We start from the raw sequence: 57,671 nt of genomic DNA on the forward strand, positions 1-57,671 counted from the left end.
ACAAAAAACCAGAGAAGCTAGCCTCTCTGGTTTAAATAATATTTTTTAAATCTGTCAACCTATTTTAGGACGACTCATAATGCTAACTGTTTTTGAAGCTCCGTTGGAGTTAAACCCGTTTGTTTTTTAACAAAAATGCTGAAATTAGAAGGACTATCAAAGCTATAATTATAGGCAATTTCTTTATGGGTCAATTGTTTAAAAGCTAAATCTCTTTTAATATTTAAAATCAATATATCATGAATATATTTTAAAGGAGTCGTATTTAGTTCTGAGGTTACAATTTGAGTTAGCTTTTTTGTTGAAATGTTTAATTTTTCTGCATATTCAGAAACCGATAAACTGCTAATATTTTCCTCAACTAAATCAATAAACTGTATAATTAAGTTATTAATCAGCTTATTACTTTTAAGCTCTATAATTTGTTCTTCAAGAGCATATAAAAGAGAAGAAAATAAATGCGTTGTTTTTTCTTTATAATAAAACGATTTACTCTTTTGAATACTTAAAATGCTACTTAATTGAGATAAAAAATAATGTGATTGAAAAGTATTGTTTTCAAAAACAATTTCAGATTTCGTAAAACTTTTCAGCAAAGTAAAAGAATCATTAAAAAGCATTTCTTGAGTAAACTGAATGAGCAAGCCATCTGCATCAGAATTTCTCTTAACTAAATGAATTTGTTTAGGCTTTACAATATAACAGCTATTGTTTTCAATAGGAATTTTATTAAAATCAATGATTTGATAACCTCCTCCTCTTTCAAAAAATAAAATCTCAAAGTAATTATGCTTATGAATAGTATTAAAATCATAACTATTCTCATGAGAAATTTTCTCAATATTAATACTATATGAAGTATTTAAATCATGAATAGGAATATTTATCGGCATAAATTCATAAGTTATATTCTGTTTTTAATAACTTCTTAATTTTTAAGAGTAAATACTTTTGCGAGGTATTTTAAAATTTAAAAATAATGAAAAAAATAGTTCTAACTTTAATAACGCTTGTAGCTTTAGTTAATGTAAATGCACAGACAATTTGGAAAGTAGATAAAGCGCATTCTTCAATTACTTTTTCTGTTTCTCACTTTATGATTTCTGAAGTAACAGGAAACTTTGGAAAGTTTGATATTACAGCAATGAGTAATGAGAATTTTGAAACACCTGAATTTGACGTATCTATAGATGTTTCAACCATTAATACCAACCAGTCAGGAAGAGATAACCATTTAAAATCTGCCGACTTTTTTGATGTAGCAAATCACGCAAGTATTGTTTTTAAAAGTAAAGCATACAAACAATTAGATGAAAAAGAATTTGAAACTACCGGAGAAATTACCATCAAAGGAATTACTAAAGAGGTTGTATTTAAAGGAAAACTAAACGGAATTATTGAAGGAAGAGAAGGAAAGAAAAAAGCAGGATTAAAATTAACGACAGCTATTAAACGAGAAGATTTTAACATAGGAAAAGGAATGAACCCAATAGGAAAAGAGGTAACGGTTACTGTTAATATTGAAATGAATGAACAATAAAACATCTTTACTTTTTTAAACCTATAGTTTAAGCCCAAGAAATAGTATCTTGGGCTTTTTTACTCAACTTTTTTTAAAATAATGAAAATAACTAATAGAAGTTTACATAGAGATTTAGCCTACTTTTATGTGGGATTAATTATAGCTTTTTCCTTTTCAGGAATCATTCTTAATCATCGTGAAGATTGGTATCCTATGGATTATATATATGAGAACAAACCTTTTGAACTAAAAATCCCTTCTGATGAAAAACAGCTTACAAAAGAATATATTACGGAACACACAAAAGAAGTAGGAAAATACGATGGGCATCGAGTAAGAAACGGAAAAGTTCGTGTGTATTTCAAAGACAATATTATTTTAGATGCTGATGCTAAAACGGGAAAAGGAATTGTAGAACATAAAAGGAAAGTACCAATTATAGGGCATTCTATGTACTTACATAAATCAACTAATAGCTTTTGGGTTTGGTATTCTGATATTTTTGGAATAGCCATGTTAGTCATTGCCATAACAGGTGTTTTAATTCCGTTAGGAAAAAAAGGATTTAAAGGAAGAGGTTGGAAGTTGGCCGTTGCCGGAATGTTATTCCCGCTATTATTTTTAGTCTTATACTCTTAATTAAAAACATTTAAAGATTAGGTTAATTTAACATTCAATCAATTCATTAAATCTTAAAAATAGATTAATATCCATTTACATTGAAGTTTATCTATTAAAATAAATGAATTTTTTTATATAGAATCAGGTCAACATTTTTACGTAATTTTGCACTTCAATTTTTAAAGAAAATGTCAGAAGAAAAAAAATCATTAAACTTTATTGAACAAATAATTGAGGAAGATTTAGCTAACGGAATGCCTAAAGAAAACCTTCGTTTTCGTTTTCCTCCGGAACCTAATGGTTATTTGCATATTGGACATACAAAGGCTATTGGTATTAGCTTTGGTTTAGGAGAACAATACAATGCTCCTGTTAACCTTCGTTTTGATGATACCAACCCGGCAAAAGAAGAGCAAGAATACGTTGATGCTATTAAGCGTGATGTTTCTTGGTTGGGATATACTTGGGCCAATGAATGTTATTCTTCTGATTATTTCCAGCAATTGTATGATTGGGCAGTACTGTTAATTAAAGATGGGAAAGCCTATGTAGATTCTCAAACTTCTGAAGAAATGGCAAAACAAAAAGGAACGCCAACTGAACCGGGAGTTGCAGGACCGTATAGAGATCGTTCTGTTGAAGAGAATTTAGAGCTATTTACTCAGATGAAGAATGGAGAGTTTGAGGAAGGTACGCATGTTTTGAGAGCAAAAATTGATATGGCATCACCCAATATGTTAATGCGTGATCCTATTATGTATCGTATTTTAAAGAAACCTCATCATAGAACCGGTAATGATTGGGTAATTTATCCAATGTACGATTGGACTCACGGAGAAAGTGATTACATAGAACAAATATCACATTCACTGTGTTCATTAGAGTTTAAACCGCATCGTGAATTATATAATTGGTTTAGAGATACTGTTTTTAGCTACAGTGAAAATCAATACCCATTACAACCTAAACAACGTGAATTTTCTCGCTTAAACTTAAGCTACACAGTAATGAGTAAGCGTAAATTAATGAAATTAGTTGAAGAAAAAATTGTTTCCGGTTGGGATGATCCTCGTATGCCCACTATTTCAGGTTTACGTAGAAGGGGTTACACTCCTGCTTCTATCCGTAGTTTTATAGAAACTGTTGGAGTGTCAAAACGTGAAAATGTAATTGACGTAGCTTTATTAGAGTTTAAAATTAGAGAAGATTTAAATAAAACAGCCAATCGTGTAATGGCCGTTTTAAATCCGGTTAAACTTGTCATTACTAATTATCCTGAAGATAAAGAAGAGTTTTTAATTGCTGAGAACAATCCGGAAGATGAAAACTCAGGAACCAGAGAGGTGCCTTTTTCAAGAGAATTATATATTGAACAAGAAGACTTTAAAGAAGAGGCTAATAAAAAATTCTTTAGACTTTCTATAGGAAATGAAGTACGTTTAAAAAATGCTTATATAATTAAAGCCGAAAGCTGTGTTAAAGACAGTGAGGGTAATATTATAGAAATCCATTGTACTTATGATCCTTTAAGTAGATCAGGTAGTGGTACAGAAGAAAGTAAACGTAGAGTTAAAGGAACGTTACACTGGGTATCTACAAAACACGCTGTTGAAGCTGAAGTAAGAGTTTATGACCGTTTATTTTTAGACGAAGCTCCGGATAGTCATAAAGACAAAGATTTTATGGAGTTTTTAAATCCTAACTCTTTACAAATTATAAAGGCTTTTGTAGAGCCTAGTTTACAAAGCTCAAAAATCGGAGATGGTTTCCAATTTCAACGTTTGGGTTATTTTAATGTAGATAATGATTCTACGCCTGAAAAATTAGTTTTCAATAAAACTGTTGGACTAAGAGATACTTGGGCTAAGATGAATAAATAAGAATAAAAAAAATCCGCTTTTAAAAGCGGATTTTTTTTATTCTTCAATTACAAACCTTTCATTTTGTATCCAGTTAGCTCTTAACTTAAAAACCTGAGGGAAATAAATTACTTTTTCCGGTTGAATTCTCTTTAAAAAACTTCCGGTATCCCAGCTTTTGTTGTCATTTTCATCAATAATAGCTCTAATTAAATATTCTTTAGGCTCTAATAAGTCAAACGTTATCTTTTCAGACGTTTTTATATATTTTCTAAGTAATACGTTATCTTTTTCTAAAAGCTCAATAATAAGAGGTTTTTTAACTTTGTTTTCAACCTCCAAAATGATAGTTCCGTAATCTTCAATTTCTTTTGTTCCAAATCGATATTTAAGTGAATCATTTTTGGTTTGATATATATCAACAATTGCATCTGGTAATACTTTTAACTCATATCCCATTTTTGGTTTCTTATCAAATAATACTGCTAATTTATTAATCCCAAACTTTTCAACTTTATGAGAGACTTTCAGCGTATCTTTATCTACTAAAGACACCTTAGCTGTATCTATAGCAATAATCGGATTGTTTGTTTCTAAAAAGAACGTGTCTTTAAGATTAAGTATACTCTTTACATTTGAATTCACTACAAGTGAGTCTATTTGCTTTTTTCGTAAATGAACAGTAACAGTATCAATAAACGTATTTTTAGTAACTAAAAAATTTAAAGAATCTAATTCAGTAGGAGTATGCCAAAATAAAAGAGTGTCTTTTTCTTTTTCATACTGAGAAAAAGAGTTAAAATCATTCGGTACTTTAGACAGTAGTTTTATTTCTAAATCTTTTTTTCCTCCCTCAAAACCAAATTCAATTTTTCCTTTTGATACTTCTTTAGGTCTTTTTAATTGAAAAGGTTGTTTTTCTTTAAACAACCTAACCTCTTTTTTTACAATACTATCTCTAGGAAGCACTATTGTATCTGCTAAAAAACCTATCTGGTCTGTTCTTGGGCTGAATAAGTAATCATTGGCAGGCTCTTTTAAAGCTAATAACAAATACTTTCCTTCTTTGATATTTGTAAATTGGAAACCGGTAGAATCCAACGTATTGGTAACATATTCCGGTTTTTTCTTATAAATTATAGAGTCATTAAATGTACTATCTAATTTATATAGTAAAACACTTATATTCTTATCAGCTACCTTTTTAAAAGCATTGGTTATACTTCCTTTAATTTTTAAGGAATCAATTGTTTTACCTGTAGAAAAAACATATTTAAAACTCTCTAATTTATTTCCTTCATTATTATCTTGAACAGCATTTCCAAAATTAAAGGTATAGGTAGTATTTGGTTTTAGTGTATCTAAAATTTTAATAGTAATATTTTTACTAGGCGATCCTTGCGGACTTATAACCAAAGGATTTTTTAACGGTGGTGACACAACCAATTGCTTGGTTAAATCTTTCAGAACTATATATTCATCAAAATGAATTTTTATTGTATTTTTAGTAAAATTTGTGGTTTCATAAGGCGGATTTGCCGTAACCATAATAGGCGCTTTCTCATCTTTAGGACCTCCATCAGGCCTTCCTCTTCGTGCACAACCAATTACCAGAATAACAAGAAAAAAAACACTAATTTGAGTTATTTTTTTCACAAAACAGATTTTAAATTCAGTATCAAAAGTAGTAAAATAACATAAACGATTCGTTATACTTTTTCAGTATATGCTATTGTGCAAATACTAATTATAATATTCTCTGTTTTTAACAACTCATTACAGCAAGCCTCTAATGTAGCTCCGGTTGTTATTACATCATCAATTAATAAAACATGTTTATTGGCAAAAAATGAAGTATCAATCAGTTGAAATTTAGTGTTGTTATTTGAAAATCTTTCAAATCGTTGCTTAAGCGTTTGAGTAGTTGATGTTGATGTACGAATTAACAAATCAGGCTGATAAGGAATATCTAGTTCTTTTCCCAGTGTTTTGGCTAATTTGGCAACCTGATTATAACCTCTTTGTTTTTCTTTTAACGGATGTAAAGGTACCGGAATTATACAGTCAACCTCATTAAATAATGATATTTTTTTTAACTCATACGCCATCCATTGGCCTAAATAAACTCCTATTTCTTGTTGATTTTTATATTTTAAATCATTAATTAATTTTTGAGTTATTCCTTGCTTAGTATAATACAGAAAAGAAAACACTTGGTTAATTGGTATTCTTCCGTAAAAAATAGCTTGTAACATTTTTTGAGTTACCTCGTTGTATGTAATAATGGGTAAGTCATGTGCACAGTTTGTACACAGGAATTGTTCTTCCTTTAAAAGATGAGTTGAACAATTAACACATAAAAAAGGATAAAACAGATGAAATATATCTTTTAAAAGTTGCATCTTTACTAGCGAATTTTTTAAGGGAAAGGTACTAAAATTTACAAAATAATATTTTGAATAAAAAAATCAGTTTTTTTAAAGAAGCCGTAAAAAACTACAAAACTTCCGGAACTTTAGTTCCAAGTTCTCGTTATTTAGCAAATAGAATGTTAAACTCAATAGATTTTTCTAAAGCTACGGTAATTGTTGAATTGGGCCCGGGAAACGGCGCTATTACCAAAAGTATTTTAGAAAAAATACAACCTCACACAACCCTGATTTGTTTTGAAATAAACGATGTTTTTTATAATGAACTTAAAGAAATTAACCACGAACAAATAATTTTGATAAAAGATTCTGCCGAAAATATCATAGAACAACTTCAAAAATTAGGGTTTAATGAAGCTGATTATATAGTTTCAAGCTTACCTTTAACTATTATTCCTAAAAAGATATCAACAAATATTTTACAAAAAAGTTATACTATTTTACGTAAAAAAGGACTCTTCATCCAGTACCAATACAGCCTTACTTACTATAAAAAGCTTAAAAAAGTTTTTGGTAAAAATATTACCTTAGATTTCGAAACTTTTAATTTTCCTCCTGCTTTTGTATACAAATGTGCTAAAAAATAGTATTTTAGCGCGGAACACTTTTGTTTACCATAATTTCCCCTTAAGATGGTTGCCAAAAATTTTAAACACAAAGGTTTAATAGCCTTCTTACTCTTTTTAGTAATTCTCATAGGTCTGCTAGCATATCAAAATGCCAGAGACTTTTCGTTATTAAAAAAAGCATTTGATGCTGAAAAGGAAGAGTTAGAAAAGGAACTTGACAACGTAATAGCTGATTATCAAAAGGCAATTAACGAAAACAATGATTTTTCTAATAAACTAGAAGAGCAACTACAAAAAATTGTTTTAATAAGAGACACCATTCACAGGCTAAAAACTTCAAACTATAATTTATTACGAGTTTATAAAAAAAGAATTTCTAATCTAGAAAAAGAAAATAAGCAATTATTAAAAAAGCTTGATTCTGTAAAAGCACTCAATAACAATTTATTTAGTGAAAATGATAGTGTACGAGTAATTTTAACAGAAACAGAAGAATTAAACTCTAAGTTGGTACAAAACAATCAAGCCCTAGAAAAAAAAATAGAATCGGCTGAAGTTTTAGAGGTTTCTGATATTCAAATTCAAGCTATGAAAAAAAGAAGCGGTGGAGAATTAACAACCACATATCGATCATGGAAAACAGATGCTTTTAACATTCAATTTAACTTACTTGAAAATAAAATCATAGATAAAGGTACAATACCTATTCATATACAACTTATAAATCCTAAAAATGAAATTAAAGCCGTAAAAGGCAAGGTGAAATTAAAAAACGGAAAAGCTATTATATATAGTGATGTTATAGAAGCCGATTACTATAATAAACAACTATCAGTTATGTCACTAATAGAAGTAAATAAGAATGAAATGGAAGAAGGAATTTATAAAATAAGAGTATACGTAAACAAAACATTTACAAAAGAATCAACTATAAAATTAAAATAACCCCTTTTAAAATCCCCCCAAATATGAACTCAAACAAATCCAAAAATGCCGTTTTAATTGTTCTATTATTTGCGGTTCTATTCACAACCCTATACAACTTTAAAGTATCGAGTGAAATGGATGACCTTAAAAGTGTTTTTAAACAGGAAAAAGCCGATTTAAAAAATGCTTTAGATGAAATGATTAAAGACTATACCGATGTTGTAGTTAGAAAAAAAAGTCTTTCTAAAAGGTTAAGAATAGAAGTACAAAAAATGAAAGATCTTCGTGACTCTGTAGCTAAATTAGAAGGAAATAATTATGACCTTATTAGACGATATCGAAGTAAAATTGCCAGCTTAGAAAGAGAAAACAGACGACTTTTTATTAAAATAGACTCGTTAAACACCGCTAATGAAGCCTTAGTTCAAGAAAATGTGATTACTAATGAAATTCTTAGCCAAAAAGAAACAATTAACAACGAGCTGACAGAAAAATATAAAAAACTGGAAGCTAAAGTAGCAATTGCTTCAAAAATTGATATCAGTCCTGTTCAAGTGGTAGCCATGAAAGAAAGAAGTAGTGGTAAATTAACCACCACTTCCAGATCAAACAGAACAGATGCTTTTAAAGTTAATTTTGATTTACTGGAAAATCCAATTACTGAATCGGGTAAAAAAATGGTGTATATTCAAATTATTGACGAAAAGAAAAATGTAATTACTCCAAAAGGAAAAACCAATCTTAAAAACGGAGCTAAAATATTATATAGTGATTCTTTAATGGTTAACTACAATAACCGCAGAATGAGTCTAGTATCACTTGTTCTTGTAAATAGGGATGATATTTTAAAAGGGAAATACACTATAAGTGCTTTTGTTGACGGGGTTTATTCAGGCAACTCAATAGTTAGCTTAAGGTAAAAATTAACAGAGAAATTCAATCTAAAAAAGTGAAGACTCTTAAAATCTTCACTTTTTTTTATGTAATTAACAATAGTTTAAAAGCTTATTTTATTTTTGCAAAATGGCAAAACAAGAAGATCAATTTAAAAAGGTAATTTCGCACGCAAAAGAATATGGATATATCTTCCAATCTTCAGAGATTTATGATGGATTAAGTGCGGTATATGATTATGCTCAAAATGGAGTAGAATTAAAGAAAAACATTCGTGACTATTGGTGGAAAGCCATGGTACAAATGCATGAAAATATTGTGGGGATTGATGCCTCAATTCTTATGCACCCAACTACTTGGAAAGCTTCCGGCCACGTTGATGCTTTTAACGATCCTTTAATTGACAATAAAGACAGTAAAAAAAGATACAGAGCCGATGTTTTAGTAGAAGATTACTGTGCTAAAATAGAAGCTAAAATTGACAAAGAAGTTACTAAAGCTCAAAAACGTTTTGGTGAGGCTTTTAATAAAGAAGAATTTGTTACTACTAACGCTCGTGTGTTAGGCTATCAAGAGCAAATAAACACTATTTTAAGCAGATTGGCTAGATCTTTAGAAAATGAAGATTTAGATGATGTGAAAGCTTTGATTGAAGAATTAGAAATTGCAGATCCTTTAACAGGAAGTAAAAACTGGACAGATGTTAAACAGTTTAACTTAATGTTTGGAACACAATTAGGAGCTTCTGCTGAAAACTCAATGCAGGTATATTTACGTCCGGAAACCGCTCAAGGTATCTTTGTTAATTTTTTAAATGTGCAAAAAACTGGGCGTATGAAAATTCCTTTTGGAATTGCGCAAACTGGTAAAGCTTTCCGTAACGAAATTGTTGCTCGTCAGTTTATTTTTAGAATGCGTGAATTTGAGCAAATGGAAATGCAATTTTTTGTGAAACCGGGAACTCAAATGGAATGGTATGAGAAATGGAAAGAAACACGTTTAAAATGGCATTTATCATTAGGAATGGGTGCAGATAATTATCGCTTCCACGACCATGAAAAATTAGCCCATTATGCTGATGCTGCTGCTGACATCGAGTTTAAATTCCCATTCGGATTTAAAGAGTTAGAAGGTATTCATTCTCGTACAGACTTCGATTTAAAAGCACATGAAGAATATTCTGGTAAAAAATTACAATATTTTGATCCGGAAGAAAACACAAGTTATGTGCCATATGTAGTAGAAACTTCTATTGGATTAGATCGTATGTTCCTGGCTGTTTTCTCAAATGCCTTACAAGAAGAAGAACTTGAAAATGACACGACAAGAACCGTATTAAAACTACCGGCAGTTTTAGCTCCTGTAAAAGCAGCTATTTTACCATTAGTTAAAAAAGACGGATTACCTGAAATAGCGCGTAAAATTGTTGACGATTTAAAATGGGATTTCAATGTTTCTTATGATGAGAAAGACGCTGTAGGTCGTCGTTATCGTCGTCAAGATGCCGCAGGAACGCCTTTCTGTATAACTGTAGATCACGAAACATTAGAAAACAATACAGTTACTATTCGTCACAGAGACACTATGGATCAAAAACGCGTTAAAATAGACGATTTAAGGGCTCTTATCAAAGAAGAGGTAGATGTACGTTCGTGGTTACAAAAAATGTAAATACAACTACTTAAAATAAATTTAAAACCTATCTTTAACCGGATAGGTTTTTTGTTTACCTATACCTGCTTTAAAAGTTATTCTTTATATACTATTTTTGTAAAAAATACTCTTATACAACAAAAACATAACCAACAATACATGAAAACAATATTAAAAATATTATTTGCCATTTTTTTACTGTGGATGGCTATTGGAGCTTATTTATTAAACACTCAGCATTCCAAAGCTCAAATTGTAATGGGATTGGGCGTGTTTTTTATGGCTTTCATTTTAATGCCCTTCTTTATTTACTATCGTTATAAAGATGGTAAATATAAAAAGTACATCATAAACTCAAATGAAAAAACAAAAAAGGTTGAAGAATAACTCTTCAACCTTTTAAATTAATTATAACAGAACTTTAAAAAAGTTTCTTCATCCTATAAGTCAGGCGAGTAATTTGTTGGATAGTCTTTTGCTCTTGCTAGACCATTCGTTGCCTTAACAAAGTTAGAGCCGTAAGTTGCATCTATAGCTTCTAAAATTTTATTAGCCATTAAAGCATATCCTCTACCTGTTAAATGTACACCGTCTAAACTAACTAAACCACCAAATACTAAACTTGTATTCATGCTAAATTCATCAAAAATAACTCCGCTTGAAGCTTCTTGTAAAATAGCTTTAAAATCTACTAATGCTAAGCCTTTAGCTGTTGCTACAGAAGTAATGGTAGCATTGTAAGCATCTGTAGCTGTTTTAACTTTACTTGTTTCATCAGCGGTTAACACCCATTTATCTTCAAGAGGAAGTGTTAAACCTTCAACTGAAAACTGACCTGCCAAAGCTTGTGGTAAACCTTTCATCATTAATGCTTCCACATTTGCTGCATTTGGTTTTCCAATTATACTACTACTTGTTAAAACTAATAAATCATTTGCTGTTGCCGGTCTTGTTTGTCCGTAAGTAGTTGCTAATAAATTAGCTACTAATGGAGCTGCCTGAGCCGGTAAACCAAACTGTTGTACAAAAGCAGGGAACTGTGGATTAGCATTTAATGCAGCCTCTATTTTAGGTGCTAAATCAACTAAACTCTCATCTTTAATTACTACAGGGTTTGCTTGATCTGTTTTAAACTCAACAACACGATTTGGTTGGTTAATAGCAGGGTTTGTATAAATAGCATTCAAAGCTCCAAAAACTGTATTTAATGTTGGTAATTGAGCTGCTAAATCGCTATTAGTTCTGGGATCTAACGGATTATGAGGTACTGTTGTAAAGTAAGGTAATGAAGTTACATATGGAACTGTAGCAACTACACCTTTAGCACCTCCGGCAGTTAACGTATTTACCATACCATTAAATACCTGAGCAAATACCATTGGGCTGGTAATATCGTAAGCTCCGTAAGTAGCCGGGTTTAAATTATCTTTTTGATCAACACCTATTCCTCCAGCAATAGCGTACCCTAATACATCATTTCCTCCTATTTCAGATAACGTGAAAAAAGTTGGTTGCTTAGACGCTACTTCTGCAATTACTGTTGATTGTGATGGTGCCATTCTTACAAAATAAGGATTAGCAGTCATCGGATTAGTTAACAATCCTGAAACGGCTCCATAACCGGGAGCTACAAAATGGAAACTTTTTGCTCCGGGAATTCCGTAATTATTAAAACCAGGTGCTCCTGTAGCCGGTGCTCCTACTTGAGTAGTTGGAGTTGCTGATAATCTAACAGGTCCGCTACCATTAAAATATAGTCTTGGTTCTTGAGCTACGCCTGCACTACTTATTAACCCTCCAATATTATCAGCCATTAAAGGTTGACTAAAAGTTCCTCCATTGGCCATTGCAAATTTGCCAGCTAAAATATTAGGGAATGAGTTTTCTTGACCTTTTATAAATAACGCACCGTCAGTAAATCCTGCTGTAAAAGAAGCACCAACAGAAATATATTTGGAAAAATCAGCAGTACCTGCTTCAAGTTTAACTTCCGGAACAGATTCACCAGATATTTCTTTTAAATCGTTATTTACATCACACGCTGTAAGGGTTACTGCTAACCCAAACATCCATATTATATTTTTTTTCATCATCATGTTCATTTTATTAGTTATTAATAGTCCAAGAAATAAAATACTGAGAACCTATAGCACCAACACCAGGAGCACTAAAGTACTCTTTTCCTGTAAGATTAGCTCCTCCTAACTTAAATGTTGATTTCCATTCCGGAACTCTATAATTGATTTGTGCATCAAGAACGGTTCTTGAGTCAATCATAGCATCTAAGAAAGTAGATTCCCATAAGTATTCATCTTGCCATCTAACGTTAACATTAAATCCAAAGTTTTTGAACAACTCTGATTTACCAAACTGAAACTTAACTTTGTGCTCAGGAGTGTTAAATCCGGCTTCAAAATCAGGGTCAGAAGCTTGATCAAAGTTAAAACGAGACCAAGAATAATTCAACCCAATATTAAATCCGTTAAAGATTTTAGTATCTAAACCAATAGTTAAACCGTAAGAACTAATATTTGCTGATGAGTTTGTATACGTTGAAAACACAGCTCTGTCCCCATTTGATAATGCTACTAAAGCTAAAGGCACATTAGCCCCACCAGGTCCAACAGGAGCAGTATCAGACAAGTCTGCTTTTCCGTATAATGGTACAATTACATTTTCATTAGCAATAAAATCTTTATAATCGTTGTAGTAAACACTTAAATCAACACTTATCTTTTCTTTACCTGCCGGCAATACTCCACGATATCCAACTTCGTAAGCTGTAACCTTTTCTGGTCTTACTAACTCTACATTAGCCTTTGTTGGGTTTCCTGCTAATACTGAAGATAAAGAAAATGCATTTTCGTATGCCTCTCTTCCTACAATACCTCTTTCAGCTATACCTGTTAAAGCACTTCCTGTTGGACTTAAAGCAATAGCTCTCGTTGTATACCTATCTAAATTATTAGGTGCAGAACCTACTAAAAATGCTCTACCAGCATCTAACCCAATATACTGATCTTGTGTTGTTGGATTTCTAAAACCTGTTTGAAAAGAAGCTCTGAAGTTATGATCTCTTGTTTCACCTGCTGCATAAGCAATAGAAACTCTTGGAGAAAAATTACCATCAAAATTCTGTGCTTTATCATAACGAATAGATCCTGTTAGTTTTAATCTATCATCCATTAATTTCTTTTGAACCTGAGTATAAACTCCGTACTCATCATAATAAATCGGACCATCATAATCTGTAAAAATAGTTCCTTGAGAGTTTAATGCATACTGACGATACGAACCTCCAAACTGAACTTCAGCCCAATCAATATAATCTCTTAAATTCAAGTTAGCATCTGCATGGTAAAGTTTTGTATTGTCAACAAACTTAGCTCCGGTTGCTAAATTAGGATCATTAATTACTTTATTAAAAGCAGCTTTAAATTCAGGAGTGCCTGGCTCAAATCTACCTCTATCGGCAAATTTTCTTGCTTCAGCATGTGATCCGGTCATAAAATATCTTGTTGCGTATTCGGTAAACCAATCTACATTAGATTTCCATTGTGAATTAATATTTATTGCTGCAAATCTTGTATCGTATGAATCCCCAGCATCTTCATCTGTTATATAACCTCTAACAAAAAAGTTTTTACCACGGAACTCTAATTTATGCTGTTGCATAAAAAAGTTTTTAATACTGTATCTGTTAGTTCCTTGATAAATCGTGTTTCCAACACCTATTTTAGCATTATAAATAATTTCTAAACGATCGTTTCCTAAAGGTCTGTAATGTAATGCTCCGCCAAACTTAACACTTTTAGCTTCGTAATTCATTAAATCAACTTCATTGTATCCTGTTCTGCTTACAGTTCCAATAGCCCCACCAAGGTTTGTTGATACCTCATCCCCGTAAACGTTTAATCCGTCATAATCGTTTTCAGAACCTCTGTCTCCAGGAACATATGTACCTAACTCTCCGTTAGTATTTCTGTAATCTGTTGCATACCATTCAGTACCTTTTAAGAATGAAAAAGTAGCTTTAGCTGCAAATTTGTTATCAAAAGCATGTGCCATTCTGATACTTGCGTCATAAAAACGATTATCTCCGGCAGCTTGTTGACTTGTAATTCCTGTTTTAATCACAGTACTTATACCTTGGCTATCAAACGGACTCTTACTAGTCATAAACATAATACCGTTAAAAGCGTTAGCTCCGTATAATGCTGATGATGCTCCCGGTAATAATTCAACGCTCTTAACATCTAGTTCAGAAAGACCTAATAAATTACCTAAAGCAAAATTTAATGCGGGTGATGAGTTATCCATTCCATCAACTAATTGCATAAAACGTGTGTTTGCAAAAGTTGCAAAACCACGGGTATTAACTGACTTAAATGTTAAACTGTTTGCATTAATATCAACACCTTTTAAATTTTCTAATCCATCAAAAAACGAAGGAGAAGACGTATTTCTGATTTCTCTGATATCCATTCTTTCAACGGTTACCGGTGACTCCATAATACGTTCAGGAGTTCTAGAAGCTGATACAACTACTTCATCTAAAGAAGTTGCATTTTCAGATAAACTAACCTCAACAACTTGGTTATTTTGCGTAATTTCTACTTTTTCAGTTTGGTATCCTATTAATGAAATCTCAAGTGTAAAAGGAGGGTTATCTGTTACTCGTAGTGTAAATTTTCCATCGAAATCTGTAGAAGTTCCAACAGCTTTTCTCGAAACCTTGATATTAGCACCTGGCAGTGGTCCCCCCAGAGTTGCATCATTTACGGTTCCTGTAATAGTTGTCTGAGCAAACATCAAACTACTACATAGCGCAAATGCAACAAGTAATAATCTATTCATCATAATTGTGTAAAATAATTTGTTAACTTAACGCAAAATACGATTTTTTTTGATTTCCAAAATATTTGTGTTAATTTTTATTAAAAAACCCACTAATAACTACTTGTTTTTAACAAAATCTTTACTCCATTTTTTAATTCTGAAATACATTTTCAAAATGTGTATTACATATTGTACATTTGTGAAAATTTTTATTTTACATTGGAAGTAACTCATTCTATTTTTGATTTTGTTCCTACTCAAAAAACATATGTTACCATTGGTACTTTTGATGGGGTACATATAGGACATCAAAAAATTATTAAAAAGCTGGTTGAAGATGCTAAAGCAAACAACAAAAAATCGGTTGTTTTAACGTTTTTTCCTCATCCGAGAATGGTTCTTCAACAAGATGTTTCTATTCAATTAATTAATACCATTAAAGAACGCTCTAAGCAATTAGAACTTTTAGGGCTAGATTATTTAATTATTCATCCTTTTAGCAAAGAGTTTTCCAGATTAACAGCTTTAGATTTTGTTCGTGATATTTTAGTTAATAAACTTAACATTGATAAACTAATTATAGGTTACGATCATCATTTTGGAAAAAACAGAGAGGGAAATATTGAGCAATTAACAGAGTATTCTCATTTATTCGATTTTAAAGTAGAAGAAATTCCGGCACAAGATATTGATGATGTATCGGTTAGTTCTACAAAAATCAGAAAAGCCTTACTTAATGGTGAACTTAAAACAGCTAATAAATACTTAGGATATAATTTTTCTCTTACTGGTAAAGTAGTAACCGGTGAACAGCTAGGTAGCAAAATAGGATTTCCTACAGCTAATATTTCTATTCCTGAAAACTATAAACTCATTCCAAAAACCGGAGCTTACGTAGTAAAATCAACAATTGATAAGCAGTCTTTTTTTGGCATGATGAATATTGGCAACAGACCTACCGTAAACGGAGATCATCAAACTATTGAAATTCACTTTTTTGATTTTAACCTAAATATTTATAAGAAAGAAATAACAGTAGAACTACTTTATTTTTTAAGAGATGAGCAACGATTTAATTCAGTTAATGATTTAAAAATTCAACTGGAAAAAGACAAACAAAATTCGCTGCTTTTTTTAAAAAGTTACGCCAGTTTCTAATCTTAAAATTATTAAGTAATCCCCCCTGATTTCAAATATCTTAGAATTAGCTTTTTGACGTAACCTACGCACAAAGTTAATCCTTTTAAAGTCTTTATAATGACATACTTGTCATTATGTAATCCATATGTTTTTAAGAATTTGTGTCAAAAAAAGAATGATACTGTCAAAAGAGGAGATAACTTTAAAAAAGATTGCCCTTTGTGTAAAGACTTTAAGAGAAGAATACCATATTACTTTAAGTGAGTTTTATATTGATACGGGAATACATTTAGCCAGAATAGAACAAGGAAAAACAAACATAACTATTGCCACCCTTCAGAAAATATGTGATTACTTCAATATTACACTATCTGACTTCTTTATGATGCTTGAAGAAATTTAGTAGATAAAACACATTGCTTAAGTCTATCACTTCTTTTATCTTTGCCTTTCTTAAAAACTAAAAAAATGTTACAGATTCAGTTTATTAGAGAAAACAAACAGACTGTTTTAGATGGGCTTGCAAAGCGTAATTTTGCTAACGCCGAAACAATGATTGAAGAAGTGTTAAACACTGATGAAACCAGGAGAACTACTCAAGTTTCATTAGATAATGTATTGGCTGAATCTAACAAAATATCCAAAGAAATTGGGCAACTTTTTAAATCAGGTGAAGTACAAAAAGCTAATTTGTTAAAAGAGAAAACAGGGCAGTTAAAAGACCAGTCTAAAGAGTTAACAGAAAAGTTAAATGAAGCTTCAGATAAATTACAGGAGTTACTTTATCAAATTCCAAATATTCCGCATGCTTCTGTAGTTCCCGGTAAAAATGAAGAGGATAATGAAGAAATTTTCAAAGAAGGTATTGTACCTGATTTAGGCGACAATGCATTACCTCACTGGGAATTAGCAAAAAAGTATGATATTATAGATTTTGATTTAGGAGCTAAAGTTACCGGTGCCGGTTTCCCTATTTACAAAGGGAAAGGAGCTCGTTTACAACGTGCTTTAATTTCTTATTTCTTAGATAAAAATACCGCTGCAGGATATACAGAGGTACAAGTACCACATTTAATTAATGAAGCCTCTGGTTATGGTACCGGGCAATTACCTGATAAAGAAGGTCAAATGTATCATGTTACTGTTGATGATTTGTATTTAATTCCAACAGCTGAAGTACCTATTACCAATATGTTAAGAGGTGATTTATTACAAGAATCTGATTTACCTAAAGCATATACAGGGTATACTCCTTGTTTTAGAAGAGAAGCAGGAAGTTATGGTGCTCACGTAAGAGGATTAAATCGTTTACATCAATTTGATAAGGTAGAAATTGTTAGAGTAGAACACCCTGAGCGTTCATATGAATCCTTAAATGAAATGGTTGAGCATATCAAAGGAATTTTACGCGAATTAAAATTACCGTATAGAATTCTACGTTTATGTGGTGGTGATACCGGATTTACTGCTGCTTTAACTTTTGATTTTGAGGTGTATTCAACAGCTCAAGAGCGTTGGTTAGAAATAAGTTCTGCTTCAAACTTTGAAACGTTTCAGGCAAACAGGTTAAAATTAAGATTTAAAAATAAAGAAGGAAAAAGTCAGTTAGCACACACTTTAAACGGAAGTTCATTAGCATTACCTCGTGTGTTAGCAGGTATTTTAGAAAACTATCAAACTGAAAACGGAATTAGAATTCCTGAAGTTTTAGTTCCTTATTGCGGTTTTGATTTTATTGATTAATCATATACAATACAAACTATAAACAAAAAGTAAGTTTCTAAGCTGAAACTTACTTTTTTAATTTGCAACCACTGCAACCATTAATCTTTTGTACTTGTTCATTTCTAAAAGAGCTTCAAAATATTGAGGTATTTGGCCATTTTTCATAAACTCATTAGCTCTTTGCCTTGCCATTTCGTATTGTTTTGATAAGTTTTTCATACTACAAATTAATTTAGTTATATTACCCGTAAGACAAAGTTCATGCCAAAAATGTTACAACGGCTTTGATAAAAAACACCTTTTTTAATTAATTTTTAACAAAAATAAGAGGATATTATCTGCCTTAAAAGCGACTAATTATTTGATTATATGTGTTTTTTTAAGAATTTTGTATAACTCATTTTTCTAAACAATCATCATTAAATTTTAATGAAAAAAATTATTACACTTACTCTTATTCTTTTTAGCCTGCTAGGTTATGCTCAGCAAAATACGTATATAATTGCTGAAAATTACTTTAGAAATAGTGAGTATGAAAAAGCTATTCAGCTATATAAAGAGCTTTATCAAAAAAGCCCGTATAATACTACGTATTTAAAAAGGCTAGTTAATTGTTATCAGGAAACAGGTCAATTTGCAATGGTTGATTCTTTGATTACAGAAAAACTAAAACAATTTCCAAAACAAACTTTTTTACTGGTTGTTTTAGGATATAACTATGAACGTCAACAACTAACAGACCAAGCCAATGAGCAATACCAAAAAGCAATAGCATCAATACAAAAAAATGATGGATATGGCAGCCTTATTGCCGGGTTATTTAGAGAATATAGTAAACTGGATTTGGCTATAGATTCATACAATCGTATTATGGAACAAAATCCAAATGCAAATTTTGGTTTTCAATTAGCTCAAATTTATGGCGAGAAAGGTGATTTTGAAAAAATGTTTGAATCTTACATTGATTTAGTTGATAAAAATGAAGGATTTATTAATAATGTTAAGCGATACACAAGTACATACATTAGTGACGATAGTGAAAACGAAAACAATATTTTATTTAAAAAAGCGCTGTTAAGAAAATCTATTAGCAATCCTAAAAACATATGGAATGATCTTTTAGCTTGGTTATTTATCAAACAAAAACAATATCAAAAGGCACTTATTCAACGAAAAGCATTACTTACCCGAGATATTGACAATTTATCATCTATTAAAGAGTTAGGTAAAATTGCCTACGACAATCTTGATTATGAAACCGCCAAAGAATGTTTTGATTTAGTTATAGAAAAAACCAGCTATCCAAGTGATAAGTTTCATTCAATTTACATGAATCTTTTAATTGATATAGCCACCAAACAACCCGATGTTGAAGAAAAATTTCAGAAAATATTTAATGAATACGGTATTAATCAAAGTACTATTTATATTCAATTAGCTTATGCTGATTTTTTAACGTTTAATAAAAACAATCCTGAAAAAGCAGTAACCGTATTAGAAAAAGCGATGGATTTAGCTAGTACAAAATTTGCCAAAGCTTCAGTAAAATTAAAATTAGGTGAAGTATTAGTATTTACTCAAAAGTTTAACAAAGCACTTATCTATTTTTCACAAGTGCAAACACAGTTTAAAAATCATTATTTAGCTCAGGAAGCTCGCTTTAAGGTAGCACAAACCTCCTATTTCAACAACGATTTTAAATGGGCAAAAGCTCAATTAAAAATATTAAAAGGTTCTGCTACACAACTTATTGCGAACGATGCTACTGAACTTTTTTTAACAATTACAGACAATCAACCTTCAGATAGCATTCCAACAGGATTAAAAGAATATGCTAAGGCTGATTTATTAGCGTATCAAAATAAAAATGAAGAAGCTATTGCTATTTTATCAGAAATTATAGTTAATTATAAAAACCAACCAATAGAGGATGAAGCCCTTTACAAACAAGCTCAATTGTTTGTAAAACAAAAACAATATGATAAAGCTATTCATAATTATGAAAAAGTATTGCAATTAAATCCGGAAGGCATTTTAGTAGATAATAGTCTTTATGAATTAGCTGAATTATACAATAACGAATTAAATAACCCTCAAAAAGCTTCTGAATACTACCAAAAGATTATTTTTGACCACGCTTCGAGTATCTATTTAGTAGATGCCCGAAGAAAATTTAGGAAATTAAGAGGAGACGATATTTAATTAAACCAATATACCGTTTTATAGATAAAACAAGTAGTATCTATAATCAACACATTATCACATTAAAATTATGTATATATACAACGTAACAGTTAATATAGATGAAAGTATTCATGCTGAATGGTTAGTTTGGATTGAAAATCATATTCCGGAGGTTTTGGCTACCGGGCATTTTATTAGCGCAAAAATGACACAAGTTTTAGTTGAAGAAGAAATGGGAGGTATTACCTATTCAATTCAGTATACTGCTAAAACAAAAGAAGATCTTGAAAATTATTATAAATACGATGCTGATAAACTTCGAGGTGATGGTATGAAAAAATTTGCTGATAAAATGTTAGCTTTTAGAACTGAACTTAAAGTAATTAATGAATTTTATCCTATCGCAAATAACAACTAACCTTATTTTGTATTTTTTATTAGTAAGTAAAACCCCAGTGTATGACCGTAAGAGCTAAAAAACATTTAGGACAGCATTTTTTAACGGATGAAAATATTGCTAAAAAAATTGCTGACTCTTTAACCGAAGTTGGTTATGAAAATGTTCTGGAGATTGGTCCGGGAATGGGGGTATTAACTAAGTACTTACTTGAGAAAAAACCTAAAGTCACGGTAATGGAACTAGATTCGGAGTCTGTTACCTACTTACAAGACATTTTTCCTGTAGAACACATTAAGCTAAACACCACAGCTGAAAAGTTCACCATTATTGAAGGTGATTTTTTAAAACAAGATTTAAGTAAAATATGTAATGGTAAACCTTTTGCCATTATAGGTAACTTTCCGTATAATATTTCATCACAAATTGTATTTAAGGCTATAGAAAACCGCGAATTGGTACCGGAATTTTCAGGAATGTTTCAAAAAGAAGTGGCTGAACGTATTGCAGAAAAAGAGGGTAGTAAAACCTACGGAATTTTATCTGTACTTACGCAGGCTTTTTATGATGCAGAATACTTATTTACAGTTCCTCCTTCTGTTTTTAATCCTCCGCCAAAAGTTGATTCAGGCGTTATCAGACTTATCCGAAAAGAAAACTATACGCTTCCGGTAGATGAAGCTCTATTTTTTAAAGTGGTAAAAACCGCTTTTAATCAACGAAGAAAAATGCTTCGTTCCAGTTTAAAATCCTTGAATATTTCGGTTACATTAAAAGAAGACCCTATATTTGCGATGCGTCCCGAACAGTTATCGGTACAAGACTTTATAAACTTAACGTCTAAAATCGCAAACGATGGCATTAGAAATCACTAAAGAACTTATTGAAAATGTACAAGAACTAATTAAAAGTCAAAAAGACACTGCTCTTTCTGAACTTTTCTTAGAAGTACATCATGCCGATATTGCTGAAGTTTTAGATGAGCTTTCTTTTGATGACGCTGTATATATAATTCGTTTACTAGATTCTGAAACCACTTCTGAAGTGCTATTAGAAGTAGATGAAGAAGTAAGAGAGAAAATTTTTGAGCGTTTATCTGCTAAAGAAATTGCCGAAGAAATTGATGAACTTGATACGGATGATGCGGCTGACGTAATTGCTGAACTTCCTGAAGATCGAAAACAGGAGGTAATTCAGAAAATAGAAGACAAAGAGCATGCTAAAGAAATTGTTGAACTTTTACGTTATGATGAAGATACCGCCGGTGGATTAATGGCTAAAGAGTTAGTAAAAGTTAACGAAAATTGGAATGTTTTAACCTGTGTAAAAGAAATGCGTCAACAAGCAGAAGAAGTTACCAGAGTGCATTCTATTTATGTTGTTGACAACGATGGAAAATTAAAAGGTCGTTTGTCTTTAAAAGATCTTTTAATGGCTTCTACGCGTTCTAAAATTGCAGATGTATACATTCCAAAGGTTGATTTTGTAAACGTACATGATAAAGCAGAAGATGTTGCCAATGTAATGCGTAAATATGACTTAGAAGCTATTCCCGTTGTAGATGAGTTGGGTGTTTTGGCCGGTAGAATTACCATTGATGATATTGTTGATGTTATTAAAGAAGAAGCTGACAAAGATTATCAGTTAGCGGCAGGTATTACTCAAGATGTAGATTCTGAAGATGGTATTTTAAATTTAACCAAAGCACGTTTACCTTGGCTTTTTTTAGGTATGGTTGGTGGATTAAGTGCCGCCAGTATCATGGGAATCTTTCAGGATGCCATGGAAAAAAGCCCTATTCTTTTTTTATTTACACCTTTAATTGCTGCAATGGCAGGTAATGTGGGAGTACAATCATCTGCAATTATAGTACAAGGATTAGCCAACGATGGTATTAAAGGAACTATATGGAATCGCTTATTAAAAGAGGTTTCATTAGCCATGCTTAACGGAGCAATTCTGGCTCTTTTATTATTTTTATTTGTTTGGATAACCAAAGGTAACTTTCAAGTAGCCATAGCTATTGCTATTTCTTTATTTTCGGTAATTATCGTAGCAGGTTTGGTGGGTACTTCTATACCTTTAGTGTTAGACAAATACGGTATAGATCCGGCTATTGCTACCGGTCCTTTCATAACTACAAGTAATGATATTTTCGGAATTCTAATTTATTTTAGTATTGCCAAAATAATTATTGGCTTTTAGTAGTTTTTTCTACTGAATCTATCAAAGTATCTATTTTGTCTTTAGGAATAAATCCTTTCAGCATTAAAATAGCTCCAAAAACGATTAATAAAATTCCCATTCCTCTTTTAATACGGTAAATTACAACAGGTGTTAATTTACTTTTAAGTTGTTTAGCTAATAAAACTTTAATTAAATCGGTAAAAGCATACCCTGAAATTACGGTAACAAAATACCAAAATATAGCGTTAGGATTCATATTAAGAGTAGGTCCTACCATTACCATAATAGCTAACCAACCTGCCAGCACTCCGATATTTATAAAATTGAGAAAAAAACCGTTTAAAAAAAGCTTAAAATAGTTATTGGCTTTAGGTACCTCAACCTGACTTTCATCTACTTCTTTTTTATTGTTTTTATCTATATATGTAATTATTCCATAAACAATAAGAACAAGTCCCCCAATTAAAAATAATCGAGGGTCATCTTTTATTTCTTCTAACAAACTTCTACTTCCATAATAGGCTATAAGAATAAATGAAATATCTCCTAATACTACTCCTAAATCAAATGCTATTGCAGCCCTGGCTCCTTTTAAAATACTTGTTTTTATTAGCATAAAAAAAACAGGTCCAATCATAAAAGCCATAAATACTCCAATAAGAAAAGCATCTTTTAACGTGTAAAAATCCATTAGCTATTTTTGTCTATATTATTTTTTAAACTTCATCATAATCAATTGCAATAGTTGGAGTAGTTGGGTGTGCCATACAGGTTAAAATTAACCCTTCTTCTAATTCATCATCAGTTAAAATTGAATTTTTAGTCATAACCGCCTTACCTTCTGTAACTTTAGCTATACAGCTACTACATACTCCTCCTTGGCAAGAATAAGGAGCGTCTAGCTTATTACGTAAACTGGCAGCTAAAATAGTATCGGTTTGTTTCATATCAAATGTAATCTCTTCATCATCCAACATAACCGTTATCTGGGTAATTCCATCTTTAATTTTATCGGTATTTTCTTCCGAAGCAGAAGTTGTAAACAACTCAAAATGAATTGCATCTTTTGTTAACCCGTTTTCTTGCAATGTTTCAGAAACTATATGAATCATTTCTTCCGGTCCACATAAAAATGCCCCGTCAAAAGTGATTTCTTTGTATCTATTTTTTACAAAATAATTTACATGTCCTTTATCTATTCTACCATATAAAGCGTCTTCATTGCGCTCTCTACTAAATACATAATGTAGTTTAAATTGATGAGGGTACTTTCCCTGCAACTCATTTAATTGATGGTAAAAAATAGTATCAGCTACACTTTTATTTCCGTATATCAATGTAAACGTTGCGTCTGAATTTTCTAAAACAGCACTAATCATTGACAATACAGGTGTAATACCACTACCTGCTGCAAACCCTATGTAATTTTTTCCATTAGCCGGAGTTAAAACAAACTTACCTTCCGGTGCTGTTACTTCTAACTCATCTCCAACAGATAATTCTGTGGTTGCATAGGTTGAAAATATACCCTTCTCAACCGCTTTTACAGCTACTTTTAACTCTCCACTATTAGGAGAGGAACAAATTGAATACGCTCTTCTAACTTCTTCTCCTTTAATTTCTTTTTTTAACGTTACGTATTGCCCGGCTACAAATGAGAAAGTTTCTTTTATAGATGCCGGTATGGTGAACAAAATAGAAACAGCATCTTCCGTTTCTTTATTTATTTCTTGTATTGATAGTGTATAGAATTTCGTCATTTCGTAAGTAATATTCTGCAAAAATAGCAAACTAAAAACGAACCAAAGGTTAGAGTTTTTATAAAATAATACCTAAGAATTTTATACATAAGAAAATTATGTATATATTTGACTCGAATTTAATTAATATGGAATTGAAAAATGGGTAACCAAAAATTATATAAAGGTTCATTGCAGACCATCATTTTAAAATTGCTTGCACAAAATGATAAAATGTATGGCTATGAAATTACGCAGAAGGTTAAAGAATTAACCAAGGGAGAATTGCAGATTACGGAAGGCGCATTGTATCCTGCTTTGCACAAATTGGAAGCTGATGGACTATTGGATGTAGAAGTTGCAAAAGTAGGAAACAGGCTGCGCAAGTACTACAAACTAACAGAAAACGGAACTAAAGAAACCGTAAATAGAATAGCCCAAATGCAAGACTTTTTACAAACCATGCAACAGTTGGTAAATCCAAAGTTTAGTTTAGAATAATTTTTTCAGGCTATGGAACTTACTCAAGAACAAATACAAAGAATAGAAAAGTATTTACAAGCCAAAGGAATTAAATACGTTGATTTTAAATATGAAGTTTTAGATCATATAATTACTGAAATTGAAACATTACTCAATAGTGGTCATTATGATTTTGAAACTGCTTTTACTTTAACAACCAATAAATGGAATTCACAACTTCGAAAAACAACAAGTTGGATTTTTGGATTGGCTTTCGCTGCCCCGGAAATAGTAATTCAAAAGGCTATAAAGGTTTTTAAACCTTTTTATTTTTACATGGTGCTTATTTCTTTTTTAATTCCGTTTTTATTCAGCTTTTTAAATTTTCAAATTTCTGAAGAAACAGCAGCTATTTTAGCTGTTAATTTAAAAATTATCACTGTTTTGTTAGCTGCAATGTGGCTTATTATTTTTGTTACAACCAGTTTAGATCAACGTAAAACCATATACAGTTTTATTATAAAAACTCAGTTTATAGTTGTTTTTTATATTCCTTTAATATTGATAACTGATACTCGTGATTATCTTAAAAATGGCTTAACTACAACTTTATTCTTAGCTTTTACTTTTATTTTCATTTCTACAGTTTATTTTTATAAGAAACATCTAACAGAAAAAACAAAATATGCAACTAACTAATCAACATATTGATCAATTGTACCTCTTTACACGTCAACATTTTGTTGAGCATTTCGATGTTCAAACTGAACTAGTTGATCATTTAGCCAATGATATAGAACATATTTGTAAAGAAAATCCGACATTTACTTTTGAACAAGCCAGAGATAAAGCGTTTAAAAAATTTGGTGTTTTTGGATTTATGGGAGTTGTTGAAGAAAAACAGAAGCAACTTGGAAGAAAGTATAGAAAAATCTTATGGAAACACAGCAAAGAATGGTTTAGACTTCCTAAGATAGTGCTTACTATAAGTATTTTCTTATTTTACTATTATTGTTTACAATTCAAGATAGGGATATACTTACTAGGTATGTCACTAGCTTTTTTAGCGGTTATTGATTTATATAAAATTATAAAACTTAAAAAAGAGTTTCACAAACGTTTAAAAAACAATGGTAAAAAATGGTTGCTGGAAGACTACATATATAACGTAGCTAGTTTTGGTGGAATTATGGTCGCTTCTAATCTTCCTCAATTTTTAAGTCAAACAATAAACACAACTCCTTCGGGTTTTATTTCTGTTCTTATTGCTTTACTTATTACTATTACCATACTATACACCTATGTAACCATCGTTGTTATTCCTAAAAAAGCTGAGAAATTACTAGAGGATCATTATCCGGAGTATACGCTGATAAACTAATTTTTAAAACTATTTAACATAATTAGAAGGTTACTTTTTTCCTTCAACAACAATAACAATTTCCCCTTTTGGGGGCTTAGCTGTGAAATATGATAGTACTTCTTTTACAACTCCTCGTTTGGTTTCTTCAAATAATTTGGTTAATTCTCTAGAAACGGATATTTGACGGTCTTCCCCAAAATAAGTAGAAAAATCTGCCAACGTTTTTAATAATTTATGAGGACTTTCATAAAAAATCATCGTTCTTGTTTCATCAGCAAGAAACTTTAATCGCGTTTGTCTACCTTTTTTAACCGGTAAAAATCCTTCAAAAACAAACTTATCATTTGGTAAACCAGAATTAACAAGAGCAGGAACGAAAGCAGTTGCCCCTGGTAAACACTCTATATCAATACCTTGTTGAATACAAGCTCTTGACAATAAAAACCCGGGATCAGAAATTGCAGGAGTACCGGCATCAGAAATTAAAGCAAATGTTTCTCCACCTTGTATACGTTTAATAATTACCTCAACCGTTTTATGCTCATTATGCATATGATGCGATTGCATAGGGGTTGTAATTTCAAAATGCTTTAATAATTTACCACTGGTTCGGGTATCTTCAGCTAAAATAACATCAACTTCCTGTAGCACTTTTATAGCTCTGAAAGTCATGTCTTCTAAATTTCCGATTGGAGTAGGTACTATGTATAATTTGCTCATACTACAAAACTACAAAGTTTTACTCTTTCCGTAAGGTTATATAAAGCTTTTTGTACATTTGTTTTCATGTCAGAAAATCTATTACATTCTATTAAATATCCATCAGATTTACGTGAGTTATCTATGAATGAACTTCCTAAAATAGCCAAGGAATTACGTGACTTTATAATTGATGTTGTTGCTACTAAAGAAGGGCATTTAGGTGCCAGTTTAGGTGTTATTGAACTGACTATTGCTTTACATTATATCTTTGATACCCCAAATGATTTATTGGTTTGGGATGTTGGCCACCAAGCATACGGACATAAAATTTTAACCGGAAGAAAAGATATTTTTCACACCAATCGCCAGTTAGGAGGAATTTCCGGGTTTCCAAAACGTAGTGAAAGTGAATTTGACACCTTTGGTGTAGGACATTCTTCTACGTCAATTTCAGCTGCTTTAGGAATGGCCATAGCCTCTAAACTTCAAAGGAAGAGTAAACATCATATTGCTGTTATTGGCGATGCTTCTATTGCCAGCGGTATGGCTTTTGAGGCTTTGAACCATGCAGGAGATACCGATGCTAATTTATTAGTTATTTTAAATGACAATGCTATAGGTATTGATCCTTCTGTAGGGGCTTTAAAAGATTATTTAACACGAATAAAATCTACGCGAAACGATATTGAACAACACAATATTTTTGAAGCTTTAAATTTTGATTATTCCGGACCTATTGACGGACATAATTTTGAAGAATTACTCCGTGAATTAGAAAGGTTAAAAAGGATAAACGGCCCTAAATTTTTACATGTAATTACCACTAAAGGAAAAGGATTACGCCAAGCAGAAGAAAATCAAGTAAAATATCACGCTCCTGGAAAATTTGATAAAATTTCTGGTGATGTACTTCCTAAAGAGCAAAGTGAATTTACTAAGTTTCAAGATGTATTTGGAAAAACACTGGTTGAGTTGGCTCAGCTTAATACTAAAATAGTAGGAATTACGCCTGCCATGTTAACAGGAAGTTCAATGAAGTTTATGTTAGATACATTTCCTGAACGAACTTTTGATGTTGGAATAGCCGAACAACATGCCGTTACCTTAGCAGCAGGTATGGCTACACAAAATCTTATCCCTTTTTGTAACATTTATTCTACGTTTCTCCAAAGAGCTTATGATCAAATTATTCATGATGTAGCTTTACAAAATTTACCGGTAATTTTTTGTTTAGACAGAGCCGGATTAGTAGGAGAAGATGGCGCTACACACCACGGTGTTTTTGACATGGCTTATTTGAGATGCATTCCTAATCTTATTGTTTTTGCACCAAGAAATGAAATAGAATTACGTAATATCTTATATACCGCCCAATTAGGATTAAAACAACCCATTGCTATTAGATATCCAAGAGGAAAAGGAAAAATTTCTAATTGGGAATTACCTTTTTCTAAAATTGAAACTGGAAAAGGAACTGTTTTAAAAGAAGGAAATAAAATTGCTATCCTTTCTGTAGGTACAATTGCCAATAATGTATCTGATGCTTTAAAAGCAATAGAAAACAAAGAGGCTATTGCTCATTATGATATGCGCTTTATTAAACCTTTAGATTTTGAACTTCTTAAAACTATCTTTACTAAGTTTAATCAAATTATTACTATTGAAGACGGAACAGTCATTGGCGGATTTGGGAGTGCCATTTTAGAAGCTGCTACCCAGTATGAATATAGTGGTCATATAGAAATTTTAGGCATACCTGATACGTTTATTCACCACGGCACAGTTGATGAACTTCAAAAACAATGCGGTATTGATGTTCAAAGTATTCTAAACAAAGTAACCTATTATTTATTTAATGTATAAATAAAAAGTGCGGGGCTTTATTCCCGCACTTCTCTTCTATTTTTACTTTATCCGTTTTTTATTTTTTCATAAATTTCTGTGATAGCTTTTTCTCTCCAGTAGTATTGAATACCTCAATGATATAAACTCCTCCACCTGAAATAGTAGATATATCTATTGAGTTGTTAATTATAGGAGTCTTTATTACTTCTTTTCCGGTTAAGTCAATAATTTTCGCTGTCCATAAAACAGTACTTTTTTTACTTCCTTTAATATAAACTCTATCAACTGCAGGATTTGGAAATAATGTTAGTATTGATATTTCTTCTTGACTTTCCTTTTTATTTACTGTTGATCTTGCAGAAGTTAAACATACTTCTTTTGTTTCAGTAGATCCAAAGCTTCCTCCTGATGCTAGAGTTTGATTGTTGGCTCCGGTTATTTTATAGGAACCATTTCCGTAGCTACAGCAAATACCGTCACCATACGTATCATTAATTGTAAAGTTATAACATCCAATTGGTAAACATTCTGTTACGGTAATAGTTTCTCCGTTACCTTGATTATAGCTTCCTCCACTCATTACTGTTTCACCACTAGAATTCTTTAATGTCCATGATGTCTCACTCGAAAATTTATCAAAAACCAGAGTTACAGAAATATCTTCACATGTTGGTGTTTCTCCGTTATTACCTCCGCCGGAAGTAGCAGTAGTATAAGTAACAATTAATTTAGGAGCGCCGCTAGTGCTACCATCATAAGACTCTGCTGTTCGTTCTCCTGTTCCGGAAATATAGAACATCATTGAGTTCCCCGAAATCCAATCCGTTTTATTTACCACATGTTGTACTAAAGCTTTTAAATCCGGCGTTCTTTGAGCTGTCCCGGAAGCACCAACAGAATTCCATTCACTCGGACTCCAAGCTACAGACTGATTATAATATAATCGAGAAGTGATGTTATAACTTTGCGTTGTAATATCCGGTGCGTTTGATGCATCTTGCACTTTTATTGCTAATGAAGTAGCTCCTGAATTAGTTTCATCAGTTGTAAATTGAATATATGCATTGGTTATAGTTGCATTGGTTGGAATAGTTAAGTTTCTAAATAACATTCCTATATGTTGATTTCCTTTTGAAGTGCCATCGTAAACCAATTCTAGATCTGAACTATTCATGTACATGGTTCCGGATGATTGGTATTCTTCAGCATCATCATTTGTTCCACTAACTATTGAAGTAATTGTTTCTGAAATACTACCAACATAAATTGTTATTTCTTCTGATGTTGTTTCATTACCTTCATTATCTTTAGCTATCGCCTTAATTTTATAAGATTGATTGTTCACGGTAGGAGTCCAATTGTAAGAGTATGGAGCACTAGAATCTGTTCCTATTAAAGAGTTATTTACATAAAAACTTACGCTTGCAATATTACCATCACTATCTGAGGCAGAAGCCGATAGTGAAATAGCTGTATTTACTGTATGAGAGGAACCATTTGAAGGACTTGTAATAGAAACTTCAGGGAAACTAACATTGTTTTTAACTATTGTAATTACACTACCGTTAGAAGGATTCCAAATGTCTAAGTTTGTAGGAATGGTAAACGGGTTAGCATTAGAAACAGAGCCTACACTACTTGCATTATCAACTTTTATTGTTCGTATTTCTATTTTAGATTCTTCAACAAAAATCCACTTAAATTGGTTAAATGTACCGGCATTTCTCGTCCAGTTTTTAGAATCGTCTGACGAGCGTAACGGAGCTCCCCAGCATCCTTCTCCAACATAAACTGTTCCGCTAACATCATCTCTTATAAAACCTTCATCACAACCAGTTCCTCCAGAACACGGTTTCATTGGCCAAGTAGATTTTACAGTATGAGAATCTGATTCAAATACTAAATTCACTCCTTTATCATAAAATAACTGAGCCCAATTTGAATACTCATCATTTCCTTCAGATTTTGAAGACACATGAGGACGCATTGGTTTGTGATATTGTGCCGATTTCCAAACAGACGTATTAGCATTTAATTGCTGACTTAACCATGAATATTGATTTCCTCCGGCAGAAATTTCAGAGTTTAAGGTATAAATTGTGTATAAATTGTTTCCGAAAGTAATATCATAATATACATTAGTTGAAGGAACATTGAAAAGGTGATAAATACTATTATTAGACCCTTCATGATTTCCTCTGGTAGGAACTATCGGAAACATTCTTCCGTCACTAGCGGTTGTATCTTGCCAATCATTAAACCAATCTTGCCATTCAGCATCAGAATCTCCATTGGTCATATCACCACCAAAAAAGACTGCTGTTGGTTTTAATTTAGAAACTAATAGGTTGGCGTTTTTTCTTGGAGTTCTGTTATTTCTCGAATCTCCACCGGCAATAAATGACATTTTTTGATTGGTACTAGGGGCAGTTTTAAACCAAAATCGGCTACTAGTTCCCTGACTATCTCTAATCACAAAGTAATAATTAGTATCAGGTGTTAAACCTGTTAGTTTAGCAAAGGTGTTATTCATTCCTTTATAAGAAACTGATCGATCTACAGTTTTTGAATTTGGATAACTTGACCAATTAGTTCCGTAATCAGTTGTACCGTAATATACTGTTGGACTTGTTCCGGAAATTTGATTCCATCCAATCATAATAGTTGTTGCCGGATTATCTGTAATAATTAAACGATATTTGTCACTGGACGCATACGTACTAATAACCGCAAATAGCAGCAATCTCAAAATTGTGTTTTTCATTTTTAGGAGTTTAGGTTTAGTTTTTATTAAATTTGTGTTTTTTAACAAAATTATAGTATAAATTTCATTTATTTTACATTTTAATTAAAATAATAATTGATTTTTTACTAATTTTTTATTGATTTAATACTTAATTTTTTCGATAATTATGTATTTTTTTTGTTATTAATTTCTTATCTAAAGATTATATTTTATGAATAACACAACTCTTCTTAAAATTTTAAAACTAAGTTCTTTCTTTATCTTTTTGGGTAGAGCTTACCAACATTTATTTTGGGATGCTCCGTATAGAAGTTTTTTCTGGGATCAAAAATTATTAGAGCCTATCATTAATTTCGTTTTTGATACTTCATGGCAATCTTATGTTACCAATTTAAATACAGATTATGCTATTCAGATTCTAACAAGGTCTATTGGAGTTTTATATGCAGTATGTGCCGTTATTTCAATTACTATAGATGAAAACTCTAAAAAATGGGAGCAACGTATTTTAAAGTTAGGCTCTGTAAGTTTGGTTTTATTAGCATTAATGATTACCAAAGAAAAGTTTTATCATTTAGTTATGTTCTTTGAGCATACTATCCAATTTGGTGTTCCTATTGCTTTAATTTACTTTTTAAAACATAAAAATACACCTCAGCTACTTTTCTACTTAAAAGTATTTATTGCATTAACATTTACATGTCATGGAATGTATGCTATAGGTGTTTTTTATCCTCTTCCGGGCAATTTTGTAACCATGACATTAAATATATTACCAATTAGTGAAAACCTTGCTAAAAACCTATTATTTACTGCCGGTATTTTAGATTTTATAATTGCTGTTGCTATATTTATACCTAAGATATCAAAAGCAGCTTTATTGTATGCTGCCTTTTGGGGGTTTATAACAGCATTTGCCAGAATAGCTAGTGGATTACATTATGATATTTCGCTAAGTATTTTCCATCAATATCTATATTTAGTGATTTATCGATTACCTCACGGAATTATCCCTTTATTAGTTTATCTATATCTTGCTAAAAAAGAAATAAAAGATACTAAGACTTCTAACACTCTAATTTCCGGTTTAATATAGCTGGAAATAGTATATAAAAAAAGCGAACCAAATTTGGTTCGCTTTTTTTATATAGAGTTATTTTTTCTCTTAGTTGTTCAATGCTTCTGCACCTCCAACGATTTCTAAGATCTCGTTAGTAATTGCAGCCTGACGAGCTTTGTTATATGTTAATAATAAGTCGTCACGTAATTCCTTAGCATTATCAGTTGCTTTATGCATTGCAGTCATACGAGCACCGTGTTCGGCAGCAAATGAATCACGAATTGCTTTATATAACTGAGTTTTTAATGATTTTGGAATTAATTCTAAAACAATTTTCTCTTTTGAAGGTTCAAAAATATAATCTAAGTTAACATTTGCGTCCCCTTCAATTGGTTTGATAGGTAAAAATTGTTCTACTTGTACTTCTTGAGTTGCAGCGTTTTTAAATCTATTGTAAATAAGTTCGATTTTATCATACGCTCCATCTACATATAAATTCATTAACTTTTCAGCAACATTAGATACATTATCAAAAGTTAAATCGTCAAAAATATCATTTCTGCTTTCAATAACTGTATAGTCTTTTGATAAAATATCATTTCCTTTTTTACCAATTGTTAGTAAATCTACAGTAACTCCTTTATATTTTCCTTGAATAGTTCTAACGGTTTCTTTAATAACTGAAGAGTTAAAACCGCCACATAAACCCCTGTTTGAAGTTACAGCAACTAACAATACTTTGTTTACTTCTCTTTGAGTAGAATAAGCTCCACCTGCATCGCTATCTAAAGTAGCACTAAGGCTTTGCAATAATTCAGTAAGCTTAGATGAATACGGACGCATTGCTGTAATTGCATCTTGAGCTTTTTTCAACTTTGCAGCTGATACCATTTTCATGGCAGAAGTAATCTGCATTGTTGATCCGATAGAAGTAATTCTGTTACGTATTTCTTTTAAGTTTGCCATACTAATAGTTATTGAGCATTAAGTATTAAGTATATACCTCAATACTTAATGCTAGAATATGTTATTAAGCTGAAAATTTAGCTGAAATTTCTTTAGCAGCATCTTCTAACACAGCAATTGCTTCGTCAGTTAATTTTCCTGCTTTTAAAGCATCTAGTGTATCTCTATGCTTTGCATTTAAATACTGTAAAAAGTCTTTTTCAAACTCTTTTACTTTATTAACCGGTACATTTCTTAATAAGTTTTTAGAACCAGCATAGATAATTGCAACCTGATCTTCAACAGTAAAAGGATCTCCTTGTTTTTGTTTTAAGATCTCAACGTTACGCTTACCTTTTTCAATTACGTTCATAGTAGCTGCATCTAAATCAGAACCAAACTTAGCAAACGCTTCTAATTCACGGTATTGAGCTTGATCTAATTTTAAAGTACCTGATACTTTTTTCATTGATTTAATTTGAGCAGATCCTCCAACACGTGATACAGAAATACCTACGTTAATTGCAGGACGAACTCCTGAGTTGAATAAATCAGACTCTAAGAATATCTGTCCGTCAGTAATCGAAATTACGTTTGTTGGAATATATGCAGAAACGTCTCCCGCTTGCGTTTCAATGATTGGTAATGCAGTTAATGATCCACCTCCTTTAACTTTACCTTTCAATGATTCAGGTAAGTCGTTCATTTCAGCAGCAATAGCATCATCGTTGATCACTTTAGCAGCACGCTCTAATAATCTTGAGTGTAAATAGAATACGTCTCCAGGATACGCCTCACGTCCCGGTGGACGACGTAATAATAAAGATACCTCACGGTAAGCTACCGCTTGTTTAGATAAATCATCATAAACAATTAAAGCCGGTCTACCAGTATCACGGAAATATTCTCCGATAGCAGCTCCTGCGAAAGGTGCATATACCTGCATTGGAGCAGGGTCAGATGCGTTAGCAGCAACAATAGTTGTATAAGCTAAAGCTCCTTTTTCTTCTAACATATTAGCAATTGCAGCTACTGTAGATCCTTTTTGACCTATGGCTACATAGATACAATATACAGGCTCTCCTGCATCGTAAAATTCTCTTTGATTTAAGATCGTATCAATGGCAACTGTTGATTTACCAGTTTGACGGTCACCGATGATTAACTCACGTTGTCCACGTCCAATAGGAATCATAGCATCTACAGATTTAATACCTGTTTGCATTGGCTCGTTTACTGGTTGACGATAGATAACTCCAGGAGCTTTACGCTCTAATGGCATTTCAAAAGTTTCCCCTTCGATTGGTCCTTTACCATCAATTGGGTTTCCTAAGGTATCTACTACACGACCAACAATTCCTTCTCCTACTTTTAAAGAAGCAATTCTTTCTGTACGTTTTACTGTAGATCCTTCTTTAATACCTGTTGAAGGCCCTAATAATACTACCCCAACATTATCTTCTTCTAAGTTTAATACGATTCCTTCTAAAGCGTTATCAAACTCTACTAACTCTCCGTATTGTACATTAGATAAACCGTATACACGAGCAATACCATCACCCACTTGTAATACAGTTCCTACTTCATTTAACGTAGCTTTCGCTTCGAAATTCGTTAATTGTTCCTTTAAAATTGCTGATACTTCAGCTGGTTTAATTGCTGCCATCTTTTTTTATTTTAGACTTCAGAGGTAAGAGAACTAACCCACACCTCACATTCTTTCTTTATAAAAAATTAAATTTTTGGAATGTAATGACTATTGTCAAATTCTCTTCTTAACTCATTAAATTGGTTAGAAATACTTGCATCATATTGCACGTCTCCAACACGTAATATAAAACCTCCTAAAATCTCCGGGTTTACTATACTTTCAATACTAGTTTTATTCCCAGTAAGCTCCTCGATTTTAGCTAATATCTTTACTTCTAACTCTTTTGTTAAAGGCACTGCGGTAGTAACCTTTGCTACTTGCATGCTTTTGTGATGATCGTAAATTACAGCGTATTGCTTTGCAATTGGCTCTAACATAATCATACGTTTATTTTCTGCTAATAAATTAAATAAACCTTTAACTATGTTATTTACTTTATCTCCAAAAAGAGCAGCTAATACTTTACGTTTATCTGCTGCTTTTATTATTGGACTCTTAAGCATGGCATTTAAATCGTCACTTTCAGCAATAGTTTCTGCGATTAATTTCATGTTATCATTAACCTCAGCGTCTTTACCTGATTGAACAGCTAAATTTAATATTGCCTTTGCGTAACGTAATGCTGGTCTTGCTTCTTTCATTGAATGATTAGTTTAAAGTAACTTCTTCTAACATTCCTTCAACAAGCTTAATTTGTTCGTCTTGTGAAGCTAATTCTTTTTTTACAACTGTTTGAGCTATACCAATTGATAACTCAGCAACTTGTTTCTTTACATGTGCTAAAGCCGCTTGTTTTTCTTGCTCAATTGAAACTTTTGCGTTTTCAATTAATTTAGCAGCTTCTTCTGAAGCTTCTGATTTAGCCTCTGCAACAATTTTTTCTTTTATTTCACGAGCTTCTTTTAACATGCTATCTCTTTCTGCTCTTGCTTCTTTTAATAATCTATCGTTATCAGCTTGTAAGTTTTGCATTTCTTTCTTTGCAGCTTCAGCAGCGTCTAATGCATTTTGAATACCTTCTTCACGCTCTGTTAACGCGTTCATTATTGGTTTCCAAGCAAATTTTATCATTAAAAAAAGTATAATTACTAAAATTAATGCTTGCATGAAAAACAATCCCGGAGAAAAATCATTTAATAACTGATCCATTATATATCTAATTTATTCTTTTTTAAAAATTCTTTTTGTTTAATTTTAAAACATTTCCTGTAACCAACCGTTACAGGAAATGTTTACTTTTTAAATTTTTTCGGAAATTATTTCCCTAAGATTAATGCACCAAATGCTAAACCTTCTAATAATGCTCCGATAATGATCATCGCTGTTTGGATTTTACCAGCAGCCTCAGGTTGACGAGCAATTCCTTCCATTGCTTTTCCACCAATTTGACCTAATCCGATTCCTCCACCGATTACGATTAATCCTGCTCCAATTAAATTGTACATACTAATTGATTTATATAATTAAACAAATTTTTATTCTAATGATGATCGTGTTCTTCTACTGCCATACCAATAAACAATGATGATAACATTGTAAAGATAAAAGCTTGTAAAAACGCTACTAAAATTTCAATTACTGAAATAAATAATGCTAACACTAATGACATTCCTGTTGACCCTACAGCACCAAATTGATTTTTTAATGTAATCATTAATGCTATTAAACTCATTACCACAAAGTGACCCGCTGTCATGTTTGCAAATAAACGGATTAATAATGAGAATGGTTTGGTAAACATCCCTAACACTTCAATAGGTGCTAAGATAATTTTCATTGGCACTGGTACTCCCGGCATCCAAAAAATATGTTTCCAGTAATCTTTGTTTCCACTAAATTGCACAATAAAGAAAGTAAATAATGCTAAACATACAGTCACTGCAATTTGCCCTGTTACATTAAACCCTAATGGAGTTAACCCTAATAAGTTTAATATCCAGATAAAAAAGAAAACAGTTAATAAGAAGCCCATAAATTTACGGTAATGCTTTTCACCAATATTAGGTCTTGCTATTTCATCTCTTACATATAACACTAACGGTTCTAACACACGACCAAAACCGGTTGGTATAGCTCCTTTTTTATACCCTTTAGCTAAAGATCCGAAACCTAGCAACATTAAAAATCCTGCTAACAACATTCCGAAAACACTTTTAGTAATAGAAAAATCTAATACTTTATGAGCATTAGTTGCATGATGATGCTCATCAAAAGTTACTTCAGTAGCCTCTTCATTTAACTCATAAATTTTACTATGAATCTTCACTAACTTTACATCACCTTTATCTACAATTACATGTCCGTCGTCATTATGATGAAATGCAGAAGACATAAAAACTTTTAACCCTTTACTTGTCCACACGATTACCGGTAACGGAAAACCAACGTGTTTACGTTCACCTGCTTCATTTGTATACGAATACAAAGCGAAATCGTGCGAATCTGCTAAGTGATGTTTTATATATCCCTTGATTCCTTCAGGAGTATTGATTTGCCCTCCTTTACTTGAAGTTTCTCCGCCTCCAGCAAATGCTGTAAACGAACTAAATACTATTGCTAATACTGCTAAAAAGTAGATAGGTTTTTTTGCTATCATCATACCTTGCTAAATATAGATTTTGTGGTCTCTAAATTTCCGTGCAAAGGTACACAATAAATTAAAACTACAAACCCTTTTTTTATTTAGTTTTTTTACTAGATTTTTTCACTTAAACTATTTGTTATTCAATAGCTTTGAAATAAAAACAGCTTCTAGTATTAAAAATAAGAATAAAGGAACAATTAAAGAAATTCTTTCAATTTTAGAAAGTGCATCATTTGAAAAAACGGAACTTTTAAAAATTAAAACAAAAAAACCAATCTTAAGAAAGATTGAAGCTAGATAGGCATAACCTGCCTGATTAGGCATTTTTTCTGCAATAAACTCAACGATAGTGTACACTAACAAAGCAGCAATTACATAAAAAATGTATACAGATAATAGCGAAAAGCTTAAGTTAACTTCTTTAGCTTGAATAATTAAATGATGTGGAAAATAACTTGCAAGAAATGCAACTACAACTGCAGCTATAAAAATAAAAATACGCTTAATCATCGTTATCTTTTGATAGTTTTGTTACTTGGCGTATGACCGAAAACATGGCACCAAAAACTGCTGCAAGTGTACAAATTTTTGTGTAAAGTTGATTGTCATTCGGGTATTTTATATCTAACCATTTACCTAGCAAACTTCCTAAATAAATGGTTAGACCCATTTGAAAGGCTATTCCGGAAAAACGAACGTATTTATTAAGCTGTTTTTTCGGTGTTTTTTTGCTCATTTTTCTTTAGTTCTTTTACAGCTCCTTTCATAGAACATGTAGCATTAAATGTTGCACCCGGCTCTACAGACAACTTACTTATTATGACATCTCCTGTAATATTTGCGGTAGCTTTAACCGTTAGTATGTTAGAAACTTGTAAATCTCCTGAAAATTTACCTTCAATATCAGCATTGGTACACTCTGCTTTACCTTTAATCAAACCTCCTTCACCAATTATAATTCTTCCGTTGGTTTGAATATTTCCTTCTAGAGTACCGTCTATTCTGAAATCTCCTTCAGAAATAATATCGCCGGTAATTTTAGTGTTGCTGCCTATTACATTTCTCTCTGAAACAACTCTTTCACTCGATTTTTTATTGTCTTTGCTAAACATCTTTGGGGACTTTTGGGGTTATGTTTATATTACTTTTTTAATTGCTCTATTATTTCTTCAGCTTTTTTTCCTTCTTCTGTATTTGCATAACTTAATGATACAAATTCAAGTGCTTTTTTATAGGTTTCTTTATCTTGGTATTTTCCAATAGATAATGCCTTTAGGAGTGCTAATTTAGGAATTAAATTTGAATTTTGTAGCGTTGGCGAAAACTTGTCTATTTCAGCTACTGCATCTTCAAACTTATTAAGCTTGTACATAATATAAATTTGCTTGTACTTTTTTTGCAGTTCGTCCGATTTTTTTTCTTCTGTTAGTTTAACATTCGGCTCTCTAATTATTTGAGCAAAATTAGTATCGGGGTATTTACTTAAAACAATTTCTTTATAAGAATTGGCTTTTTCATTATCATTTAATCCTGTATAGATTTGATATAGGTGGTAACTAATTGCTAACTCTGATTGATTGTCTTTTTTCAATTCTTTTAGCCTTTCTAACTTAGCGGCGGCCAATTCAAGATTTTTAAATTGCTCCTTATAAATTAACCCTAACTGATACAATGCTTCACTTCTATCTTCCTTCAGCTTTTCAATAACTTCCGGGTTTGAGGGAATTGCATCTATGTAAGTAGCTAATTCATATCGTGGGTTTGGTTTTGTTTCTGAAGCGTCACTAACATCTTTAGTATCACTACTTATTTTATTATTTTTCTCAGACAATCTCCAGTTATCCTCTAAAGGACGGTTACCCCAAATCCTTTCAAATTCAGCCTTTCCAAAAGCTATATTTTGTGTATTATAAAAATACCATTTCCCTTTTTTAGCATTACTACCGATAAAAGAAGTTCCTCCAAAAGCGCTTCCAAAATTTTGGGCATTTAGCATTTGCTGGCTTCTTTCTTCATCTTCTTTTTTGATTTTTTCTATGTACTTTTCAAAAAAATCAGTTCTTTCTTCTTTACTCATTGCAACAATTTTAAGTACGCTATCATTTACCTTAACGGTTTCTTCATACTTTCTAAGTGTTGTTAATCCTTTATTTTTTCTTTTGATTCTTCTGATTCTTTTTTCCTGATCAAATTCTTTTGACGTTTTACTTAGTACACTATCGTAATATTTACCGGCTAACACATAATCTTGTTTATCAAAAGCTACGTTTCCTAACTGCTCATATGCATAAGTTTTTTGATAATCATCGTTATTTTTTGCTTGCAGTGATTTATTAAAATAATCAACGGCATTCTCTGTTTTATTTCTTCCTAATTCTAAAATTCCGGCTTGATAATATAGAGCATTTAAGTATTTACGATTGTCTGAATTATCTATCAGCTTTTTTAATCTACTTAATACCAAAACTGAGGCTGAATCATTAGCTGTATTTTTAGCTAATTCTATATTAGCTCTGATTTTATATTTATAAGGAGCTTTTTTATGATCTGCCAATTTTTGAAACACCATTCGTGCAGAATCTTTTCTATCTAACTCACTATATATTTGACCTAGAATAAACATGTTTCGAGCCGATTGCTCTCTATTTTTAAAAGTTTGAGACGCCTTTGTTAAATGCTCTATTACTTTTTGAATTGTATCTGTTTTTTCATAAGCCATTGCCATAGCGGTATGCGCTTGCTCGCGTTGTAAATCAGTTAAATTCTTTTCGTTTTTATCTAATTCTATCAAAAGTTTTAACGACTCTAGAGCTAATTTTTCATTTTCTAATCGAATATTTGCCTTTGCTCTCCAAATTTTAGTGTCGTAAATTAAGCTGGCTTTAGGATAGTTTGCTATGATGTAATTGAATGCTTCAATAGCCGGAATAAAACGTTGTGTGTAATATCTTGCTTTACCTAACAACAAGTAAGCATCGTCAATTTGTTTATTTTTCTCATAACCATTGATATTCATTGAGTGTTTCTGAACCGCTTTAACTGCTTTTTCTTCAGCCTTATCAAAGTTTGTTAGTGGTTTATTTTCTTCTTCCTCAGTATCTTCAAATCCTGTTCCCGGCTTAAATGTTGGTACAGCTATTGTTTTATCATCAAAGGTTATAGGTTCAATTTGTAAACGTTGCCAAAAGTTATCTTGATTCTTTTCTTCTATTTCTTTAAGTCCTTTTAAAAAAGCTTGTTCACCGTTAAACAGCACATTATACTTTGTAGTTAATGCATGAAATTTGCGGTTTATAAAAGTATCTTTCTTAACACTACATGAATATGCAATTATTAAAATAGTACTGAAAACTAATATATTGGGTAGTTTTTTCATAAAAAATACGCATTTACTTTACAACAACTATACTCTTAAGTTATTGTGTGTAAATGCGTAAAAATAATAATAAAATGGTAATTTTTGTCTTATGCTGAAAAATAGCTTTCTAATTCTTGCAAAGTTTCTGTTGATGTATTAATATCTTTTACAACATTTCCTTTTTCTAATACCACGATTCTTTCGCAAACATCGGTTACATGGCTTAAATCATGGCTAGATACCAGCACGGTAACTTCTTTATTTTCTGTAAGCTTTTTTATAATGTTTTTTAATCTTATTTGCGTTGTAGGATCTAAGTTAGCAAACGGTTCATCTAAGATAACCACTTGTGGATTTCCCATCATTGCAGCAATAATACCTGCTTTTTTCTGATTTCCTTTACTTAAGTCTCTCAGGTATTTTTTCTTCCCTAAAATTTCTCCGTTAAAAAACTCTTCAAACGGTGTTAAAAATGCTTTCACATCAGCTTTATTCATGCATCTTAATTCACCAATAAAATCAAAATATTCATCTGGTGTTAAATAGCCTATTAAAAAACTTTCGTCAATAAACGAACCTGTAAATGTTTTCCAGTCTTCACTTTTATTAACTACCACTTGGTTGTTTGTAATTTCTCCTGTTGTAGGTCTTATTAAATCTAACAGTATATTAAAAAATGTTGTTTTTCCTGCTCCATTATTTCCTACTAATCCAAAAGATTGTCCGGTTGGGATTTCTAATCCTTCTATATTTAAAACTTGAGTTGTTCCGTATTTTTTAGTGATATTGTTTACTTGTATCATAATAATGTTTGATTAGTTTTCTTGATCAAATGCGTGAATCATTACGTATTTATTGGCAATGTATTTTTTAGTTATTAAGGTCATTAATTTTTGGTGAAATGCAATTCCTGCCACACCAAGTATGATTAAACCTATAACTGCTACTTCAAAATTTACCAGCCAGTTAATTAAACCAAAAATAGCCATAGGTAAAAGCATTAACGGGAATCCCATTAACCATTGAACAGCTCCTGTTCCTTGGTAATTAAATGCAGCTTTTTGGTCAAGGTTTATTTTTTTTCTGTTAAACGTTCCTCCAAACATAATTACATGTGTATTAACGCCAATATTATAAATAGCAGCTGCAAAGTGTGCTAAAAGAACTTTCCATCCAAAATACACATAAGGAATTCCAAACAGGAATAACAATAGAACACTCATAGACATCAACATAAATTTTGACTTTAAATACCTTTCGTATTTAAAATTCTGGCTCATTAGCATTTTGTAATATCCGCTATCCCAAGCCGGAATAAATTGACCAAAATTCATTAAAAATATTCCTGTTGAAAAAACTCCGATAAAAATAAAGAAGAACTCTTTGTCTGCATATTGAGGTTGTGGATAAAAAACCAACCCGTATAAAAGCCCTATAATAAGCAGCCATAAAGTAGATTTAGTTCTTTTATTGCGCATAATTAGTTTTAAATCTAACTGCATAAAGGGTGCCACATCTCCAAATCGCTTTGTCCAAGTATACTCAGACGTTTTGGCTTCTTCTACTTTGTTTTGAACTACCGAATCTAAAAACAAATTACTTCTTAAAACTTTGTAATTAATGTAGTACAAAAGCAATAGTAGCACTACAGGTACAACCATAAAAACCGGATTGGTAGAAATGGCTAAAATTCCTTTTGATACCAAATCAGAAAAAGACAGAATTTTAAAATAATCTAAAGCAAATAACGCTGAAGCTCCGGCAAGTAGTGGTAAAAATGAAAAGTCACTTTTTGCACTTAAATTTTCTATCACAAAATTTAAAAAATTAACAATTAGTACAATAATTATTAGAGTACCTAACCATGTAATGATTTGTGCTGTATTATACCCTTTACTAAGCAATACAAAACTAAAAGGTATAAAAGCAAATAATGGTAAAAAGTTAAAAAATGACACTACTGATTTACCTAACACATAATTAACAATTTTACTTCTTTTTATGGGTAGGGTAAGCAATGGTTTAATAGTCATTACCGGAAGTTTTTGTAAAAAGAACCGAATAAGTAAATCTCCTAAAATCCAAAAAAACAGAAATTGGTTTACAATTAAGAAAGGGTCTTGATCCGGATAAACTTTTTTAAGTATCGGAAAAATACTTACTCCTAATGATAAAAACATTACCATAAAGTAAAGGGCAAAAAAACCTAGTAGTATTTTTATTCCAATACCTTTTTGCCAATATGAAGAACGGAAATATTGTTTCCATTCTAAATTTAAAAAGTGTAAAATCATTTGGTTTAATTAATTTTTGATATTTATAAGTATTACTTCTCTAATTTTTGTTACATAAAAAAGCATCAATTTTAAAATTGATGCTTTTATTTTTTATAGAGTATTGGTTGTTTTTATGCCCATTGACAAATAACTCCTCCCATTAATGCAAGAGTAACTATCCAATATCCAACATTAATGGCTATGTATTTAAACGATTTTCTTTCAAATAAAGCCTTAGTACCAATGATAGGTAAAACAATAAAAACTCCGGCTAAAACTCCATGCAAAGCACCATGTTTAAAAGTTCTGAAACGATTACCAAAGTTTGACATAAATTCTTCATAATATGCATAGCCTCCTCCGGTTTTTTCCATAAAACCAGGTTCTCCTGCCAATGTTGAAAACACACCCCATTGGTGAATTACTAGCATTTGAATAGAAAAAGCCAGCATACAACTAAATATAAAACTTAGTCCAAAAATAAGAAGCATGTTTCCTCCTTCCATATCCTTTAGTGTAAAGTTCATTTCTTTCATCCATGCTTTTTGAAAAAGCATAGGACCGTACCAGAAAAACCCAATTACCATAGGTATAAAAGCTGCCCCCAGAATTGCTAAAAAATTTGTTTCCATTATCACAAGTTTTAGGTTAATTATCTCAAATATAGCAAAAAAGGTGTCAAGATTAACTTGACACCTTTTTTTACACACTTGATTATTAGTGTTTTTATTTTATTTTCATTGATTTTGCAATGGATTCTAGTTCAAAAATAAAGTCTCTTTTATTTACTGAAGGAGCGTATGTAAATCCTTCAAAAACTATTAATCTATTATTTTTCTTATCAACTACCGTGTAATTTAAAAATGGTCCTGCCATAAAATCATCTTTCACTTCCCATTTACCTCTGGTTTCATATGCTTTTTTACCATCAATTTCTACTTCATAGGTATGTGGTGTATAGGCTTGTTCTGTAATCATATACATTCCTTCTTTACTTCCCGGTATATGTTCTTTTCCTATTTCATTTCTAACCGTTGTAATATTATCTACAATTTTAGCTTCGTCACCTAATGGAACACTATATACTAAAATATTGTTGGTACCGTCACCTCTTGCTATTCCACTTGTTAAATGCTGACGTAACCATAAAAAATCTCCCGTATCATCAACTAACTTATATCTTTCCGGAATATCAATAATAATTCCTAAGTTTTGCAATGTTTTTAGTTTAGTATCATCTAATCGTTCTTTTTTAAAGATGTTTTGGATAAACTTGATATCTTCATCTTTAAAGATTTTAATAATTTCTTTTCCTCTGTTTTTTATCAAGTTTATTACCCCTTCTTCATCTTTTGCTGTAGCATACACTAAAACTTGCGGTTCCGCATATTTATTTTTTTCAACTACTATGCTTTCTTCTTTTCCTTTTCTAACAAAAAGAATTGCTCTACCGTTTCTCATAAAGGTTTTAAAACCTGAAGGGTCTATTTGGCTAACTGTTAGTAAAGTTTCCGGTTGCGGCAAACCTACCTGATGCTCACCAAAAACAGTACGTATTTCATCTCCTATTTTGCCTTCCCAATCATTACCTTTAATTACAACTAATATTTTATTCGTATTTCCGGTTGATGTTGGTAAAATAAGATCTTCTTTATTAGTTCCTTTTTTACAAGAAAAAATAAATGTAATTGTTACTAAGAGTATTAGTAGTTTTCTCATGCCTTTAGCTTTTAAATATTTTTAGTTTCATGCCTGGTTTAAGACTTTTTTTACCCCAAAAATTATTCCAATCTTTAATTTGTTCAACAGAAACTGATGGGAATTTTTTTGCTATTGTCCAAAGGGAGTCTCCTTCTTGTACAACATATACCTCATGTTTTCCTTTAGGCAATTGCTTTACGTTTTGAGAAACCTCTTTTGGAATGGCCATTTTTTTCGGATAAATACTTAATCGTTGTCCTATTTTTAAATGATGGGAACGCAAACCATTCCAACGTTTAATATCATTTACTTTTACACCAAATCTATTAGCTATTTTTCCTAAATAATCACCGCTTCGTACTTTGTAAATGATTCGTTTATCCATTTCAAAATACTTAGGTAGTGGTTTTTCTCTTTTAGCGTCTTCTTCATCGGCTAAAGCATAAATTTCTTCTTCAAATTCTAAAAAGTCAATCATGCTTTTTCTTGGTAACCTTACTGTGTAATTTCTTCCTTCTACAAAAGGAATAATGTCTAATTTATATTCGGGATTTAAAAAGGATATGACATCTTCTTCGATTCCTACTTTTTCTGATATTTGTTCAAAACTGATGGTTCTTTTCACCTGTACAGTATCTGTTTCAAAATGAAAAATTTTCGGAGCTTCCGGGTACAAATTGTGTTTATCTGCGTATTCAAAAATATACATGGTAGCGTAAAATGCCGGAACATATCCTGCTGTTTCTGTAGGTAAAAACGGACGAATGTTCCAGTAGTTTTTATACCCTCCTGATCTTTTTATGGCTTTTGACACATTTCCGGGTCCGGAGTTATAGGCTGCCAACGCTAAATCCCAATCACCAAATATTTTATATAATTGACTCAAATATTTACAGGCTGCTACGGTAGATTTAACCGGGTCTTGACGTTCATCAACATAAGAACTTATTTTTAAATCAAATTGCCTTCCGGTTCCATACATAAATTGCCATAAACCGGTAGCTCCTACATAAGAACGTGCATCCGGACGTAAAGCAGACTCTACAATAGCCAAATATTTCATTTCTAATGGAATATCAAATTGATCTAAATGCTTTTCAAACATTGGAAAATAGTATTTAGATTTGGCCATAAGAGCAGGATAGTATTTTTTTCTATACTTTAAATATCCGTTAATTACTTTTTCAAGTGCTGGATTGTATGCTAAATGAAATGGTGTTTTAGCATCTAAATCTGCTAATCTTTTCTTTAACAATTCAGTAGATAAGATAACGGTTGTATTTCCTAAGATATCTTTATCATTAATTACATATTGAATACTATCAAATAATGAAGAATTGTATTTTTCTTCAACCAACAAACTGTCTATCATTTTCAAGTCTGCATCAGAAAATAAATCTCCTTCTTGTTTATTCTTAATAGAATCTTTTGCTACATCAATAGTAAGTTGTGTACTATCTTTTGCGGTAAAAACAGTATCAATTGGTTGTTGTGCAACTAACGTTGCTGTAAATAAAAGTAGTAGTTTAAGTAGGTTTTTCATTTTAAAATGATATAAAATCAACAACTATATCAAAAACCGTACTATAGTTGTTAATTTTATGTGTTTAACTTTATTAAACATTCATTTCTACCACTATAGGGCAGTGGTCAGAATGTTTTGCTTCAGGTAAAATATAGGCTCTTGCTATTTTATCTTTTAAAGGATCAGCAACCATACAGTAATCTATACGCCATCCTTTATTATTGGCTCTTGCATTGGCTCGATAACTCCACCAACTATAATGGTTAGGTTCTTTATTTAAATGACGAAAACTGTCTATGAACCCATTATTTATAAATTTCCCTATCCATTCACGTTCCTCGGGTAAAAAGCCCGATACTCCTTTCATTTTAGGGTTATGAATGTCTATTTCTTCATGACAGATATTATAATCTCCACAAATAATCAGGTTAGGAATTTCTTTTTTAAGTTCATTAACATACTGTTGAAATTCCGCCATATAATTAAATTTAAACCCTAACCTATCATCATTAGTTCCTGAAGGTAGATATAAACTCATAACAGAAACCTCATCATAATCTACTCTAAGGTTTCTTCCTTCAAAATCCATGGTTTCTATTCCGGTTCCATACGCTATATGGTTGGGTTCTTTTTTACAAAAAACCGCTACTCCGGAATAGCCTTTCTTTTGAGCAGAAAACCAATATTGATATGGATATCCTGCCAACTCAAAATCCATTAAATTCATTTGATCGGCTTGAGCCTTGGTTTCCTGAATGCAAATTACATCCGGATTGGCTTGTTGTAGCCAATCTAAAAAACCTTTTTTTATAGCTGCTCTAATTCCGTTTACATTGTATGAAATAATTTTCATTTTAAGTTACTTTTCCTATCTGTTGTTTATAATTCCATTTCCGGAATTTCTCCGTTTATGACTAACGTTCCTTCTGTTGCTGCTTGTATTTCCTCTACAGTTACTCCCGGGGCTCTTTCTAATAAATGAAATGCATTGTCTTTAATTTCTAATACGGCTAAATTGGTTACAATTTTAGTAACACAACCAACTCCGGTTAAGGGCAACGTACATTTTTTAAGTAGTTTAGATTCTCCAGCTTTATTGGTATGCATCATAGCTACAATTATATTATCGGCACTAGCTACCAAATCCATAGCTCCTCCCATACCTTTTACCATTTTTCCGGGAATTTTCCAGTTGGCAATGTCTCCGTTTTCAGCAACCTCCATAGCTCCTAAAATGGTTAAGTGAACATGTTTTCCTCGAATCATTGAAAAGCTCATAGCAGAGTCAAAGAAACTTGCTCCGGGTAAAGTAGTTATTGTTTGTTTTCCTGCATTGATTATATCAGCATCTTCTTCTCCATCAAAAGGAAAAGGTCCCATACCTAAAACACCGTTTTCACTTTGAAATTCTACTTCAATATCTTCACGAACAAAATTGGCCACTAATGTTGGTATTCCAATACCAAGATTTACGTAATATCCGTTTTTTACTTCTTTTGCGATTCTTTTCGCTATTCCGTTTTTATCTAACATTTTTATAATGTATCAATTTTTAGTAATGTATCAATGTACTAGTTAATCTATTTTTTACTTTTAATACTAGTACTTAATATTTTGTATAAAATTAATCCAAGCTCCTTTATTTTTTCTTTTAGAATTAAATTTGTTGGATAACTTTTTGCTTTCTCACAAAGAATTAGCCAATATTTTGTTTCTTCTAATTCTTTTGTAGCGATCTTCATTTTATGTATAAAGTCTGCTTTACTCTCAGCATTTTGTGCTTCATGTATATTGGCACCAATGCTTGTCCCAGACTTTAGTAATTGTTTTGATATAACGAATTTTCTTTCCGACTCTAATACTTCACAATATTCAATTATTAACAGTGCAAGTTCAATAGATTTTTCAACCACAGGATTTTTCATTGTTACACTGTTATATTACTATATTAAAGTATTAACTGCGTGATCGAACTGTTCTTTGTTCAATTCTCTTTTCGTATTTTTCCCCTTGAAAAATACGTTGTACGAAAATTCCGGGTATATGAATTTGATTTGGATCTAACTCACCCACAGGAACTAATTCTTCTACCTCTGCAACCGTAATGGTTGCCGCTCCACACATATTAGGGTTAAAATTTCTTGAGGTTCCTTTAAAAATAAGATTTCCGGCAGCATCTCCTTTCCATGCTTTTACAAAAGCATATTCTGCTTTAAATGCAGGTTCTAACACATACATTTTTCCGTTGAACTCTCTTGTTTCTTTACCTTCTGCTACTTCTGTACCGTAACCTGCCGGTGTATAAAATGCCGGAAAACCTGCTTGTGCCGCTCTACATTTTTCTGCTAATGTTCCTTGTGGAGTTAACTCTACCTCTAGTTCACCCGACAGCATTTGTCTTTCAAACTCATCATTTTCTCCTACATAAGATGATATCATCTTTTTAATTTGACGATTTTGTAGTAACAATCCTAACCCAAAATCATCTACTCCTGCATTATTTGAAATACAGGTAAGGTCTTTCACTCCAAGTCGCACAAGTTCAGCAATAGCATTTTCAGGAATTCCACACAACCCAAAACCTCCTAACATCAATGTCATTCCATCTTTTACACCAGCTAACGCTTCTTGTACGTTTTTAACTTCTTTATTAATCATATAGCTGTTTGTTTTTGTTTAAAAATCTGTATCTTCTTCTATTTTTTCTTCTTCTTTACCTTCTCCTTCTTTCGTATCAATTTCTTTAGAACAATCTATATTAATCGTTAATTCTCCTGAAGGTTTTTCAAAATCTTGTTGACTTATGTTTAGCGTTTTATCTTCATAGCATTTTTTCATAAACAGAGCCCAAGTAGGTAATGACATGGTCGCTCCTTGTCCTAAACTTATCCCGTAAAAATGGGTTGCTCTATCTTCACCACCAGTCCAAACACCTGTTGCTAAATCAGGTACAATTCCCATAAACCATCCATCAGATTGGTTTTGAGTAGTTCCTGTTTTTCCTGCGATCGGATTTGTAAATTTATACGGGAATCCTGTATTGGCATCTTTTCTACTGGTATAACCTGAGCGTAAACGTGCTCCTGAACCTGATTGTGTTACCCCTTTCATTAAATCTAAAATCACATATGCAGATTCCTCACTTAAAACTTCTTTAGTTTGTGGTACAAACTCATCTAATACGGTTCCGTTTTTATCTTCAATTCGAGTAATCATCATTGGACTTACTCTTAATCCTTTATTAGCAAATGTTGAATATGCACTAACCATTTCTATAAGTGATAAGTCAATTGCTCCTAATGCTATAGAAGGGTTTGCTTCAATTTTTGATTTAATCCCTGCAGATTCAGCCAAACGAGCCACATTAATAGGAGACACCATATCAATCAGTCTTGCCGTAATTACGTTAGTTGATTTGGCTAAACCTTCTTTTAGGGTTAATTCTCCTCCATATTTTCCGTCTGAGTTTTTCGGAGTCCAATCTTCAGGCATTCCATATTTTTCTTTAGGAATAGTATATGGTGTGTTTGGTAATTTATCACATGGAGATAATTTTAACTGATTTATTGCTGTAGCATATACAAAAGGCTTAAAAGTAGAACCTACTTGTCGTTTTTGTTGTTCAACAGCATCATATTTAAAATATTTATGGTTAATTCCTCCAACCCATGCTTTTATATGACCTGTTTGTGGTTCAATAGATAATAATCCTGAACGTAAAAAATGTTTATAGTAACGGATAGAATCATATGGAGTCATTACAGTATCACGTTCTCCTTTCCATGAGAAAATTCGCATTTCCGTTTCCGTATTAAATGCTTTTTCTATTTCTTTTTCAGACGCTCCTTCTTCTTTCATTTTTTTATAACGTCCGGAATTTTGTTTGGCTCTTCTTATAATTCTTCCTATTTCTTGTTTATCTAAATCATAAAACGGAGCTGTTTTGTTATTTTTTTGTTCTTTATCAAAAAACGATTGAAGATTTGCCATATGCTCAGTCAGTGCCTCTTCTGCATATTGTTGCATACGAGAATCAATAGTTACATATACTTTTAATCCGTCTTTGTATATATTATAAGGCTCTCCATCCGGCTTTACGTTATCTTTAGCCCACTCTTTTAAAAATTGTTTCAAATTTTCTCTAAAGTAGGTTGCCAATCCATCACTATGGCTCTCCGGAGTAAAGTTTATTTTAAGAGGTAGTTTTTGTAAAGAGTCTCTTTCTTGTGCTGTTACAAAACCATTTTTAGCCATTTGAGAAAATACCACATTTCGTCTTCCTAAAGACTTGTCTTTTGATATTTCTCTATACGGATTATATTGTCTAGGATTTTTAAGCATCGCAACAATAATGGCCGATTCTTGTAAATCTAAATCTTTAGGTTCTTTTCCAAAATAAATACGAGCTGCAGAACGTATTCCTACAGCATTAAATATAAAATCCTGCGTATTCAAGTACATCGTTAAGATTTCATCTTTTGTGTACTGACGCTCTAGCTTAATGGCAACCACCCACTCCTTAATTTTTTGCTTAATCCTTGTTAATTTATTTAAAGAAGCCCTTTTAGTAAATAAGTTTTTAGCTAACTGTTGCGTAATAGTACTTGCCCCCCCTCCGGCACCTAATTTTGCCACCGCTCTGGCAGTTCCGTAAAAATCGATACCAGAATGTTCATAAAAACGTTCGTCTTCTGTAGCCACTAATGCCTTTATTAAGTTTTCAGGTAAATCTTTATATTGAATCGGAGTTCTATTTGCTTTTACGTAGTATTTTCCCAAAGTTTTACCATCTGCAGAAATCACTTCCGTGGCCAAGTCACTTTTAGGGTTTTCTAGCTCTTCAAAGGTTGGTAGCGCCCCTAACGCTCCCCATGATGCTAATAAGAAAAGTAAGCAAACGAATAGGATGCCTCCTAAGATAATCCCCCAAAACCATTTAATGTATTTAACTCTAGAATTCATAATACATTTCATTTTTAAATTTAAAAAGGGTTGGACTAACAAATCCAACCCTTTATCCAATTCTATAAAAAATAAGGACTAATCAAATAGGTCAAAAAACCAATTTAAAATCCCCATGTCATCACCACATTCTTGATACTCTAACATTTCTTTTCCGCAATGACTACATGTTTTCCCTCCATAAACATTGGACTTAATTAAGTTCAATTTTTCACTTGAATTTGATTCAAATGAATCTAAAGACAATCTTTTCATATTTATAAATTTTTAAATTTAGCGCAATATACGTTTTTTTTTAAATTAAAACCGTAAAAGATGTACAAAACGTTCAATTAATCTTAAATCTTCAGTAATTATCTCTCCCGACCCCTTCAAATTATGTCTAAACCGTATCTTTTTCCCATAAGAAGTTTTAAAACCATTCTCTAGCTTAACTTTAGCAAAATAAGAACCATTTTTAATACTTTCCGACAAAAATTCCAAGCGTCCTTTTATTACACCAAATTCGGCATACGGGTAACTTTCAAGCTTTATATTGACAACCTGATTCTCTTTCAATTTACCGAAATTTTTAATTGGAACTTCTAATATTGCAAACACCTCATTGACTTTACTTTTATCTTCTATTGACATCAAAGGTTCATTTTTTTCAACATATTTATTAAGGTAAATCAAAGATAAATAATTCACATAGCCATTAACTGGTGATTTTAAAACATGGTTTTCTTTCCATTCATTATATTTCACCTCTAACTTAAGCAAAAGCTCATTAAATCCATATTTACTATCAATTTCATTTTCCTCTACTTTATGTTCTAAATCCTTAGCCTGATTAACAATACCTAATCTTTTATCTTTTAACTGTAACAACTTACTCTCTACATCAAAAAACCTCCTTTCTTGCTGTAGCATCTTTAACTTAGACTTTTCAAAATCTCTTTTTGAAATAACTCCTTTACTAATAAGCTCCTTATCTCTTAAGTAATCTGATTTTTGAATATCTACTTCTATTTTAGCCAGTTTTAATTCGCCTTTAACCAACTTAATCATATGTTCAATATGATTAAGTTCTTTTTGTAGCGTATTAAATTTAAAACTATCTATCCCATCCTCCCTATGATGATTATATATTTTTATTTGGGTGACTAAATCATTGTACAGAGGCTTGAGTTCTCCTAATTCCAAATCTTCAGACAAATCTAAACTACTCCAAGATATTTTAGTTTCCTTTAATGAGTATATTATACTATCAAGCTTAACTAAATCCTTAACCGTACTTTCTCCTTTATCTAAAATTAATACCCAATCCCCCTTATCTACTTTCTCCCCTGTTTCCTTAAAAACATGATCAATATTTCCGCTAATTCTCGGTTTTACAATTACAGAAGGATTTGTTGACACAATTTCTGCTTTAGAAACAATTATATCAGGATATTTTATGAAGTAACTCAGTATCAAAAATATTAAAACCAACATAACTAAAACAAAGTTCCAATAAACTAAAATCGTATTAAAACTATCTTCATAAACCTCCTTAAACTTAAAAGTTTTATTCCCTATCAAATCTATCTTTTCCATTTTAGCCACCTAATTCTAATTGATTTTTAACCAAACTAAAATAATACCCTTTTTTTTCTATTAATTGAGAATGTGTACCTTGTTCTACTACCCCTCCCTTATCCAAAACAATAATGTTATCCGAATTTTTAACAGTACTTAATCTATGTGCAATTATCACAGAAGTCCTCCCCTTACTAAATTCACCTAAATTTTCCACTATCATTTTTTCATTACGTGAATCTAAAGAGCTTGTAGCTTCATCAAAAAACAAATATGGTGCATTCTTGTACAACGCCCGAGCTATTAAAACCCTCTGTATTTGACCGCCACTTAACCCTACAACTCCAGAGCCATCAGTTCCTACTATAGTACTATAACCATTGGGAAGTTTTTCTATAACCTCTTCCAAACACGCTCCCTTAACTGAAGACAATAATCTATCTCTATCAAAAGTTTCATTTTCACAAGATTCTATGATATTATTTAATAAAGTATCTGAAAACATATACCCATTCTGCATCACAACACCACAGTACTTTCTCCATATAGAAGGATTTATGTTATTTAAATCTATTTTTCCAACTAAAATTTCTCCTTCATTGGGTTTGTAGAATCCTAACAGTAATTTTAGAAGAGTTGTTTTGCCACTACCACTAGCTCCAACTATTGCTGTTGTTTTGTTATAAGGAATCTTAAAAGACACATTTTTAAGAACCTCCTCCGAGTTTTTTCCTCCGTACTTAAAAGATAAATTATTAACCAAAATACCTTGATTATCATCAAAGTTTTCAATAGGCCGTGAAAAGTTTTCTATTTCCTTTCTATTAACTTCACTTAGTCTTTCTATACTAAGTTTAGAATCCTGATAATCCTTTATAAAATTGACAAACATTAATAGAGGTGCATTAATTTGACCAACGATATACTGAATCGCTATCATAACCCCTAAGGTCATAGTTCCTTCAATAACAGCCATCGCAGAAAAAAAAGTTATAAAAATATTCTTTAACTCATTTATTAAATTAGAACCTAAGAATTGTTTTTGATTAAGAACCATTCTTTTAATATTCGTATTATATAATTTTAATCTACTTTCTTCCCATCCCCATCGTCTTTTTTTTTCTGAATTATTAATTTTAATATCACCTATCCCATTAACTATCTGCATTATCTTGTTTGACACCTCTGCTTGTTCTTCAAATTTTTGTTCGTCCAGCATATATCTTTTTTTCATAAAAAAACTTATCCATAAAACGTAAGTGCAAGTGCCTATAAAAAAAATAGAAAAAACATATATATCGTAATACAATAAAATAAAAAGAAATAAAAAAGCATTGAATAAAGAGAATAGTGTATTAGGAGATGAGGCCAAGAACTTTTCAATTCTATCTGAATCTTGGACTCTTTGCAAAATATCACCTATAGTTTTAGACTCAAAAAATGAAATGGGTAACTTTATAAGATGCATCAAAAAATCAGAGGTAAACGAAATACTTATTCTCGACCCAATTACTAATAAAAACCACCCTCTAACCGCTGATAAAAAATTTTGAGAAATAATCAACGTTAATTGAGCTACCAAAACAATAATAATAAAGTTAACATCACTATGACCAACCCCTTTATCAACAATCGATTGAGTTAAAAAAGGTAAAATAATTTGAATTACACTCCCAAAAAACAAACCTAATATCACATGAAACAAATACTTCCTATACGGTTTTAAATAGGGGAGTAAAACCTTAAACCCATGTTCGTCAACACCAATTTCCTTTTCATAAAAACTATCAGTTGGCTCAAATAAGACAAGTAACCCTTCTCTATTTCCTTCAAAATAACTACCTTCCAACCATCCTTTTAAAAACTCCTTTTCTGTATAAACCAAATATCCCAAACCTGGATCTGCAACATACACCTTATTATTCTTAATTTTATAAATAACTATAAAATGTTTTTTTTCCCAATAAGCTACACAAGGCAAAGGTACTTGTTCTTTCAATTTTTCCCACTGCACACTAACAGGTAAAGACCTCAGACCTATTTCTTCAGCCACATCACAAATCTGAGCGATTGACACACCATCCTTAATTATATGGGTATATTCTTTTAAATGACTAGATTTATAGAACTTCCCATAATATCCTGCTATCATTCTAAGACAAGCTATTCCACAGTCGGATGAATCCAACTGTTTAATCAATTTAATTTTTTTCATTTATAGCAAAAATTTAATATTATTCCTTTTCAATTCTAAACCCTACATCTGTAACACCTTCTAAATTTTCAACTCCTTCAACTTTGCCATTTTTTCTCATAGATTGACGTATTTTAAAGGTATACATTCCTTTAGCAGGAAATAGTATATTTTCTTTGTAAAAAAGTTTATTCTCTTTAATATCTGAAAACCCTTTTCCTAAAAATTTACCTGTTACATCTGCCATATCATACTCTAACGTATCTGCTATAACAGTACCATCCGGAAAATCCATTTGAGTAATTATAAACAAATTACTATACGGGTATTCTTTGTTATTACGAATATTAATGAAAAGGTTATGTTCATGAATGGTATCTTCTACCGGAAATGTAAACTGCAGCGCATTGTTTTTATTCCATTTTTGATTTGAAATAGGTAAATACTCATCAAAAACTCTTTTTTTATCACATGATGTAATAAAAAACAACGCGATCATACAACTTATTACTAAGTTATTTCTGTTTATTATTCTCAGCATTATTGTTACCGTTATTGTTTCTTTTTTTGTTATTGTTTCTTCTTCTCTTCTTATTAGGTGTTGTTTTATTTTCTACCGGCTGTTGTTTATTACTCGCGGTGTTGTTATTTTGTTTTACTTCACCCTTAGGTTTTGTATTATTTGGCCTGTTATTTCTTGTAGATGTTCTTCTATTGTCTGGTCTTTTCTTCTTTTCTACCTCAGTTTTTTCAGTATTTTTTTGAGGTGATTTATTAGTAACTTTAGAGTCTGCTACTTTATTTTCAGCAGGTTTATTATTAACACCTTTTTTAACTTTTCGTCTATTTCTTTTTGGTTTTTTAGGAGTATCAAATCGTGTTAAACTATCTTGCCCCACAACATTTTCAAAATCAATTTTAGGGTCATCTAAAATTTCCGATTCGTATTCTTCTAATGGAGATGCTTGTTCACCGGCATTATTAAGTTCAATTATTTCAAGAACTTGCTCAAGAGATAATTTATACCATTTATAACTCTCTTCTTTATAGGTATACCATAAGAGTTGTTTAAAAATATCCATTTTTACAAAAATGGCTTCTCCTTTTTCAGTATTAAGAACCACTTCTTGCTTTGGAAATTCTTTAAGGGCATCTACATATGAGTCTAGCTCAAAATTCAAACAGCATTTCAGCTTTCCGCACTGTCCGGCTAGCTTTAAAGGATTTAATGATAACTGCTGATATCTTGCTGCTGCTGTATTTACTTTTCTAAAGTCGGTTAACCATGTTGAACAACACAACTCTCTACCACAAGATCCTACACCTCCTAATCTTGCAGCTTCTTGTCGCATTCCTACCTGTTTCATTTCAACTCTGATAGAAAAAGCACTTGCTAAATCACGAATTAACTGACGAAAATCTACTCTATCGTCTGCCGTGTAGTAAAAAGTAGCTTTGGTTCCGTCCCCCTGATATTCAACATCAGAAAGTTTCATTTTTAACCCAAGTTTGCTAATAATTTCTCTTCCTTTTCTTTGAGTTTCTAGTTCTTTTTGTCTGGCTTCTTGCCAAACATCAATATCTTTTTGCGAAGCTTTACGATATATCTTTTTTACTTCATCACTATCGGCCTCAATTTTTCTTTTTCTCATTTGAACTTTCACAAGTTCTCCTGCTAAAGAAACTACACCAACATCATGACCCGAAGATCCTTCTACCGCAACAATATCACCCATTGAGATAGTTAACTTCTCAGCGTTTTTATAAAAATGTTTTCTTCCGTTTTTAAAACGTACTTCGTATATATTAAATGGAGCTTCACCAGTTGGTAAAGTCATATTTGATAACCAATCAAAAACAGCTAGTTTATTTCCACTACCACAAGATCCGGTAGCACAATTTCCATTGCTCTTACAGCCTTTAGGAACACCATTTTTGTTGGTTGAGCAATTACCACAACCCATAGTTTACATGTATATTTTAGTAACTATTTTTTAAACCTGTATAGAACCAGCATCAAAAAACACCTACATATTACTGATTTTCAATATT

General features: G+C 31.6%; 54 protein-coding genes. 20 read left to right on the top strand and 34 right to left on the bottom strand.

Features of this window, described 5'->3' with window-relative positions; all coding sequences use genetic code 11:
• Nucleotides 1-74 precede the first annotated feature (74 nt).
• Complete coding sequence (locus ACQY1Q_RS06870) at nucleotides 75-893, bottom strand: AraC family transcriptional regulator (protein ID WP_431004559.1); 819 nt, start codon at nucleotides 891-893, stop codon at nucleotides 75-77.
• Between the two features lie 86 nt (nucleotides 894-979).
• Here ACQY1Q_RS06870 and ACQY1Q_RS06875 point away from each other — a divergent pair, with 86 nt between their 5' ends.
• The 3 genes from ACQY1Q_RS06875 to ACQY1Q_RS06885 all read left to right on the top strand — a co-directional run bounded on the left by ACQY1Q_RS06875 (nucleotide 980) and on the right by ACQY1Q_RS06885 (nucleotide 4,023).
• On the top strand, nucleotides 980-1,540 hold the full coding sequence (locus tag ACQY1Q_RS06875) for a YceI family protein (protein ID WP_431004560.1): 561 nt from the start codon (nucleotides 980-982) through the stop codon (nucleotides 1,538-1,540).
• An 81-nt stretch (nucleotides 1,541-1,621) separates the two neighbouring features.
• The gene (locus ACQY1Q_RS06880) at nucleotides 1,622-2,161 is read left to right on the top strand and encodes a PepSY-associated TM helix domain-containing protein (protein WP_431004561.1); all 540 of its coding nucleotides are present in this window, start codon (nucleotides 1,622-1,624) and stop codon (nucleotides 2,159-2,161) included.
• Nucleotides 2,162-2,331: 170 nt separating this feature from the next.
• The gene (locus ACQY1Q_RS06885) at nucleotides 2,332-4,023 is read left to right on the top strand and encodes a glutamine--tRNA ligase/YqeY domain fusion protein (RefSeq protein WP_431004562.1); all 1,692 of its coding nucleotides are present in this window, start codon (nucleotides 2,332-2,334) and stop codon (nucleotides 4,021-4,023) included.
• Between the two features lie 36 nt (nucleotides 4,024-4,059).
• Here the strand turns inward: ACQY1Q_RS06885 and ACQY1Q_RS06890 are convergent, their stop codons facing one another.
• A complete protein-coding gene (locus ACQY1Q_RS06890; RefSeq protein WP_431004563.1) occupies nucleotides 4,060-5,658 on the bottom strand; it encodes an Ig-like domain-containing protein in 1,599 nt (532 codons plus the stop codon).
• A gap of 53 nt (nucleotides 5,659-5,711) precedes the next feature.
• Nucleotides 5,712-6,257 carry a ComF family protein gene (locus ACQY1Q_RS06895; RefSeq protein WP_431004564.1) on the bottom strand — a complete coding sequence of 182 codons (546 nt, stop codon included), beginning with the start codon at nucleotides 6,255-6,257 and terminating at the stop codon, nucleotides 5,712-5,714.
• Between the two features lie 200 nt (nucleotides 6,258-6,457).
• Between ACQY1Q_RS06895 and ACQY1Q_RS06900 the strand changes: the two genes are divergently transcribed.
• The 5 genes from ACQY1Q_RS06900 to ACQY1Q_RS06920 all read left to right on the top strand — a co-directional run bounded on the left by ACQY1Q_RS06900 (nucleotide 6,458) and on the right by ACQY1Q_RS06920 (nucleotide 10,861).
• Nucleotides 6,458-7,018, top strand: a complete 561-nt coding sequence (locus ACQY1Q_RS06900) for a class I SAM-dependent methyltransferase (protein ID WP_431004565.1) — start codon at nucleotides 6,458-6,460, stop codon at nucleotides 7,016-7,018.
• Nucleotides 7,019-7,063: 45 nt separating this feature from the next.
• Complete coding sequence (locus ACQY1Q_RS06905; protein WP_431004566.1) at nucleotides 7,064-7,945, top strand: hypothetical protein; 882 nt, start codon at nucleotides 7,064-7,066, stop codon at nucleotides 7,943-7,945.
• 23 nt (nucleotides 7,946-7,968) lie between these two features.
• Nucleotides 7,969-8,847: a hypothetical protein gene (locus ACQY1Q_RS06910; RefSeq protein ID WP_431004567.1), complete on the top strand. Its 879-nt coding sequence runs from the start codon at nucleotides 7,969-7,971 to the stop codon at nucleotides 8,845-8,847.
• A 103-nt stretch (nucleotides 8,848-8,950) separates the two neighbouring features.
• Nucleotides 8,951-10,492, top strand: coding sequence for a glycine--tRNA ligase (locus tag ACQY1Q_RS06915; protein WP_431004568.1), 1,542 nt, complete (start codon nucleotides 8,951-8,953; stop codon nucleotides 10,490-10,492).
• A gap of 141 nt (nucleotides 10,493-10,633) precedes the next feature.
• The gene (locus ACQY1Q_RS06920; protein WP_431004569.1) at nucleotides 10,634-10,861 is read left to right on the top strand and encodes a hypothetical protein; all 228 of its coding nucleotides are present in this window, start codon (nucleotides 10,634-10,636) and stop codon (nucleotides 10,859-10,861) included.
• A 53-nt stretch (nucleotides 10,862-10,914) separates the two neighbouring features.
• Here the strand turns inward: ACQY1Q_RS06920 and ACQY1Q_RS06925 are convergent, their stop codons facing one another.
• A complete protein-coding gene (locus ACQY1Q_RS06925; RefSeq protein ID WP_431004570.1) occupies nucleotides 10,915-12,564 on the bottom strand; it encodes a G-D-S-L family lipolytic protein in 1,650 nt (549 codons plus the stop codon).
• Between the two features lie 16 nt (nucleotides 12,565-12,580).
• The gene (locus ACQY1Q_RS06930; protein WP_431004571.1) at nucleotides 12,581-15,334 is read right to left on the bottom strand and encodes a TonB-dependent receptor; all 2,754 of its coding nucleotides are present in this window, start codon (nucleotides 15,332-15,334) and stop codon (nucleotides 12,581-12,583) included.
• A gap of 198 nt (nucleotides 15,335-15,532) precedes the next feature.
• On the opposite strand from ACQY1Q_RS06930, the gene ACQY1Q_RS06935 reads away from it, so the two are divergent.
• The 7 genes from ACQY1Q_RS06935 (at nucleotide 15,533) to mgtE (ending at nucleotide 22,964) form a co-directional block, all read left to right on the top strand.
• On the top strand, nucleotides 15,533-16,471 hold the full coding sequence (locus ACQY1Q_RS06935; RefSeq protein WP_431004572.1) for a bifunctional riboflavin kinase/FAD synthetase: 939 nt from the start codon (nucleotides 15,533-15,535) through the stop codon (nucleotides 16,469-16,471).
• 157 nt (nucleotides 16,472-16,628) lie between these two features.
• Entirely contained in the window at nucleotides 16,629-16,856 is a 228-nt protein-coding gene (locus ACQY1Q_RS06940; RefSeq protein ID WP_431004573.1) for a helix-turn-helix domain-containing protein, read from the top strand.
• A gap of 65 nt (nucleotides 16,857-16,921) precedes the next feature.
• A complete protein-coding gene (gene serS / locus ACQY1Q_RS06945; protein ID WP_431004574.1) occupies nucleotides 16,922-18,196 on the top strand; it encodes a serine--tRNA ligase in 1,275 nt (424 codons plus the stop codon).
• 411 nt (nucleotides 18,197-18,607) lie between these two features.
• Nucleotides 18,608-20,380, top strand: a complete 1,773-nt coding sequence (locus ACQY1Q_RS06950) for a tetratricopeptide repeat protein (protein ID WP_431004575.1) — start codon at nucleotides 18,608-18,610, stop codon at nucleotides 20,378-20,380.
• Between the two features lie 70 nt (nucleotides 20,381-20,450).
• Nucleotides 20,451-20,780, top strand: coding sequence for a DUF4286 family protein (locus tag ACQY1Q_RS06955; protein WP_431004576.1), 330 nt, complete (start codon nucleotides 20,451-20,453; stop codon nucleotides 20,778-20,780).
• 41 nt (nucleotides 20,781-20,821) lie between these two features.
• A complete protein-coding gene (gene rsmA / locus ACQY1Q_RS06960; RefSeq protein ID WP_431004577.1) occupies nucleotides 20,822-21,634 on the top strand; it encodes a 16S rRNA (adenine(1518)-N(6)/adenine(1519)-N(6))-dimethyltransferase RsmA in 813 nt (270 codons plus the stop codon).
• Nucleotides 21,615-22,964: a magnesium transporter gene (mgtE, locus tag ACQY1Q_RS06965; protein ID WP_431004578.1), complete on the top strand. Its 1,350-nt coding sequence runs from the start codon at nucleotides 21,615-21,617 to the stop codon at nucleotides 22,962-22,964. The genes rsmA and mgtE overlap by 20 nt, the downstream gene beginning before the upstream one ends.
• Here mgtE and ACQY1Q_RS06970 read toward each other — a convergent pair.
• Nucleotides 22,951-23,637, bottom strand: a complete 687-nt coding sequence (locus tag ACQY1Q_RS06970) for a LysE family translocator (RefSeq protein WP_431004579.1) — start codon at nucleotides 23,635-23,637, stop codon at nucleotides 22,951-22,953. The two genes, mgtE and ACQY1Q_RS06970, sit on opposite strands and share 14 nt — an antisense overlap.
• Before the next feature lie 25 nt (nucleotides 23,638-23,662).
• Nucleotides 23,663-24,706, bottom strand: a complete 1,044-nt coding sequence (locus tag ACQY1Q_RS06975; RefSeq protein WP_431004580.1) for a 2Fe-2S iron-sulfur cluster-binding protein — start codon at nucleotides 24,704-24,706, stop codon at nucleotides 23,663-23,665.
• Nucleotides 24,707-24,847: 141 nt separating this feature from the next.
• Here ACQY1Q_RS06975 and ACQY1Q_RS06980 point away from each other — a divergent pair, with 141 nt between their 5' ends.
• Genes ACQY1Q_RS06980 through ACQY1Q_RS06990 form a run of 3 tightly spaced genes read left to right on the top strand, consistent with a single transcriptional unit; the run spans nucleotide 24,848 to nucleotide 26,528 of the window.
• The gene (locus ACQY1Q_RS06980; protein ID WP_431004581.1) at nucleotides 24,848-25,186 is read left to right on the top strand and encodes a PadR family transcriptional regulator; all 339 of its coding nucleotides are present in this window, start codon (nucleotides 24,848-24,850) and stop codon (nucleotides 25,184-25,186) included.
• A 12-nt stretch (nucleotides 25,187-25,198) separates the two neighbouring features.
• Complete coding sequence (locus ACQY1Q_RS06985; RefSeq protein ID WP_431004582.1) at nucleotides 25,199-25,846, top strand: hypothetical protein; 648 nt, start codon at nucleotides 25,199-25,201, stop codon at nucleotides 25,844-25,846.
• Nucleotides 25,833-26,528: a hypothetical protein gene (locus ACQY1Q_RS06990; RefSeq protein WP_431004583.1), complete on the top strand. Its 696-nt coding sequence runs from the start codon at nucleotides 25,833-25,835 to the stop codon at nucleotides 26,526-26,528. Before ACQY1Q_RS06985 ends, ACQY1Q_RS06990 begins: the two co-directional genes overlap by 14 nt.
• A 30-nt stretch (nucleotides 26,529-26,558) precedes the next feature.
• Here ACQY1Q_RS06990 and rsmI read toward each other — a convergent pair whose 3' ends face one another.
• The gene (rsmI, locus tag ACQY1Q_RS06995; RefSeq protein ID WP_431004584.1) at nucleotides 26,559-27,230 is read right to left on the bottom strand and encodes a 16S rRNA (cytidine(1402)-2'-O)-methyltransferase; all 672 of its coding nucleotides are present in this window, start codon (nucleotides 27,228-27,230) and stop codon (nucleotides 26,559-26,561) included.
• 66 nt (nucleotides 27,231-27,296) lie between these two features.
• Between rsmI and ACQY1Q_RS07000 the strand changes: the two genes are divergently transcribed.
• Entirely contained in the window at nucleotides 27,297-29,075 is a 1,779-nt protein-coding gene (locus ACQY1Q_RS07000; RefSeq protein ID WP_431004585.1) for a 1-deoxy-D-xylulose-5-phosphate synthase, read from the top strand.
• A gap of 58 nt (nucleotides 29,076-29,133) precedes the next feature.
• Here the strand turns inward: ACQY1Q_RS07000 and ACQY1Q_RS07005 are convergent, their stop codons facing one another.
• Nucleotides 29,134-31,821 carry an Ig-like domain-containing protein gene (locus ACQY1Q_RS07005; protein WP_431004586.1) on the bottom strand — a complete coding sequence of 896 codons (2,688 nt, stop codon included), beginning with the start codon at nucleotides 31,819-31,821 and terminating at the stop codon, nucleotides 29,134-29,136.
• Between the two features lie 193 nt (nucleotides 31,822-32,014).
• Here ACQY1Q_RS07005 and ACQY1Q_RS07010 point away from each other — a divergent pair, with 193 nt between their 5' ends.
• On the top strand, nucleotides 32,015-32,899 hold the full coding sequence (locus ACQY1Q_RS07010; RefSeq protein ID WP_431004587.1) for a hypothetical protein: 885 nt from the start codon (nucleotides 32,015-32,017) through the stop codon (nucleotides 32,897-32,899).
• 69 nt (nucleotides 32,900-32,968) lie between these two features.
• On the opposite strand, the gene atpG is transcribed toward ACQY1Q_RS07010, so the two are convergent.
• The 25 genes from atpG to ACQY1Q_RS07135 form a co-directional block, all read right to left on the bottom strand.
• Nucleotides 32,969-33,829 (bottom strand): ATP synthase F1 subunit gamma, encoded by an 861-nt coding sequence (gene atpG / locus ACQY1Q_RS07015; protein ID WP_431004588.1) that lies wholly within the window; start codon nucleotides 33,827-33,829, stop codon nucleotides 32,969-32,971.
• A gap of 64 nt (nucleotides 33,830-33,893) precedes the next feature.
• Nucleotides 33,894-35,474, bottom strand: a complete 1,581-nt coding sequence (atpA, locus tag ACQY1Q_RS07020) for a F0F1 ATP synthase subunit alpha (RefSeq protein WP_431004589.1) — start codon at nucleotides 35,472-35,474, stop codon at nucleotides 33,894-33,896.
• A 68-nt stretch (nucleotides 35,475-35,542) separates the two neighbouring features.
• Entirely contained in the window at nucleotides 35,543-36,100 is a 558-nt protein-coding gene (atpH, locus tag ACQY1Q_RS07025; protein WP_431004590.1) for an ATP synthase F1 subunit delta, read from the bottom strand.
• 7 nt (nucleotides 36,101-36,107) lie between these two features.
• Nucleotides 36,108-36,608, bottom strand: a complete 501-nt coding sequence (locus ACQY1Q_RS07030) for a F0F1 ATP synthase subunit B (protein WP_431004591.1) — start codon at nucleotides 36,606-36,608, stop codon at nucleotides 36,108-36,110.
• Nucleotides 36,609-36,715: 107 nt separating this feature from the next.
• Nucleotides 36,716-36,904 (bottom strand): ATP synthase F0 subunit C, encoded by a 189-nt coding sequence (gene atpE, locus ACQY1Q_RS07035; protein ID WP_004569351.1) that lies wholly within the window; start codon nucleotides 36,902-36,904, stop codon nucleotides 36,716-36,718.
• Nucleotides 36,905-36,939: 35 nt separating this feature from the next.
• Nucleotides 36,940-38,058 carry a F0F1 ATP synthase subunit A gene (gene atpB, locus ACQY1Q_RS07040; RefSeq protein WP_431004592.1) on the bottom strand — a complete coding sequence of 373 codons (1,119 nt, stop codon included), beginning with the start codon at nucleotides 38,056-38,058 and terminating at the stop codon, nucleotides 36,940-36,942.
• Nucleotides 38,059-38,172: 114 nt separating this feature from the next.
• Nucleotides 38,173-38,553: a DUF6168 family protein gene (locus ACQY1Q_RS07045; RefSeq protein WP_431004593.1), complete on the bottom strand. Its 381-nt coding sequence runs from the start codon at nucleotides 38,551-38,553 to the stop codon at nucleotides 38,173-38,175.
• Nucleotides 38,546-38,779 (bottom strand): AtpZ/AtpI family protein, encoded by a 234-nt coding sequence (locus tag ACQY1Q_RS07050; RefSeq protein WP_431004594.1) that lies wholly within the window; start codon nucleotides 38,777-38,779, stop codon nucleotides 38,546-38,548. Before ACQY1Q_RS07050 ends, ACQY1Q_RS07045 begins: the two co-directional genes overlap by 8 nt.
• Entirely contained in the window at nucleotides 38,748-39,155 is a 408-nt protein-coding gene (locus ACQY1Q_RS07055; RefSeq protein WP_431004595.1) for a bactofilin family protein, read from the bottom strand. The genes ACQY1Q_RS07050 and ACQY1Q_RS07055 overlap by 32 nt, the downstream gene beginning before the upstream one ends.
• 29 nt (nucleotides 39,156-39,184) lie before the next feature.
• Nucleotides 39,185-41,419: a tetratricopeptide repeat protein gene (locus ACQY1Q_RS07060; RefSeq protein WP_431004596.1), complete on the bottom strand. Its 2,235-nt coding sequence runs from the start codon at nucleotides 41,417-41,419 to the stop codon at nucleotides 39,185-39,187.
• An 89-nt stretch (nucleotides 41,420-41,508) separates the two neighbouring features.
• Nucleotides 41,509-42,204: an ABC transporter ATP-binding protein gene (locus ACQY1Q_RS07065; protein WP_431004597.1), complete on the bottom strand. Its 696-nt coding sequence runs from the start codon at nucleotides 42,202-42,204 to the stop codon at nucleotides 41,509-41,511.
• 12 nt (nucleotides 42,205-42,216) lie between these two features.
• A complete protein-coding gene (locus ACQY1Q_RS07070) occupies nucleotides 42,217-43,695 on the bottom strand; it encodes a DUF5687 family protein (RefSeq protein ID WP_431004598.1) in 1,479 nt (492 codons plus the stop codon).
• A gap of 113 nt (nucleotides 43,696-43,808) precedes the next feature.
• Nucleotides 43,809-44,309, bottom strand: a complete 501-nt coding sequence (locus ACQY1Q_RS07075) for a DUF1761 domain-containing protein (protein WP_431004599.1) — start codon at nucleotides 44,307-44,309, stop codon at nucleotides 43,809-43,811.
• Nucleotides 44,310-44,403: 94 nt separating this feature from the next.
• Nucleotides 44,404-45,396 carry a DUF4837 family protein gene (locus tag ACQY1Q_RS07080; RefSeq protein WP_431004600.1) on the bottom strand — a complete coding sequence of 331 codons (993 nt, stop codon included), beginning with the start codon at nucleotides 45,394-45,396 and terminating at the stop codon, nucleotides 44,404-44,406.
• 4 nt (nucleotides 45,397-45,400) lie between these two features.
• The gene (locus ACQY1Q_RS07085; protein WP_431004601.1) at nucleotides 45,401-46,921 is read right to left on the bottom strand and encodes a LysM peptidoglycan-binding domain-containing protein; all 1,521 of its coding nucleotides are present in this window, start codon (nucleotides 46,919-46,921) and stop codon (nucleotides 45,401-45,403) included.
• 73 nt (nucleotides 46,922-46,994) lie between these two features.
• A complete protein-coding gene (locus ACQY1Q_RS07090) occupies nucleotides 46,995-47,756 on the bottom strand; it encodes an exodeoxyribonuclease III (protein ID WP_431004602.1) in 762 nt (253 codons plus the stop codon).
• A 26-nt stretch (nucleotides 47,757-47,782) separates the two neighbouring features.
• Nucleotides 47,783-48,436 (bottom strand): 3-oxoacid CoA-transferase subunit B, encoded by a 654-nt coding sequence (locus tag ACQY1Q_RS07095; RefSeq protein ID WP_431004603.1) that lies wholly within the window; start codon nucleotides 48,434-48,436, stop codon nucleotides 47,783-47,785.
• A gap of 47 nt (nucleotides 48,437-48,483) precedes the next feature.
• Nucleotides 48,484-48,828, bottom strand: coding sequence for a four helix bundle protein (locus ACQY1Q_RS07100; RefSeq protein ID WP_431004604.1), 345 nt, complete (start codon nucleotides 48,826-48,828; stop codon nucleotides 48,484-48,486).
• 31 nt (nucleotides 48,829-48,859) lie between these two features.
• Nucleotides 48,860-49,561: a CoA transferase subunit A gene (locus tag ACQY1Q_RS07105; RefSeq protein WP_431004605.1), complete on the bottom strand. Its 702-nt coding sequence runs from the start codon at nucleotides 49,559-49,561 to the stop codon at nucleotides 48,860-48,862.
• An 18-nt stretch (nucleotides 49,562-49,579) separates the two neighbouring features.
• Complete coding sequence (locus ACQY1Q_RS07110; RefSeq protein WP_431004606.1) at nucleotides 49,580-51,865, bottom strand: penicillin-binding protein 1A; 2,286 nt, start codon at nucleotides 51,863-51,865, stop codon at nucleotides 49,580-49,582.
• A gap of 78 nt (nucleotides 51,866-51,943) precedes the next feature.
• Nucleotides 51,944-52,072, bottom strand: a complete 129-nt coding sequence (locus ACQY1Q_RS07115; RefSeq protein WP_431004607.1) for a hypothetical protein — start codon at nucleotides 52,070-52,072, stop codon at nucleotides 51,944-51,946.
• A gap of 93 nt (nucleotides 52,073-52,165) precedes the next feature.
• Nucleotides 52,166-53,443 (bottom strand): HlyD family secretion protein, encoded by a 1,278-nt coding sequence (locus tag ACQY1Q_RS07120; RefSeq protein ID WP_431004608.1) that lies wholly within the window; start codon nucleotides 53,441-53,443, stop codon nucleotides 52,166-52,168.
• Between the two features lies 1 nt (nucleotide 53,444).
• Nucleotides 53,445-55,640: a peptidase domain-containing ABC transporter gene (locus ACQY1Q_RS07125; protein ID WP_431004609.1), complete on the bottom strand. Its 2,196-nt coding sequence runs from the start codon at nucleotides 55,638-55,640 to the stop codon at nucleotides 53,445-53,447.
• A gap of 19 nt (nucleotides 55,641-55,659) precedes the next feature.
• Entirely contained in the window at nucleotides 55,660-56,160 is a 501-nt protein-coding gene (locus tag ACQY1Q_RS07130) for a gliding motility lipoprotein GldH (protein ID WP_431004610.1), read from the bottom strand.
• The gene (locus ACQY1Q_RS07135) at nucleotides 56,135-57,583 is read right to left on the bottom strand and encodes a PSP1 domain-containing protein (protein WP_431004611.1); all 1,449 of its coding nucleotides are present in this window, start codon (nucleotides 57,581-57,583) and stop codon (nucleotides 56,135-56,137) included. The genes ACQY1Q_RS07130 and ACQY1Q_RS07135 overlap by 26 nt, the downstream gene beginning before the upstream one ends.
• Nucleotides 57,584-57,671: the final 88 nt, after the last annotated feature.

This window comes from Tenacibaculum sp. TC6, from assembly GCF_050606265.1.
In the GTDB taxonomy this organism is placed as follows: Bacteria; Bacteroidota; Bacteroidia; order Flavobacteriales; family Flavobacteriaceae; genus Polaribacter.

Excerpts from the sequence above, each read along its gene's own strand:
- atpE (WP_004569351.1), bottom strand. The coding sequence starts at position 36,904 with ATGTACAATTTAATTGGAGCAGGATTAATCGTAATCGGTGGAGGAATC.
- ACQY1Q_RS06985 (WP_431004582.1), top strand. The coding sequence starts at position 25,199 with ATGGAACTTACTCAAGAACAAATACAAAGAATAGAAAAGTATTTACAA.
- ACQY1Q_RS06925 (WP_431004570.1), bottom strand. The coding sequence starts at position 12,564 with ATGAAAAAAAATATAATATGGATGTTTGGGTTAGCAGTAACCCTTACA.
- ACQY1Q_RS07010 (WP_431004587.1), top strand. The coding sequence starts at position 32,015 with ATGAATAACACAACTCTTCTTAAAATTTTAAAACTAAGTTCTTTCTTT.
- ACQY1Q_RS07130 (WP_431004610.1), bottom strand. The coding sequence starts at position 56,160 with ATGCTGAGAATAATAAACAGAAATAACTTAGTAATAAGTTGTATGATC.
- ACQY1Q_RS07005 (WP_431004586.1), bottom strand. The coding sequence starts at position 31,821 with ATGAAAAACACAATTTTGAGATTGCTGCTATTTGCGGTTATTAGTACG.
- ACQY1Q_RS07075 (WP_431004599.1), bottom strand. The coding sequence starts at position 44,309 with ATGGAAACAAATTTTTTAGCAATTCTGGGGGCAGCTTTTATACCTATG.
- ACQY1Q_RS07105 (WP_431004605.1), bottom strand. The coding sequence starts at position 49,561 with ATGATTAATAAAGAAGTTAAAAACGTACAAGAAGCGTTAGCTGGTGTA.
- ACQY1Q_RS06885 (WP_431004562.1), top strand. The coding sequence starts at position 2,332 with ATGTCAGAAGAAAAAAAATCATTAAACTTTATTGAACAAATAATTGAG.
- ACQY1Q_RS06910 (WP_431004567.1), top strand. The coding sequence starts at position 7,969 with ATGAACTCAAACAAATCCAAAAATGCCGTTTTAATTGTTCTATTATTT.
- ACQY1Q_RS06980 (WP_431004581.1), top strand. The coding sequence starts at position 24,848 with ATGGGTAACCAAAAATTATATAAAGGTTCATTGCAGACCATCATTTTA.
- ACQY1Q_RS06950 (WP_431004575.1), top strand. The coding sequence starts at position 18,608 with ATGAAAAAAATTATTACACTTACTCTTATTCTTTTTAGCCTGCTAGGT.
- mgtE (WP_431004578.1), top strand. The coding sequence starts at position 21,615 with ATGGCATTAGAAATCACTAAAGAACTTATTGAAAATGTACAAGAACTA.
- atpG (WP_431004588.1), bottom strand. The coding sequence starts at position 33,829 with ATGGCAAACTTAAAAGAAATACGTAACAGAATTACTTCTATCGGATCA.
- ACQY1Q_RS06880 (WP_431004561.1), top strand. The coding sequence starts at position 1,622 with ATGAAAATAACTAATAGAAGTTTACATAGAGATTTAGCCTACTTTTAT.
- ACQY1Q_RS07030 (WP_431004591.1), bottom strand. The coding sequence starts at position 36,608 with ATGGATCAGTTATTAAATGATTTTTCTCCGGGATTGTTTTTCATGCAA.
- ACQY1Q_RS07100 (WP_431004604.1), bottom strand. The coding sequence starts at position 48,828 with ATGAAAAATCCTGTGGTTGAAAAATCTATTGAACTTGCACTGTTAATA.
- ACQY1Q_RS06940 (WP_431004573.1), top strand. The coding sequence starts at position 16,629 with ATGATACTGTCAAAAGAGGAGATAACTTTAAAAAAGATTGCCCTTTGT.
- ACQY1Q_RS07065 (WP_431004597.1), bottom strand. The coding sequence starts at position 42,204 with ATGATACAAGTAAACAATATCACTAAAAAATACGGAACAACTCAAGTT.
- serS (WP_431004574.1), top strand. The coding sequence starts at position 16,922 with ATGTTACAGATTCAGTTTATTAGAGAAAACAAACAGACTGTTTTAGAT.
- ACQY1Q_RS07045 (WP_431004593.1), bottom strand. The coding sequence starts at position 38,553 with ATGATTAAGCGTATTTTTATTTTTATAGCTGCAGTTGTAGTTGCATTT.
- ACQY1Q_RS06920 (WP_431004569.1), top strand. The coding sequence starts at position 10,634 with ATGAAAACAATATTAAAAATATTATTTGCCATTTTTTTACTGTGGATG.
- ACQY1Q_RS06905 (WP_431004566.1), top strand. The coding sequence starts at position 7,064 with ATGGTTGCCAAAAATTTTAAACACAAAGGTTTAATAGCCTTCTTACTC.
- ACQY1Q_RS06990 (WP_431004583.1), top strand. The coding sequence starts at position 25,833 with ATGCAACTAACTAATCAACATATTGATCAATTGTACCTCTTTACACGT.
- ACQY1Q_RS06975 (WP_431004580.1), bottom strand. The coding sequence starts at position 24,706 with ATGACGAAATTCTATACACTATCAATACAAGAAATAAATAAAGAAACG.
- ACQY1Q_RS07055 (WP_431004595.1), bottom strand. The coding sequence starts at position 39,155 with ATGTTTAGCAAAGACAATAAAAAATCGAGTGAAAGAGTTGTTTCAGAG.
- ACQY1Q_RS07085 (WP_431004601.1), bottom strand. The coding sequence starts at position 46,921 with ATGAAAAACCTACTTAAACTACTACTTTTATTTACAGCAACGTTAGTT.
- ACQY1Q_RS07080 (WP_431004600.1), bottom strand. The coding sequence starts at position 45,396 with ATGAGAAAACTACTAATACTCTTAGTAACAATTACATTTATTTTTTCT.
- ACQY1Q_RS07000 (WP_431004585.1), top strand. The coding sequence starts at position 27,297 with ATGTCAGAAAATCTATTACATTCTATTAAATATCCATCAGATTTACGT.
- rsmA (WP_431004577.1), top strand. The coding sequence starts at position 20,822 with ATGACCGTAAGAGCTAAAAAACATTTAGGACAGCATTTTTTAACGGAT.
- ACQY1Q_RS06915 (WP_431004568.1), top strand. The coding sequence starts at position 8,951 with ATGGCAAAACAAGAAGATCAATTTAAAAAGGTAATTTCGCACGCAAAA.
- atpH (WP_431004590.1), bottom strand. The coding sequence starts at position 36,100 with ATGAAAGAAGCAAGACCAGCATTACGTTACGCAAAGGCAATATTAAAT.
- ACQY1Q_RS07090 (WP_431004602.1), bottom strand. The coding sequence starts at position 47,756 with ATGAAAATTATTTCATACAATGTAAACGGAATTAGAGCAGCTATAAAA.
- ACQY1Q_RS06875 (WP_431004560.1), top strand. The coding sequence starts at position 980 with ATGAAAAAAATAGTTCTAACTTTAATAACGCTTGTAGCTTTAGTTAAT.
- ACQY1Q_RS07060 (WP_431004596.1), bottom strand. The coding sequence starts at position 41,419 with ATGAAAAAACTACCCAATATATTAGTTTTCAGTACTATTTTAATAATT.
- rsmI (WP_431004584.1), bottom strand. The coding sequence starts at position 27,230 with ATGAGCAAATTATACATAGTACCTACTCCAATCGGAAATTTAGAAGAC.
- ACQY1Q_RS06970 (WP_431004579.1), bottom strand. The coding sequence starts at position 23,637 with ATGGATTTTTACACGTTAAAAGATGCTTTTCTTATTGGAGTATTTATG.
- ACQY1Q_RS06930 (WP_431004571.1), bottom strand. The coding sequence starts at position 15,334 with ATGATGAATAGATTATTACTTGTTGCATTTGCGCTATGTAGTAGTTTG.
- atpB (WP_431004592.1), bottom strand. The coding sequence starts at position 38,058 with ATGATGATAGCAAAAAAACCTATCTACTTTTTAGCAGTATTAGCAATA.
- ACQY1Q_RS07120 (WP_431004608.1), bottom strand. The coding sequence starts at position 53,443 with ATGGAAAAGATAGATTTGATAGGGAATAAAACTTTTAAGTTTAAGGAG.
- ACQY1Q_RS07095 (WP_431004603.1), bottom strand. The coding sequence starts at position 48,436 with ATGTTAGATAAAAACGGAATAGCGAAAAGAATCGCAAAAGAAGTAAAA.
- ACQY1Q_RS07110 (WP_431004606.1), bottom strand. The coding sequence starts at position 51,865 with ATGAATTCTAGAGTTAAATACATTAAATGGTTTTGGGGGATTATCTTA.
- ACQY1Q_RS06870 (WP_431004559.1), bottom strand. The coding sequence starts at position 893 with ATGCCGATAAATATTCCTATTCATGATTTAAATACTTCATATAGTATT.
- ACQY1Q_RS07050 (WP_431004594.1), bottom strand. The coding sequence starts at position 38,779 with ATGAGCAAAAAAACACCGAAAAAACAGCTTAATAAATACGTTCGTTTT.
- ACQY1Q_RS07135 (WP_431004611.1), bottom strand. The coding sequence starts at position 57,583 with ATGGGTTGTGGTAATTGCTCAACCAACAAAAATGGTGTTCCTAAAGGC.
- ACQY1Q_RS06895 (WP_431004564.1), bottom strand. The coding sequence starts at position 6,257 with ATGTTACAAGCTATTTTTTACGGAAGAATACCAATTAACCAAGTGTTT.
- ACQY1Q_RS07070 (WP_431004598.1), bottom strand. The coding sequence starts at position 43,695 with ATGATTTTACACTTTTTAAATTTAGAATGGAAACAATATTTCCGTTCT.
- ACQY1Q_RS06955 (WP_431004576.1), top strand. The coding sequence starts at position 20,451 with ATGTATATATACAACGTAACAGTTAATATAGATGAAAGTATTCATGCT.
- ACQY1Q_RS07125 (WP_431004609.1), bottom strand. The coding sequence starts at position 55,640 with ATGAAAAAAATTAAATTGATTAAACAGTTGGATTCATCCGACTGTGGA.
- atpA (WP_431004589.1), bottom strand. The coding sequence starts at position 35,474 with ATGGCAGCAATTAAACCAGCTGAAGTATCAGCAATTTTAAAGGAACAA.